Annotated in this window: 46 protein-coding genes and 1 tRNA gene (1 of these 47 running past the window's edge); 30 read left to right on the top strand and 17 right to left on the bottom strand. The window is 56.2% G+C overall.

Annotated features, from left to right (window positions below):
• Nucleotides 1–1,972, top strand: partial view of a cell cycle histidine kinase CckA gene (gene cckA, locus FKM97_RS16035; RefSeq protein ID WP_144293453.1) — the 3' portion only. The gene continues 503 nt to the left of window position 1, outside the view; 1,972 of the gene's 2,475 nt are visible here — the last part of the coding sequence; its start codon lies off the left edge, out of view; it ends in the stop codon at nt 1,970–1,972.
• A gap of 1 nt (nt 1,973) precedes the next feature.
• Here the strand turns inward: cckA and FKM97_RS16030 are convergent, their stop codons facing one another.
• Together FKM97_RS16030 and FKM97_RS16025 are read right to left on the bottom strand one after the other, a co-directional pair.
• Nucleotides 1,974–4,463 (bottom strand): cation:proton antiporter, encoded by a 2,490-nt coding sequence (locus FKM97_RS16030; protein ID WP_144293452.1) that lies wholly within the window; start codon nt 4,461–4,463, stop codon nt 1,974–1,976.
• Nucleotides 4,464–4,534: 71 nt separating this feature from the next.
• Nucleotides 4,535–5,677, bottom strand: coding sequence for an acyl-CoA dehydrogenase family protein (locus tag FKM97_RS16025; RefSeq protein WP_144293451.1), 1,143 nt, complete (start codon nt 5,675–5,677; stop codon nt 4,535–4,537).
• 45 nt (nt 5,678–5,722) lie between these two features.
• Between FKM97_RS16025 and FKM97_RS16020 the strand changes: the two genes are divergently transcribed.
• Entirely contained in the window at nt 5,723–6,493 is a 771-nt protein-coding gene (locus FKM97_RS16020) for a winged helix-turn-helix transcriptional regulator (protein WP_144293450.1), read from the top strand.
• 30 nt (nt 6,494–6,523) lie between these two features.
• On the opposite strand, the gene FKM97_RS16015 is transcribed toward FKM97_RS16020, so the two are convergent.
• From FKM97_RS16015 to FKM97_RS16005, 3 genes are all read right to left on the bottom strand, one after another.
• Nucleotides 6,524–7,300 carry an SDR family oxidoreductase gene (locus FKM97_RS16015; RefSeq protein WP_144293449.1) on the bottom strand — a complete coding sequence of 259 codons (777 nt, stop codon included), beginning with the start codon at nt 7,298–7,300 and terminating at the stop codon, nt 6,524–6,526.
• A gap of 81 nt (nt 7,301–7,381) precedes the next feature.
• Nucleotides 7,382–11,284, bottom strand: a complete 3,903-nt coding sequence (locus tag FKM97_RS16010) for an autotransporter domain-containing protein (protein ID WP_144293448.1) — start codon at nt 11,282–11,284, stop codon at nt 7,382–7,384.
• 228 nt (nt 11,285–11,512) lie between these two features.
• Nucleotides 11,513–12,373, bottom strand: coding sequence for an ATP-binding protein (locus FKM97_RS16005; protein ID WP_144293447.1), 861 nt, complete (start codon nt 12,371–12,373; stop codon nt 11,513–11,515).
• A 192-nt stretch (nt 12,374–12,565) separates the two neighbouring features.
• On the opposite strand from FKM97_RS16005, the gene yajC reads away from it, so the two are divergent.
• From yajC to FKM97_RS15980, 5 genes are read left to right on the top strand one after another with little or no spacing between them, the layout of a single operon-like run.
• Nucleotides 12,566–12,907: a preprotein translocase subunit YajC gene (gene yajC, locus FKM97_RS16000; RefSeq protein ID WP_144293446.1), complete on the top strand. Its 342-nt coding sequence runs from the start codon at nt 12,566–12,568 to the stop codon at nt 12,905–12,907.
• A 47-nt stretch (nt 12,908–12,954) separates the two neighbouring features.
• Nucleotides 12,955–14,562, top strand: a complete 1,608-nt coding sequence (gene secD, locus FKM97_RS26735; protein WP_144293445.1) for a protein translocase subunit SecD — start codon at nt 12,955–12,957, stop codon at nt 14,560–14,562.
• A 21-nt stretch (nt 14,563–14,583) separates the two neighbouring features.
• On the top strand, nt 14,584–15,552 hold the full coding sequence (gene secF / locus FKM97_RS26730; RefSeq protein ID WP_144293444.1) for a protein translocase subunit SecF: 969 nt from the start codon (nt 14,584–14,586) through the stop codon (nt 15,550–15,552).
• Between the two features lie 25 nt (nt 15,553–15,577).
• Complete coding sequence (locus FKM97_RS15985) at nt 15,578–15,982, top strand: Mth938-like domain-containing protein (RefSeq protein WP_144293443.1); 405 nt, start codon at nt 15,578–15,580, stop codon at nt 15,980–15,982.
• Nucleotides 15,979–16,833 carry a phytoene/squalene synthase family protein gene (locus FKM97_RS15980; RefSeq protein ID WP_144293442.1) on the top strand — a complete coding sequence of 285 codons (855 nt, stop codon included), beginning with the start codon at nt 15,979–15,981 and terminating at the stop codon, nt 16,831–16,833. The genes FKM97_RS15985 and FKM97_RS15980 overlap by 4 nt, the downstream gene beginning before the upstream one ends.
• Nucleotides 16,834–16,918: 85 nt before the next feature.
• Here FKM97_RS15980 and lipB read toward each other — a convergent pair whose 3' ends face one another.
• Complete coding sequence (lipB, locus tag FKM97_RS15975) at nt 16,919–17,623, bottom strand: lipoyl(octanoyl) transferase LipB (RefSeq protein WP_144293441.1); 705 nt, start codon at nt 17,621–17,623, stop codon at nt 16,919–16,921.
• A 100-nt stretch (nt 17,624–17,723) separates the two neighbouring features.
• Here lipB and FKM97_RS15970 point away from each other — a divergent pair.
• The 7 genes from FKM97_RS15970 to tgt all read left to right on the top strand — a co-directional run bounded on the left by FKM97_RS15970 (nt 17,724) and on the right by tgt (nt 26,237).
• Nucleotides 17,724–17,810 (top strand) — tRNA-Leu (locus tag FKM97_RS15970).
• A 100-nt stretch (nt 17,811–17,910) separates the two neighbouring features.
• Complete coding sequence (gene mgtE, locus FKM97_RS15965) at nt 17,911–19,287, top strand: magnesium transporter (RefSeq protein ID WP_144293440.1); 1,377 nt, start codon at nt 17,911–17,913, stop codon at nt 19,285–19,287.
• A gap of 181 nt (nt 19,288–19,468) precedes the next feature.
• Nucleotides 19,469–22,243, top strand: coding sequence for a DNA gyrase subunit A (gyrA, locus tag FKM97_RS15960; protein ID WP_281290111.1), 2,775 nt, complete (start codon nt 19,469–19,471; stop codon nt 22,241–22,243).
• A 653-nt stretch (nt 22,244–22,896) separates the two neighbouring features.
• Nucleotides 22,897–23,400, top strand: coding sequence for a pantetheine-phosphate adenylyltransferase (gene coaD / locus FKM97_RS15955; protein ID WP_144293439.1), 504 nt, complete (start codon nt 22,897–22,899; stop codon nt 23,398–23,400).
• Between the two features lie 37 nt (nt 23,401–23,437).
• Entirely contained in the window at nt 23,438–23,992 is a 555-nt protein-coding gene (locus tag FKM97_RS15950; protein WP_205015077.1) for a peptidylprolyl isomerase, read from the top strand.
• Nucleotides 23,993–24,012: 20 nt separating this feature from the next.
• Nucleotides 24,013–25,107, top strand: a complete 1,095-nt coding sequence (gene queA / locus FKM97_RS15945) for a tRNA preQ1(34) S-adenosylmethionine ribosyltransferase-isomerase QueA (protein ID WP_144293438.1) — start codon at nt 24,013–24,015, stop codon at nt 25,105–25,107.
• A complete protein-coding gene (gene tgt / locus FKM97_RS15940) occupies nt 25,098–26,237 on the top strand; it encodes a tRNA guanosine(34) transglycosylase Tgt (RefSeq protein ID WP_144293437.1) in 1,140 nt (379 codons plus the stop codon). Before queA ends, tgt begins: the two co-directional genes overlap by 10 nt.
• Before the next feature lie 11 nt (nt 26,238–26,248).
• Here the strand turns inward: tgt and FKM97_RS15935 are convergent, their stop codons facing one another.
• The 3 genes from FKM97_RS15935 to FKM97_RS15925 all read right to left on the bottom strand — a co-directional run bounded on the left by FKM97_RS15935 (nt 26,249) and on the right by FKM97_RS15925 (nt 32,461).
• The gene (locus FKM97_RS15935; protein WP_144293436.1) at nt 26,249–27,496 is read right to left on the bottom strand and encodes an EAL domain-containing response regulator; all 1,248 of its coding nucleotides are present in this window, start codon (nt 27,494–27,496) and stop codon (nt 26,249–26,251) included.
• 638 nt (nt 27,497–28,134) lie between these two features.
• Nucleotides 28,135–31,287, bottom strand: coding sequence for an efflux RND transporter permease subunit (locus tag FKM97_RS15930; RefSeq protein ID WP_144293435.1), 3,153 nt, complete (start codon nt 31,285–31,287; stop codon nt 28,135–28,137).
• Nucleotides 31,288–31,291: 4 nt separating this feature from the next.
• Nucleotides 31,292–32,461, bottom strand: a complete 1,170-nt coding sequence (locus FKM97_RS15925) for an efflux RND transporter periplasmic adaptor subunit (RefSeq protein WP_144293434.1) — start codon at nt 32,459–32,461, stop codon at nt 31,292–31,294.
• 326 nt (nt 32,462–32,787) lie between these two features.
• Between FKM97_RS15925 and FKM97_RS15920 the strand changes: the two genes are divergently transcribed.
• Both FKM97_RS15920 and FKM97_RS15915 read left to right on the top strand, forming a co-directional pair.
• Complete coding sequence (locus tag FKM97_RS15920; protein ID WP_144293433.1) at nt 32,788–33,009, top strand: twin-arginine translocase TatA/TatE family subunit; 222 nt, start codon at nt 32,788–32,790, stop codon at nt 33,007–33,009.
• Nucleotides 33,010–33,098: 89 nt separating this feature from the next.
• On the top strand, nt 33,099–33,914 hold the full coding sequence (locus tag FKM97_RS15915; protein ID WP_144293432.1) for an undecaprenyl-diphosphate phosphatase: 816 nt from the start codon (nt 33,099–33,101) through the stop codon (nt 33,912–33,914).
• A 990-nt stretch (nt 33,915–34,904) separates the two neighbouring features.
• On the opposite strand, the gene FKM97_RS15910 is transcribed toward FKM97_RS15915, so the two are convergent.
• Nucleotides 34,905–35,747 (bottom strand): aldo/keto reductase, encoded by an 843-nt coding sequence (locus tag FKM97_RS15910; RefSeq protein WP_144293431.1) that lies wholly within the window; start codon nt 35,745–35,747, stop codon nt 34,905–34,907.
• Between the two features lie 193 nt (nt 35,748–35,940).
• Here FKM97_RS15910 and FKM97_RS15905 point away from each other — a divergent pair, with 193 nt between their 5' ends.
• The 4 genes from FKM97_RS15905 to FKM97_RS15895 all read left to right on the top strand — a co-directional run bounded on the left by FKM97_RS15905 (nt 35,941) and on the right by FKM97_RS15895 (nt 39,868).
• On the top strand, nt 35,941–36,636 hold the full coding sequence (locus FKM97_RS15905; RefSeq protein ID WP_170240947.1) for a Crp/Fnr family transcriptional regulator: 696 nt from the start codon (nt 35,941–35,943) through the stop codon (nt 36,634–36,636).
• Between the two features lie 82 nt (nt 36,637–36,718).
• On the top strand, nt 36,719–36,883 hold the full coding sequence (locus tag FKM97_RS26345; RefSeq protein ID WP_170240946.1) for a hypothetical protein: 165 nt from the start codon (nt 36,719–36,721) through the stop codon (nt 36,881–36,883).
• 106 nt (nt 36,884–36,989) lie between these two features.
• A complete protein-coding gene (locus tag FKM97_RS15900; protein WP_144293429.1) occupies nt 36,990–38,900 on the top strand; it encodes an adenylate/guanylate cyclase domain-containing protein in 1,911 nt (636 codons plus the stop codon).
• Nucleotides 38,897–39,868, top strand: coding sequence for a hypothetical protein (locus FKM97_RS15895; protein WP_144293428.1), 972 nt, complete (start codon nt 38,897–38,899; stop codon nt 39,866–39,868). Before FKM97_RS15900 ends, FKM97_RS15895 begins: the two co-directional genes overlap by 4 nt.
• Here FKM97_RS15895 and FKM97_RS15890 read toward each other — a convergent pair.
• From FKM97_RS15890 to tsaA, 6 genes are all read right to left on the bottom strand, one after another.
• Entirely contained in the window at nt 39,801–41,420 is a 1,620-nt protein-coding gene (locus FKM97_RS15890) for an AMP-binding protein (protein WP_144293427.1), read from the bottom strand. The two genes, FKM97_RS15895 and FKM97_RS15890, sit on opposite strands and share 68 nt — an antisense overlap.
• 270 nt (nt 41,421–41,690) lie before the next feature.
• Complete coding sequence (locus FKM97_RS15885; protein WP_246105111.1) at nt 41,691–42,473, bottom strand: ABC transporter permease; 783 nt, start codon at nt 42,471–42,473, stop codon at nt 41,691–41,693.
• A gap of 29 nt (nt 42,474–42,502) precedes the next feature.
• Complete coding sequence (locus FKM97_RS15880; RefSeq protein ID WP_144293426.1) at nt 42,503–43,732, bottom strand: ABC transporter permease; 1,230 nt, start codon at nt 43,730–43,732, stop codon at nt 42,503–42,505.
• A gap of 57 nt (nt 43,733–43,789) precedes the next feature.
• Nucleotides 43,790–44,848: an ABC transporter substrate-binding protein gene (locus FKM97_RS15875; protein WP_170240945.1), complete on the bottom strand. Its 1,059-nt coding sequence runs from the start codon at nt 44,846–44,848 to the stop codon at nt 43,790–43,792.
• Between the two features lie 39 nt (nt 44,849–44,887).
• Entirely contained in the window at nt 44,888–46,009 is a 1,122-nt protein-coding gene (locus FKM97_RS15870; RefSeq protein WP_428977912.1) for an ABC transporter ATP-binding protein, read from the bottom strand.
• Nucleotides 46,010–46,078: 69 nt separating this feature from the next.
• On the bottom strand, nt 46,079–46,552 hold the full coding sequence (gene tsaA, locus FKM97_RS15865) for a tRNA (N6-threonylcarbamoyladenosine(37)-N6)-methyltransferase TrmO (protein WP_144293425.1): 474 nt from the start codon (nt 46,550–46,552) through the stop codon (nt 46,079–46,081).
• A 440-nt stretch (nt 46,553–46,992) separates the two neighbouring features.
• Between tsaA and FKM97_RS15860 the strand changes: the two genes are divergently transcribed.
• The 4 genes from FKM97_RS15860 to FKM97_RS15845 are packed head-to-tail and all read left to right on the top strand — an operon-like array spanning nt 46,993 to nt 50,864.
• Nucleotides 46,993–48,093, top strand: coding sequence for an ABC transporter ATP-binding protein (locus tag FKM97_RS15860; protein WP_144293424.1), 1,101 nt, complete (start codon nt 46,993–46,995; stop codon nt 48,091–48,093).
• Between the two features lie 2 nt (nt 48,094–48,095).
• On the top strand, nt 48,096–49,016 hold the full coding sequence (locus tag FKM97_RS15855; protein ID WP_144293423.1) for an ABC transporter permease: 921 nt from the start codon (nt 48,096–48,098) through the stop codon (nt 49,014–49,016).
• Nucleotides 49,009–49,809 carry an ABC transporter permease gene (locus tag FKM97_RS15850; RefSeq protein WP_144293422.1) on the top strand — a complete coding sequence of 267 codons (801 nt, stop codon included), beginning with the start codon at nt 49,009–49,011 and terminating at the stop codon, nt 49,807–49,809. Before FKM97_RS15855 ends, FKM97_RS15850 begins: the two co-directional genes overlap by 8 nt.
• 20 nt (nt 49,810–49,829) lie before the next feature.
• Nucleotides 49,830–50,864, top strand: coding sequence for an ABC transporter substrate-binding protein (locus FKM97_RS15845; RefSeq protein ID WP_144293421.1), 1,035 nt, complete (start codon nt 49,830–49,832; stop codon nt 50,862–50,864).
• 110 nt (nt 50,865–50,974) lie between these two features.
• On the opposite strand, the gene FKM97_RS15840 is transcribed toward FKM97_RS15845, so the two are convergent.
• Nucleotides 50,975–51,400, bottom strand: coding sequence for a cupin domain-containing protein (locus FKM97_RS15840; RefSeq protein ID WP_144293420.1), 426 nt, complete (start codon nt 51,398–51,400; stop codon nt 50,975–50,977).
• Nucleotides 51,401–51,826: 426 nt separating this feature from the next.
• On the opposite strand from FKM97_RS15840, the gene FKM97_RS15835 reads away from it, so the two are divergent.
• The 6 genes from FKM97_RS15835 to FKM97_RS26545 all read left to right on the top strand — a co-directional run.
• Nucleotides 51,827–53,113 (top strand): tyrosine-type recombinase/integrase, encoded by a 1,287-nt coding sequence (locus FKM97_RS15835; RefSeq protein ID WP_144293419.1) that lies wholly within the window; start codon nt 51,827–51,829, stop codon nt 53,111–53,113.
• Nucleotides 53,110–53,628, top strand: a complete 519-nt coding sequence (locus FKM97_RS15830; RefSeq protein ID WP_144293418.1) for a hypothetical protein — start codon at nt 53,110–53,112, stop codon at nt 53,626–53,628. The genes FKM97_RS15835 and FKM97_RS15830 overlap by 4 nt, the downstream gene beginning before the upstream one ends.
• Before the next feature lie 66 nt (nt 53,629–53,694).
• Entirely contained in the window at nt 53,695–53,901 is a 207-nt protein-coding gene (locus FKM97_RS15825) for a helix-turn-helix domain-containing protein (protein WP_144293417.1), read from the top strand.
• A gap of 5 nt (nt 53,902–53,906) precedes the next feature.
• Entirely contained in the window at nt 53,907–54,398 is a 492-nt protein-coding gene (locus FKM97_RS15820; RefSeq protein WP_144293416.1) for a hypothetical protein, read from the top strand.
• A gap of 6 nt (nt 54,399–54,404) precedes the next feature.
• On the top strand, nt 54,405–56,864 hold the full coding sequence (locus FKM97_RS15815; RefSeq protein WP_144293415.1) for a DUF6371 domain-containing protein: 2,460 nt from the start codon (nt 54,405–54,407) through the stop codon (nt 56,862–56,864).
• Nucleotides 56,865–57,403: 539 nt separating this feature from the next.
• A partial coding sequence (locus FKM97_RS26545) for a hypothetical protein (protein ID WP_205015075.1) occupies nt 57,404–57,671 on the top strand: 268 nt, incomplete at its 3' end.

The following is a 57,671-nucleotide window of genomic DNA, read 5'->3' as shown; positions in this document are numbered from 1 at the left end:
GACGAAGACCTGGTACACCCTCTGGCGGGTGACTGATGTCACGGACGACAGAGCGCGACAGGAAGCGGCCTTCGAACACCTGCAGTACATAATTGACTACCTTGATCACGCTCCAGCAGGATTTTTTTCTGCCGATCATTCAGGAAGAATTGACTACATTAACGCAACCCTGGCGGGTTGGCTTGGTATCGATTTGGCTAAGACCACCGATGGAAACCTCAATCTCCGGGATTTCATCGCTGAGAGTGGATTGCCCTTATTGTCTCGGATCAGCGTCAAAGCTGGTGCCAAGACTGTGGAAAGCTTTGATCTGGATCTGATTACCGCGGACCGCCGGCTGGTTCCTGTGCAGATCATCCATCGCGTGGACTTCGATGATGAGGGCCGCCAGAAGCCATCACGATCTTTAGTTCTCGACAAGCGCTCGGGCGGTGAGGGCGGGCGAATGGTCGAATCGGCCCAGATACGGCTTTCCCGGTTGGTCAACGGCGCACCAATCGGTATCGCTCAAGTTGATGACTTGGGAATTGTGCGAAACGCTAATGCAGCATTCACTTCGCTCTCGGCAAAGGCGGGCACCCGCGGGGCTCGTCTGCTTGACATGGTTGAGGCGGAGCACCGAGAAGCTGTAGAGGCCGCCCTCATCGCTGCCCGGGACGGGCGCCCGCCAGCAGCACCCGTAGACGTGGTGTTGGCGGAAGGAAATACCCGCACTGCGCAGATGTTCATCTCTCGGATCGAAGATAGCGCGGGTGAGGAACCGAGTGTGATTGTCTATGCCGTAGACACGACCGAGCACCGGGCCCTTGAGCTGCAGTTTGCCCAAAGCCAGAAAATGCAAGCGATTGGACAGCTTGCAGGCGGCATTGCGCATGACTTTAACAACGTCCTCACCGCGATTATTGGCTTTTCAGACCTTTTGCTTGCCCGTCACCGTCCAACAGACCCGTCCTTCAAGGACATCATGAATATCAAGCAGAATGCCAATAGGGCAGCGAATTTGGTTCGCCAGCTCCTTGCATTCTCGCGACGCCAGACCCTGCGACCTGAGGTCCTCTCACTGACCGACGCGCTTTCTGATCTTGGCAATCTTTTAGGACGGTTGCTGGGTGAGAAGATTGAGTTGCGTATGGTTCATGGTCGAGATCTGGGGCTGGTCAAGGTCGACGTGAACCAGTTCGAGCAGGTGATAATGAACCTGGCTGTCAATGCCAGGGATGCGATGCCCAATGGAGGTAGTCTGAGCATTCGCACGACGAACGAGATTGTAATCGATGGGAGCGGGGGCCAGCACGACATGATGCCCCCCGGCGACTATGTCTTGTGTGAGGTGACCGACACGGGGACGGGCATGAGCAAGGATGTCGTCGAGAAGATTTATGAGCCCTTTTTCTCGACCAAGGAAGTGGGGAAGGGCACGGGCCTTGGGCTGTCGACGGTCTATGGCATCATTAAGCAAACAGGCGGCTTTATATTCTGCGAGAGTCAACTTGGCACGGGCACAACATTTCGAATTTATTTGCCGAGACACGCGGCTGAAGCCGTCGAGGACGTCGTCCCGCCAAAGACCGAGAAGAAAGAGGCTAAGCGCAAAGACCTAACGGGAAATGGTACGATTCTCCTCGTTGAGGACGAGGAAGCTGTTCGCGCCTTTGCTTCGAGGGCGCTTGCCCAGCGCGGCTATACTATAGTTGAAGCAGACAGTGGTGCCTCGGCTTTGGCCCTCGTGGAGGAGCAGCAAGGCAAGATCGACCTTGTTTTGTCCGACGTAGTCATGCCTGAAATGGACGGGCCCACTTTGCTCAAGGAACTGAGGAAAAGGGGAATTGACAGCAAGGTCATATTTATTTCGGGTTACGCTGAGGATGCTTTCCGCAAGAACCTCGAAGACATGGACGACTTCGCCTTCCTGCCAAAGCCCTTCACTTTGAAGCAGCTGGCGGCGGCTGTTAAGGAAGCAATAGAATCCTGATCTACCTCTCCGCAGTCCGGTTCATAGCTTGACGCTGTCGCGCGACCGCATCGATCTGATGCTGAATCTCCGGATAACTTCGAGTCAGCGCAGTGAGATCATCGGCACTGAGAATAAGCAGCTGACAGAAGCCCAGAGCCCTGACATCCCCCAATCGGCGAGCTCGCGAAAGCAACGCCATTTCGCCGAAGAAATCACCTCGTCCCAGCCTGTATACTGCACCTCGAACAGTGACCTGCACAGCGCCAGAGGAGATGAAAAACATTGTTGAGCCTCGCTCACCCTCTCGGACGAGCACTTCGCCAGGTACGGCAAAGTGGGGTGTTAACAGGTCAGCGACGCGTCCTCGCTGTTCTTGCGAGAGACGGGCAAAAAGCGGAACCTGCGCAACAAGTTGCTGCGGATCCAGACCAAGATCGAGACGGGGCAGCCTTTCTGCCATCTCACGCTCAGTGGCAATACGCCGCCGGAGTTCGCCAAACAGTTCAGGGCCAATCATGCCCTCCTCGAACATCCTTTCACATTCGAGTTCTTCTGTGCGGACTGCAGACTGATAGAGGAGCCGCCGCTCCAGTGCAGTTGCATATTCAGGATACTGCAGTTTCAGCGCATCGAGGGCTGTTACCGTCGCCTCCCGTCTCTGAACTAAAATGTCGTTGAGAAGCTTCGAAACTCGCGCACCAAGCAATGGTTCTACCCGTTCTTCGATGAAGCGGGGCAGCTCTTCAATTACAATTCTTAAGACCATGAGCCGTTCAAAGCGCTGGCTCAGGAGATCCGACATGAAACGTTCAATCCCAAGGCGCCGATGTAGCCATTGGCTCAGCCGCCAGCGCCATGTGAACGCAAGGATTCTGGCTGCGGAGCGATTATAGCCGAGGCGTCCATTAGCCCGCGCCTGATCGACTAGTCGGCTTGCATGAGGCAGCAGTCGTGAGGCCACCACTGCTGAAAGGGTTCGGTCTCTGAATTTGTCGAGGATAAGCTGCCGCTCCTTGGCAGCAACCGTCACCAAACCCAACACTAACCGCTGTGTGTCGGCGATCTCCTCCCCATCGCCGGCCTCAGCCCAATTTGCCACCCCGGCAGGGCTTATCCTGAACAGGTTATCGGCCACCGTCGGATCGATGTGATACGTTTTGGCGAGTTTGAGGGTTGTTTCGGTGAGGTCGGACTGAGCGTTCTTAAGCAGTTGTGAACGCAACGCGGTATCGAAAGGCGTCAATTGATCCAGCTTCAAGAGACGCACGAGAGGGCGCAGAGTGGTTCCGTAGACAAGCAGAGTGAACAGCACGAAACCTGTGGCGAGGACGGCAACGAAGCGTTGAATCTCCGGTGAAATGAGAGCGTTTTCCGTCACGGCAAGCGCCAGCGCGAGAGTGATCGCACCGCGCATTCCGCCCCAAAGGATGACTAGTTTGAATGGATTTGAGATCCTTTCGCTAAGTTTTGCGGCGCTTAGGATGGGCAATCCGCCGAACAGCACGACTGCTCTGGAAAGGAGTGCAGCGACAATAACGATGATGAGCAGGCCAAGATCGCTCCACTCTATTTGGATCAGTAATTTTGGAACCAGAAGCGCCGCCAGGATAAAGATGAGAGAGCTTGCCCAAAACTCAATTTGCTCCCAGACCTCCCGGAGATACTCCCAATCGTCTGGGCGGACTCGCACAGGTGCCCCGAGGGTAAAGACCAAACCAGCAGTCACGACGGCGACGACACCAGAAACTTCGAACATCTCCTCTGCAACAACAAAGGAAAGATAGGGCAGCGCGAGAGAGAGGCTCACTTGCGCCGGCCTGAAATCCCGAACGACGGGCAACAGACGCACAACGGCGAAAGCCAGGCAGTAGCCAACTGCTATCCCCCCCAGGAAGGTTTTGATGAAAATAGCTAAACCGGCCAGCGGGTGGGGGGCGGCTCCACCCATCAAAAATGAAAGCAGCAAGGTGAAGAGGGTGATCGCCGCCGCATCATTTAGGAGGCTCTCTCCTTCGACCAAACGGCCAAGCCTTGACGGAGCGCCGACATCGCGGAAGATCCCCACCACCGCTACCGGATCCGTAGTGGCAACAATGGCGCCGAGCATGAGACAGGCCACCAGAGGGAGACCGCTGAACGGCCAGAGGGCGAAGCCAATGGCAAAAGTTGCAGCGACGACAGCGATGACCGCCAGAGTGAAGATGGGTGCGGCATCGTCCGAAAGTTGCCGCAGCTCAAGACTTAGGGAAGTTTGGAACAAGAGCAGAGGCAGAAATATCGACAGGAACATGTGGCTGTTAATGGGTGGATTTTGCAGGAATTCTGCAATTTCGCCGATGCCTCCTGCGAACCGTTCGCTGACGGCGAGTTCCGAAACCAAACCAATGACAATCCCAACAACCGCAAGCAGAACAGACGAGGAGAGACCGGCGCGCGCAGCTGCAGGCTGAACCAGACTGATGACGATCAGCAGCGATGCGAAGATCGCAAGGGCTAGGGAAAGATGCATAATTCGATCACCAGGGAGGGTGACCTGAGCTAAACGGCTTCTCTCGCCTAGATGCAACCTTTATTGTCCGATCAGCTACAGTCGAGGTTTAGGGCGAGTCTGCCACTCAACAACTGTTGCTGCTTCTCACTGAGCGGATGGAAACGCGCCGCCTGTGCGTCACGGAAGAACCTCTCTAAGGGATTTCCCCGTTGGAAAGAGGTGCCTCCGACGGTGTCGAGCGCAATTTCGACTACGTTGAGTACTTCACGGCCGACAAGGCTGCGGCCCATCATGATTCGGTTGGTCGTTTCCAAGCTCGGCGCGGTGTTCACTGCGGCACTAATCATGTCCTGATGCGCAATATGGGCAGCATGAAGAGCCGTGTCTAAGGTTCCTACCATGATCGTTTTATACTGGTCGGCCGCAAACCGAGCGCCCATTGCGACGACGCGGTCTCGAGCGGCTTGGGCAATACCCAGATAGGCAGCATAGATGAGGGGGAAAGCATACATTGCGGTTAAATGGTTGATGTGGCTCCAGGCGCCTTTGGTCCGCCGTTCATATATTGCTCCGCTCGGAACGAAGAGGTCCTTGAGAATGATCTCTTGGGAACCGGTGCCCCGCATTCCCATGGCATTCCAGTTTTGATGGATGCGCACGGAAGCTTGATGCATCGGCACAGAAAAGTGGATGATGTTTTCGCTCTCGCTCTCGAGGACGGCGCTTGTCATGAGAACATCAGCAAGTTCGGCGCCGCTGACGCCTTTTTTACGAGCATTGACGATGTATCCATCACGCACCTTCACAGCACGTCCAGAGGCATTCAGGCCATCGGCTCCACCCGAACTTGCCAGCATCAGGGCCTTGCTGGAAACCTGCTCTAGGATATGTTGAATGTCGCGGTTTTGATGGCGATAGCAGTTGAGGATAACGGATTGGTGCAGATGCATTGCCAATGTTAGAGCCGTTGAGCCACAGGATCGTGCGATGTCTGAGATGACCTTGCACAAAGTGTCATAGTCCGCGCCTCCACCTGCCACACTGCGAGGAACTGCCAAGCCGAGGAGGCCAGCCCTTTTCAGCTCACTGAAGTTTTGGAGGACGACCCTGCCATTATCGTCATGCTCCTCCGCACGCTCGGCAAAGACATGGCACAGCTCCTTTAGAACCCTGCGGCTAACTTCTTCGCGATAGGCTTTCGGCGCCGCCGATAAGTCCATGACATCCGACATGAGAATCTCCAGAACGACCAGACGGAGAGTCTGAGGTCCTCAGGAGTGGATTTCAAGCATGTGGTGCAGAAATTGTACTATACAACTTTATGGGGCACTGAAATAACGCTGCACATGAAAACCTATGGTCAATTCTGCCCCGTCGCTAAAACCGCCGAGATTTTTGCCGAGCGGTGGACGCCCCTGATTTTGCGAGAGCTTTGTTTTGGTCCTCGACGCTTCAACCAGCTGCGTAGCGGTTTGCCACTGATATCGCGGACCTTGTTGTCCCGGCGACTTTGTGAACTGGAGCGTTCCAGTGTCATTGAGAGCACGCCAAGGCCTTGCGGCTCCGGAAATATTTATCGTCTGACGGAGGCCGGCCAGAAATTTCGGCCGATAATCGAGTTGATGGGGGCATGGGGGCAGCAATGGAACCCAACGGAAATCGGTCCTGATGACTTGGATCCTGGTTTCCTGATGTGGAGCATGCGGCGTCAGATATCAGCGGATCTTTTGCCGGATCGAAAGTTTGTCATTCAGTTTGAGTTCGTTGGTGTCCCCCGGCATCACCTCTCGCAGCGCTATTGGTGGTTGGTGTTGCACCGATCGGAGAGCGACGTCTGTCAGAAGAATCCCGGTCACGTCATCGATATCGTCATCCATGCGGAATTATCTGCTTTCACGAAGCTTTGGCTGGGAAAGATTGGCCTTGAGCAGGCCCGCGCCGTCAATTCCGTAAGGCTTTGTGGCAATGAAGAAGCCCAAGCTGTGACAAAACGAGCTCTGGGCTTGTCCGAGCAACCAGAAAGGAAGGCCTTCACTTTCGGTGCCTGATGCCTTCTGTCAGGCAGGTCAATAAAGCTCTTAAAAGGCTGCATTAACGGCACCGCCGTCGATGAGGAGACTTTGGCCGGTGATGTAGCCTGCATGGATACTGCAGAGAAAGGCACACAGCTCGCCAAATTCATCGGTCGTGCCGAAACGTCCTGCCGGAATCGCTTTTGCGCGCTCGGCACGCAATTCTTCTTCGCTGCGATCGGCCACGGCGAAGCGCTTGAACGTCACTGCGAGGCGATCTGTATCAAAGGCGCCTGGCTGTATGGCATTGATGGTCACATTTCGATGGGCGACGGAGCGTGCGACACCTGCCAGAAAGGCTGTTAGTCCTGCTCGGGCTCCGCTGGACAGATCAAGCCCCGTTATCGGTGCCTTCACGGATGACGAGGTGATGTTGACGATGCGTCCAAATTCCCTTCGCATCATGGGATCGACGACCTTCTGGATGATTTCGATCGGCGTCACCATATTCTGGATGACGCCCTGAATGATCTCATCCCTATGCAGATCACGAAAATCACGCAGTGGCGGTCCACCGTTATTAGTCACGAGGATGTCGGGCTCGGGGCAGGCATCAAGAAGAGCCACCTGGCCCTCCTGGGTGCTAATGTCCGCGACCACTGGGATGACGGAGACCCCCGTTTGCTCTCGGATCTCCGTAGCGGTGCGAGCGAGCGTCGCTTCATCCCGTCCATTGATGACCACATCGACGCCGGCGCGGGCAAGGGCCGTGGCGCACCCGCGTCCCAGTCCGCGACTGGAGGCGCAGATGATCGCGCGTCTCCCGCTGATGCCGAGGTTCATGTCGCTCTCCTGTGAACATTCGTGCTCTCATAACCAGAAGCAGCATGTCAGTCACCCCAGTGCAGCGGCGCAGGATTTGAACTACCAGTATATTTTTCCGGCGACGGCGAAGGCGTGGCTGGTTTCGTATTTTGCGAGGCCGAAGCCATATCCGATTTGCAGGGAGCCGATGCCGTCGATATGGGCAAACTCGACGCTGGCGGCCATGTTGAGGGCATTGGGCCCGACATCCACCGGCAGCACCACGAAGGGGACTTGCGGCCCGCCGATGAAGGCGGAAGTGACCTTGTCCGTTCGATTGCCCAGATAGCGTTCATAGGCAGCCGAGAAGGTGGGGATCAGCGACCAGGTTTCGTTGACCGGCATGGGCAGAGTGGCGAGCCGCGCCCCCACCCGGGCCTCACCCGTCAACCGCTCGGCGCCCTCAACCTCCAGACCGGCATCGTCCGCCCCCTCTTCGGCAAAGTCGGGCCGCCTCATATACTGAACACCGCCCTCTGCGAAGGGCGTGAACAGGAAGGCATAGATCGACTTGTCATAGGCGACGCCCGCATGGCCTCCTGCCGCAACCATCCGGTACTCGCTCTTTGCGGCCACTTGAACGGGACCGACGCCGAAGGAGCGGCGTGAACTCACCCGCGGGGCCGCGATCGCGGCCCGCCCGTGGAAGCGCAGGATCGGCACGGGTGACCATTGTCCATAGATGCCGCCGACCGGACCCGACAGGCTGGATTTTTGCGTGATGTCCTCAAGGCCGAGATCGGCCCACATCATGCCGGCATAGGCACCGACCATGCCCTGGCCCAGATAAGTGCCCGGAATGTCGATGTCGCCGCCAAACAGCTGGGTATGCTCGGTGGCGCTGCCGCGACTGGCATTGCCGTCATAGCCCAGATCGACCGTGCGGAACTGATAGTCTGTCCAGAACTGCATCCCCAGCTCCGGCACATAGGCGATATCGGCCGCCGGTGCCGGCCCCTCGACCCCCAGCGCCGCAAGCCCGCTGTCGCCCGTCCGGCGCGAGAAGCGGTTGGTGATCATCCGATTCCCGCCAGCCATCATCCGGCCCACCGATGCCGAAGCATCGCCATAGACCTCCGGCGCGAGGTTCCACAACACCGAATGCGCCTCGTTGATGTCCATGGAGGACAACTCCTCCAGCATGTCGTTCAAAACACCCGGCGCAACGTCGCCAATCAGAAAATCAATCGCCTCGCCAACTCGACGCTGATTGCCCCCAAACATGGACGCGTTGAAGTTCGGGGCGAAAATCATACGGATTTCATTCGTCCCGTATTCGAGCTCAGGTGATAGAAAGACCAGATCCGTGCGCAATTCGTCGAACTGCCCGGTGATGCCTCCCGCCGATGTGAGGATCGTATAGGTTTGCCCGCGACTGAAACTGGCCTCGTCATCGGCAACATAGACAGTGCCACCCTCGATTGTGGTCGCTCCGCCGACATTCAAGCTGCTGATCGTTCCATCGACCGCCATATCGAGTAGCAACATCGAACCTACCCTGAAGGTGGCGTCATTGGTGATGTTGAGAACCCCGGAGACCTCTGGACCCTCTCCATTGGCGATGATTTCGTCGGGATCAATATTACCCGGTGCAATGATGCCGCTGATCATCAGATCGCCGACTGTACCCGTCCCATACATGTTGCCACCCGAAGAGACCGAGACGATGCCGTCGGCCAGCGATCCGGTGAGGTTCATGCTGCCGCCTGCCACGGTGAAGGTCCCAGACATCGTGCCCACGCCGGAAAAAGTCACATTGCCGGTGCCCTGTTTGACCACATCACCGTTTCCGGCCAGGGTCCCGGCGATCTCATAAGTCGTGGTATCCGTCAGAGTCAGTGTGCCTCCCTCCAAATTGACGATTGACCCGGTGTTGGACTCCAGTCGGGCAACGGTTTGATTGAAGCCGCCAAGATCGAAGGTCGCGCCATCATCCAGAATGACGGGACGATTGTTGAAGATATTCGCCGCCCCGGCGGCGATTGTGCCGCCCTCAAGAATGAACTCGCCTGTATTTCCGAAGGGATTGGAGATGGTTAGGGTGCCCGCACCGGCTTTGATGACATCGCCAGTGCCCGAGATCGTGCCATCGAAACTCGTGTCGATCGCTTGATCAATGGTGAGATCACCCGAGCCGAGCAAAATACGACTGCCTGTCGCGCCCGTCAGGGATGTCAGGACCTGGTCGAAGTTGTTGAGATCCAGAAGCCCGGTTGCGGCGATATCCATGCTTCCTTCCGCGAGGGCGCCGTCTGCTCCCGCTCGCAAAGTGCCGGCATTGATGGTTGTGCCGCCAGTGTAGCTGTTGGCAGCGTTGTTGAGCACTACGATCCCACTGCCATTCTTGATGAGTCCTTCGGAACCGCTGACGATGCCGTTCACGGTGAGAACCGTGCTTCCATTAGCTGCGAAGGCCCCGCCGCCGGTGCCCAAACTGACGTCTCGCTCGAGTGCCAAATTGCCAGTGGCAAGAAGCGTCGCCTCGTTGCTGATGGTCAGTTCGCCATCAGAGTGTCCAAGATTGGAATTCGTTGCGATTGAAACGGTGCCGCCCTGGATGTCGACACCGCCGACGAAACTGTTGGTGCCCTGGAGGATCAGGGTGCCGTCACCCGTTTTGGTGATGCCCGTATCAAGACCGTCGCGGGCAGCGTCGGGGTCGGAAGGGTCTTCGCCAGAGTTGTAGGCGTCGCTATCGATATTATTTGCAATCGTAACAATCTCGCCGGTGTCCGGATTGAAGCTCAAGCCTGTGGTGCCATGAAGGAAGATGGCGCTGCCGAGGGCAAGCGCTCCTGTTTGCGCGCTGACGGTCCCTCCAGTCATTGAGACATTGCCTTTGAACTCTATGGTTCCACCGTCTTCGACGAAGATGGAGCCGCCAAAGGCGGCCCCTACGCCCGCGGTGGCGCCATTTCCGTCAGTGCCCCCAAATCCGCCCGAAGTTGTCTCCCCGGTTCTCGTGGCACCGCCGCCGGCCCCGTATCCGCCATCTCCACCGAAGCCCATAGTTCCCCCGGCCCGTGTCGCCCCGGCACCGCCGCCACCAAAGCCGCCATTGCCGCCCATCTGCTGGTCCGCTATTCCTGTCGTTCCCGAACCGCCGCCACCGCCGCCGCCGCCGTAACCGCCATCGCCCCCTCGTCCGTTGTTGTTGTCTGAACTAGGGACCGCACCGCCACCTCCCCCCGACCAATCGCCGCCGTTGCCCGATGCCGCGCTCGTGGTTCCGCCGGTTCCGCCATTGGGTCCGCCGCCCACGCCTGCCACAGTGCCGTTGCCGACAGTGGCGTCAGCGCCTCGGCCATAACCCCCGCCGCCCGTGCCGACTGTCCAGCCGGTGAGGCCAGGTCCAGTACCTCCATTCAGCCCGCCGCCTCCCGCGCCGGTGGGGTAGCTGGCATTTGATGTACCCCGCGTCCCGCCGACAGCGGCATTGCTGGCGAAAGTGACGTCCTCCACGATGACATTGCCACCCTTGCCAACAAGGATAGCGCCGCCCGCACCGAGGCCCCCGCCGCCTCCGCCGTTTGAGCCTCCATTGAGCCCACTTCCCCCCTGTGCTCTGGCGTTCTGTAAAGTGACATTGGAAATTGTGACATCAATGGTGGCAGGAGCATCGGTGCCGTCGGCCCGCACAAGAAAGATATTGTAGGCGTTGTTACCGTGGATCCTCAGCCCCGCGGATCCGGAGCCATCAATGGTGACCGAGTCGGTAATTACGGGAAGGGTTCCCCCAAGACCGATCGTCACATTGGATCCGATGTTGAACTCGATTGTGTCTTCCCCGGCATTCGCATTCGCTTGGGAGATCGCCCATCCAAGCGAGTTGACAACTGCGGGATTCCCTGACGCAGACGTTACTGTGTAGGTTGCGGCCATCGCGGGTCCGGCCATGAGACCAAGCGCGAACAGGGCGCATCCACTATACAAGAAGGATTGTCGGTGTCTGGCGCTCGTCATTCTGAAACCCCCGCCTATGTTAATCAGGTGCATTCAACCATAGATGCATCCAGTGGTTGTAGACCTGTGGCGGGCGCACAGACAAAGGTTTCTCAGCTCATTTTAACAGTTCTGTAACCCTGTGGTGTATCGAGCACGTCATACGGAAGAGCACAGGTTTCCTCAAAATATTTAGTAATTTCAATGTTTACAGCGACTGTATAGCCGCGGATAACTGTTAACCTTTAATTAACCGTCCATTCTTCCGGCTAAATCCTGAATGAATTGCCAAGCGACTCTCCCCGACCGGGAGCCACGAGTTGTTGACCATTCTATTGCTTCCCTTTTAAGCAACTCAGGATTGATGCAGAGCTTTAGATGAAGAGCATAAGCCTCTACCATCTCCAGAAATTCAGCCTGTGAGCAGCTATGAAATCCAAGCCATAGACCGAATCGGTCTGATAAGGAGACCTTTTCCTGCACTGCTTCGGAGGGGTTGATGGCCGTAGAGCGCTCGTTCTCCATCATGTCGCGGGGCAGCAGATGACGCCGGTTTGAGGTGGCGTAAAACAGCATGTTCTCGGGGCGCCCCTCAATTCCACCCTCCAAGGCTGCTTTGAGCGACTTGTAAGATGTGTCATCGCCGTCGAATGAAAGGTCATCGCAGAACACGATAAAGCGGTAGCAGGAGTTGCTGCGGATAACGGTCATCAGCGCTGGCAAGGTTTCGATGTCTTCACGATGAATCTCGACCAGCTTCAACACCCCGCCGACCTCCAAGTTCACGGCGGCATGCGTAGCCTTGACGAGCGAGCTTTTACCCATGCCGCGGGCACCCCACAGCAGGGCGTTATTGGCGGGTCGCCCCCGGGCGAAGCGGCTGGTATTGTCGAGCAGCGTGTCGCGCATGCGATCGATGCCGCGCAACAAATTCATCTCTACCCGGTTCACGCGATCGACGGGCTGGAGCCCCGCCGAGGCATGCCAAATGAAAGCCTCTGAGGCGCCGAGATCACTTTGCAGCTGCGCCGGAGGCGATAGGCGCTCCAGCGCTGAGGCGATCCGCTCCAATCGTGTCAGAAGCAGATCGTCATTCTCGTTGATCTTCATGACCTCAGCTCCTCGCGGGGGTGTTGATTTTGGTCGGTGCTTAGCGTGTGGGACGGCCGAGAGGCAAGCACGCCGTGCCGCAACACTAAGGCTTGTATTGCAAACGCCCAATCCGCCGCTATATTCGCGGCGAAATCGGCGGACGTGGTTCCAGGCGAAACGTCATGCTGCGCCCAATCTGAAGGAAGAGACATGTTCATCACGCCGGCCTATGCGCAAGGCATTGCAGCCCCCTCCAGTGACTTTCTGGTGTCGATGCTTCCGCTGGTTGCGATCTTCGTGATCTTCTATTTCCTGCTGATCCGGCCACAGCAGCGGCGAGCTAAGCAGCACCAGGAGATGGTGACCAACATTCGTCGCGGCGACACCATCGTGACCACTGGGGGACTGATCGGCAAGGTATCCAAGGTGATCGACGAGCGCGAGATTCAGGTTGAAATCGCCGAGAATGTTCGCGTCCGCGTGGTCAAAAGCATGGTCGGTGAGGTTCGCGTAAAGGGTGAACCCGCCAAGGACGAGAGTCCCTCGACATAATGCTTGGACGATTGCTGGATACGTCGCTTTGCTGGGAAGGCCATTGAATGTATTTCGCCAGGTGGAAGATTATCGCCATCTTTGCCGTCATCCTGCTCGGCGTGATCACTGCTCTGCCGAATCTACTTCCCGCCGACGTAAGGGAAAGGATGCCGGCATGGCTGCCGAGCAAGACCATGAATCTCGGTCTCGATCTCCAAGGTGGCTCCCAGGTGCTTCTGGAGGTCGATCGCGCTGATCTCGTCAGTCAGTTGACCAACCAATTGATGGGAGATATTCGGCAGGTTCTGAGGGATGAGCGCATCGGTTATACTGGTCTGGGCCGCTCAGGAACGCAGGTTTCACTCCGAATCCGCAACTCCGCCGATGTTGAAAAGGCAATTACGAACATCCAGGAATTGGCGCAGCCTGTAAGCACTGGTCTTTTCGCCGATGGCACAGCCGTGAATTCAGCGGACGTCACTCGAGATGGCGATCGCATTATCGTCAATTTTACCGATGCTGGATTAACAGCTCGGATCAATCGAGCCGTTCAGCAATCCATTGAAATCGTTCGCCGGCGCGTTGACGCCCTGGGGACGACGGAGCCGTCGATTTCTCGTCAAGGCGCGGATCGAATTGAAGTCCAGGTTCCTGGCTTGCAGGACCCCTCTAGGCTGAAGGAGCTTCTTGCCACCACCGCCAAGCTCCAGTTCCGGCTCTTGTGCGAGGAGCAACCACAATCCGCCACGCCGTCCAGCGCTCCGGTTGGTTGCGATCTCCTTTATTCAACTGACGAGCCGAAGGTCCCCTATTTCGTTCAGACATCAAGTCGCTCGACGGTTGAAGGGGAGGATCTTACGGACTCTCAGCCAGGGTTTGATCAGCAGGGTGGTGAGCCGATTGTTTCCTTTCGGTTCAACCAGCGCGGTGCTCAACGCTTTGGCGAGCTGACGCAGCGCAATGTTGGACGCCCATTCGCCATTGTGCTCGACAATGAGGTGATCAGCGCCCCCCGCATAAATGAGGCGATCCTCGGCGGCACCGGCCAGATCAGCGGAAATTTCACGGTTGAGGAGGCCAACGACCTAGCCATCGTTCTTCGCTCCGGAGCTCTTCCTGCGAAACTTCAGATTGTTCAGGAAAGCAGCGTCGGGCCAAGCCTGGGTGCCGATTCCGTTCGCGCCGGTATGATTGCCTCAATCGTAGCCGTGGTCGCAGTTGTGATCTTCATGGTCATTGGCTATGGGCTCTTCGGGGTATTTGCCAATATCGCATTGATTGCGAATTTAATCCTGTTGTTCGGCATCCTGTCTCTACTGCAGGCAACACTGACGTTGCCGGGAATAGCCGGCATTGTTTTGACAATCGGTATGGCTGTCGATGCGAATGTTCTGATCTATGAGCGGATTAGAGAGGAGCAGCGCCTGGGCCGGACCCCGGTTGCGGCCCTCAATGCAGGGTTTGACCGAGCCCTTGCAACCATCATGGATTCCAATGTGACCAGCCTCATCGCTGCGCTTGTTTTATTCGGCATGGGTTCTGGTCCAATAAGGGGATTTGCAATCACGCTGGCGCTGGGCATCGTAACCTCAATGTTTACGGCCTTCACGTTGACCCGCCTGATAATTTCGTGGTGGTTCTCGCGCGCCCGCCCCAAGGCAATTCCGCTTTAAAAAAGTCGAGGCAAACGCCCTATGCGGCCCATCCGTTTCATTCCTGACGACACGAAGTTTCAGTTCATGCGGTTTGCACGGATAGGCTATGCCCTTTCCGGCTTCTGCATGATTGCATCCCTTGTCCTGTTTTTCACCGTGGGTCTCAATTATGGGATTGATTTCAAGGGCGGTACTCTTCTCGAGATCCAAACAAAAGGTCCGGCTGACCTTGGCAACTTACGACGCACGCTGAGCGGCCTGGAGCTTGGTGAAGTGGAAGTTCAGGGCTTGGGGACACCGAACCAAGTCATGATCCGCATCGGCCAGCAGGAAACAGAACAAGCGACGCAGGAGTCGATTTCCAAAGTTCGCGGCGCGCTTGGCGCTGATGTGACATACAACCGAACCGAAATCGTCGGACCAAAGGTCTCATCCGAACTAGCCCAGGTCGGAACAATCTCTGTCCTGGTAGCCGTCGTCGCAATTCTGATTTATGTCTGGTTTCGCTTCGAATGGCAGTTTGCAATTGGTGCCGTTGCCGCTCTTATCCACGACGTTGTGCTGACCATAGGTCTATTCTGTGTCTTAGGACTTCAGTTTAATCTTTCAATTATCGCTGCGATACTGACTATCGTAGGATATTCTCTGAACGATACTGTTGTTGTATTTGATAGAATTCGGGAAAATCTAAGAAAATACAAATCGATGCGGCTGATCGATCTGATCGACTCCTCCCTCAATAGCACTTTGTCGCGCACTGTTTTGACTGCGGCTACGACTTTCATCGCCATGATGTCGCTTTTTTTGTTTGGCGGCGAAGTTATTCGAGGGTTCACGTTCGCGATGCTCTGGGGCGTTATCGTGGGCACCTATTCATCCATTTACGTCGCCACACCTATTCTTCTTTTGGTGGGAGTGAAGCGAGACTGGAGTTCGGTGACCGACAAGGCAAAGGTGGCGGTTAATAACGGGAACGCGTCGAAAGCTAAATCAGCAACGATGCCTTGAGGAGGGCGACAGTGTCGCCGGTCATATGAAGGACGATCGGCAGGTGGTCACGCCGCATTTTCCTGGACGGGCGCCTGTTGATGCTTACGGCAAAGGGGGCTTTCGCTTTGCGGGGATGTCCCATCGGGGGTCTATCTTGCTGCTCCCCAGCGGAATTTATGGCTGGTCCGTATCGGCTCTGACAGATTTGTCTCCTGATAGTTTCGCGCCGGTCTTTGCTGAAGCAAGCGAGATTGAATTTCTTTTGCTCGGATGTGGGTTGGAGCTTGTTCGGCCTGACGGCAAAATTCGCCAAGCCTTCCACGATAATGGCATCCGCCTCGAGCCAATGGGGACCGGTGCTGCAGCCCGTACCTACAATGTGCTTCTGGGGGAGGGGAGGTCAGTCGCTGCAGCATTGATTGCGGTCGACGATCCGCGGTCCACATGAGCTCCGGAGAGGAAGCGGCAAGGTATTGCTTCGACTTGGTGAGGGAAGTGGACAAGGATAGGTTCCTCGCGGCCCTATTTGCCGACGATGAGAAGCGGCCGTCACTCCTTGCCCTGTACGCATTTGACATTGAATTGCGCAGAATTCGAGACCTTGTGTCCGAGCCAATGCTGGGTGAGATCCGTCTGCAATGGTGGGCTGACGCGCTCGACCGCAGCTTTAACGGGGCAACGGGTGATCACCCGGTTCTTGAGGCTTTAGCTCCCGCATTAAGCAGTGGCGCAATCGGACGCACCGGCCCGGCCAATCTCATCGAGGCACGACGCTTTGACCTTTATGATGATCCAATGCCGAGCCAGAATGATCTCGAAGGCTATCTGGGCGACACATCCTCGGCTCTCATGCAGATGGCTGCACTGACCTTGATTGGAAAAGATGCCGATTCATGCGCAGAAGTGAGCGGATTGGCGGGAGTGGCCTTCGGTCTGACCAGTTTGCTTCGCGCGATGCCGTTGCTGCGATCCAGAGGGCAGTGTTTTCTTCCCCAGGACCTGCTTGCAAGTCACGGGATGACGGTGGCGCACGTTTTGTCAGGACGTTGGGATGGGCCAATGCAAGCGGCTGTCTCCGATCTTGTGTCTCTGGCGAGGCGGCGGCTGGATGAAGCGCGGTCGCACGTGCGGAAGGTGCCTGAAGCGGCTCTTCCGGCCTTTCTACCGGCAGCGTTGGTGCCAGAATACCTGCGCCAGCTTACGCGAGGGTCTCGCAATCCGTTGAAGATCACGAGCGACATCGGACCTGTCCGCCGGCAATGGCAATTATGGCGATCAGCTCGGCGAAAAACGTTTTGATCACTCTCCCGACCCTGTCCCTCTGGCTTGCCTCTCGCTTCACAGATTGTGGAATCTAATTAAAATATAATACGGTCTACACGCTTTATGAGCGCTTGGTGGGCCCGAAACGTTTTTCGAACTCGGCGCGCAAAACCTCGTCGACGTCATCCATTCCGGCGCTGATGCCAAGATCAGCAAGGCTGGTTACCCCATGCTGATGGACGCCGCAGGGAACGATACCGGAGAAATGCTCGAGTTCAGGGTTGATGTTGAGTGCGATCCCGTGGAAGCTCACCCAGCGCCGAACACGTATTCCGATCGCAGCAATTTTTTCTTCGATTTCGCGCTCTCGATCCCGTCTGGTGACCCAAACACCTATGCGTTCAGACCTTGTCACAGCGGTTACACCGAACCGAAACAAGGAGTCGATGAGCCAGTTTTCAAGCTCATGCACGTAGAGCCGCAGATCTTGACCGCGTTTTGACAGATCGAGCATGACGTAGGCGACGCGCTGACCAGGGCCGTGATAGGTGAACTGACCGCCGCGACCTGTCCGGTGGACCGGAAAACGTGCCGGAGTGAGCAAGTCCCGATCGTCCGCACTGGTGCCGGCCGTATAAAGGGGAGGGTGCTCCAAGAGCCAGACTTGCTCTGCGGCTCCGCCGGCAGAAATCTCGGCGACTCGGGCCTCCATTTGGTCGACCGCTGCAGCATACTCCACCAGGCCCTTGGCCACCGACCATTCAACTGACGGGGCAGAGCGAAATAGGCGTGTAGCGGCTTCCTTAGCTATGTTCTTGTCGAGCATGCCAACTTCTTAAACCGGCGATTTTCAAAGAGCTATCGGAAAGGCTTGCTTTGCCGCATCCGGGTTGTTACATGAGCGCCACCCCGACAGGGGCTACCTCGCGGTCGTGGCGGAATTGGTAGACGCACTAGCTTGAGGGGCTAGCGGGTTAACCCCCGTGGGAGTTCGAGTCTCCCCGACCGCACCATTCACCTCTCATGATCATTACGGCCCATTGCGCTGCAGCAATGGTTGCGAGATGGTGCGTCCCCTCGGAGATGCAACCACTTGCTGCAGGGAGGTCGAGAATGGAAATTGTTGAGCGTCCTCTCACTCGAAATGAAGATGGCGATTTCGATGCCAGCTTCGTGCAATCCATTCTCTCTACGTTAGATACCGACGACAGGGAGGGTGTGCGAGAGCTGGTCAAAGATCTGCATGCAGCAGATCTCGCCGATCTCATCGAATTGCTGCGTCCCGATCAGCGGGCTCAACTCGTCACTCTTCTTGGAAGAAAGTTCGATCCTGAGGTTCTGACCGAACTCGATGCCCCGGTGCGCGATGCCCTTTTCGAGCTCTTGACGCCCCGGGCCGTGTCGGTGGCTTTAGGCCGCCTCGATACGGACGACGCCGTCTACCTCTTGGAGGACATGGACGAGGAGGAGCAGGAGCAGTTCCTCAGATCCGTACCTCGCAAGGAGCGGGCCGCGCTGAAGCGGGCCCTCGATTATCCGGAGGACTCAGCAGGTCGGCTCATGCAGACCGCTTTCGTCGCGGCTCCCGGCTTCTGGACTGTGGGTCAGGTGATCGAGTACATGCGCGGTGATGAAGACGTACCGGAGCAGTTTTATGAAGTCTTCGTTGTCGATCCTCTCATGCATCTTATTGGGACCGTCGATGTTTCGCGCATCCTGAGAAGCGGAAACGAGATCCCTCTCGAGCAGATCATGGCGACGGAGCAAACGACTTTCACAGTTACGGACGAGCGAGAGGACGTAGCTTACAAATTCGAACGGTACAATCTCGTGTCCGCCCCAGTTGTTGATACGGACGGGCGCGTCGTCGGTATGCTCACGGTGGATGATATCGTAGACGTCATCCAGGAGGAGGCCGAGGAGGATATTCTGCGCCTCGGCGGTGTAGGCGACGAGGTGATTACGGACCCAGTATGGCGCACCACGCGCAGCCGCTTCACTTGGCTCTTGATAAATCTTTTTACGGCAATTCTTGCGTCCACAGTGATCGGGGCTTTCGATGCGACCATCAGCGAAATGGTAGCTCTGGCCGTATTGATGCCGATCGTGGCGTCGATGGGGGGTAACGCTGGCACCCAGACTATGACGATCGCAGTGCGGGCTCTGGCCACGCGCAGCCTTGGTAAGCTCAATGCTGTGCGAGTAGTGGGTCGCGAATGCGCGGTAGGACTGATCAATGGTGTTCTGTTCGCTCTGATCCTCGGCGCCGTTGTCTATGCTTGGTTTGGCAGTGACAGCCTCGGCTTAGTCCTGGGCGCGGCGATGGTTATCAATATGCTGGCTGCAGCTCTAGCGGGCATTCTCATCCCGCTGACACTCGATTATTTCGACGTAGATCCTGCCGTTTCTTCTACAGTGTTCGTAACCACGGTGACCGATGTGGTGGGCTTCTTTGCGTTCCTCGGGCTGGCAAGCTTATGGCTGATGTGAATCAGGAGTAGCGCTTGAATTTGGCGGAGAAAAAGGAAAGAAAACCGCCGAAAACGGCTAATTTTATCGCGCGTTTCGTTGCATCGGTCTGCAGCCATTGCTACATATGGCATTAGCCGAATCGTGGCCGTGTAACGGCCATGACGCTCCCCCCTCCCTCAATATGCAGAGGCATTGAAGATTGGCCGATAACGATCGAGGACCATCTGGTTCGGAGCCCGTTCCTTCGGATGTGACCCCCATCTCCATCGTCGAGGAAATGAAGCGTTCCTACCTCGATTATGCGATGAGCGTAATCGTGAGTCGGGCGCTGCCTGATGTCAGGGATGGCTTGAAGCCGGTCCATCGCCGCATCCTGTTTTCGATGCACGAGAATGGTTACGACTGGAATAAGGGATACCGAAAGTCCGCTCGTATCGTGGGCGATGTCATTGGTAAGTACCATCCTCACGGTGACCAAGCGATCTACTTCGCTCTGGTTCGAATGGCTCAAGATTTTTCGATGCTGCTGCCGCTGATCGACGGCCAGGGAAACTTCGGCTCTGTGGACGGAGATATGCCAGCCGCGATGCGTTACACAGAGGTCCGGCTGGCGAAACCTGCACACCTGTTGCTGGATGATCTCGACAAAGAGACGGTTGCATTTCAATCTAACTACGACGATACGGAGCATGAGCCCTCTGTACTTCCGGCGAAATTTCCTAACTTGCTCGTCAATGGAGCGGGTGGCATCGCCGTCGGGATGGCGACGAACATTCCCCCGCATAATTTGGGCGAACTTGTTGATGCCTGTGTAGCTTTGCTGGCCAATCCCGGGATCTCGATTGAAGAGATCAATGAAATCGTGCCCGGTCCGGACTTTCCCACCGCAGGTCTCATTCTCGGCCGGTCTGGAATTAGGTCGGCGTACCAGACGGGCAGGGGCTCCATAATCATGCGGGCCCTTGTGGAGGTGGAAACGGTTCGTAAGGAGCGCGAGGCCCTGGTCGTGACGGAAATTCCGTACCAGGTGAACAAGGCCTCCATGATCGAGAAGATCGCCGATCTTGTTCGCGAGAAGCGAATTGAAGGCATCGCGGATATCCGCGACGAATCCTCGCGAGAAGGCATGCGCGTGGTCATCGAACTGCGCCGTGAGGCGGTCGCGGATGTGGTTCTTAACCAGCTCTACCGTTTCTCTCCTCTGCAGACGAGCTTCGGCTGCAACATGGTGGCTCTCTCGGGGGGGCGCCCCGAACTTCTCAACCTCAAGGATATGCTCCAGTTCTTTGTCAGCTTTCGTGAGGAAGTTGTCACAAAGCGGACGAAGTTCCTTCTGAACAAAGCGCGGGACAGAGCCCATGTTTTGGTCGGTCTGGCGATAGCGGTCGCCAATATCGATGAGGTGATCCGAGTAATCCGAACAAGTCCTGATCCTGCAACCGCTCGTGCCGAGTTGATGAGCCGTGACTGGCCTGCGAAGGACATGGTGGCGCTCGTCATGCTGATTGCCGATCCTCGTCACATCGTGACGGATGGCGGCACAATACGCCTCTCTGAGGAGCAGGCGAGGGCCATCCTCGACTTGCGACTGCAAAGGCTGACGGCGCTCGGACGAGACGAGATCGGTGACGAGTTGCAGGAACTCGGCGGCAAGATCTCCGACTATCTCGACATCCTGCGCTCACGCGATCGTGTCCAGACAATCGTACGTGACGAGTTGCAAGCAGCAAAGGCAGAGTTTGCTAAGCCGCGCCGGACTCAGATCCTCGACGACGGCTTCGAGGTCGAAGATGAAGATCTGATTGCTCGCGAGGATATGGTGATCACCGTGTCCCATAGCGGGTATATCAAGCGCGTGCCTCTCTCGACCTATCGTGCGCAGCGGCGTGGCGGCAAAGGCCGCTCCGGTGTCTCGATGAAGGAAGAGGATTTCGTATCCCAGTTGTTTGTGGCCCATACGCACACACCGGTCTTGTTTTTTTCATCGACCGGTATGGTCTACCGCATGAAGGTATGGCGCCTGCCGGTAGGAACGCCGCAGGCGCGCGGCAAGGCACTCGTGAACCTTCTGCCGTTGAAACAGGGTGAGAATATTTCCACGATTCTGTTCATGCCTGAAGATGCCGAAGAGGCCGAACGGTTGAATCTGATCTTCGCCACTCGCTCTGGCAGCGTGCGCCGTAACGATCTTGCAGACTTCATCAATATCAATCGTGCCGGAAAGATTGCGATGAAGCTCGAAGAGCCAGGCGACTCGATCGTGGGGGTCGCCGTGGCTACGCCTGACGATGATATCTTACTGACCACGGCCAACGGGCGCTGCATTCGTTTTCCCGTTCACGATGTGCGGGTCTTTGCCGGTCGCACATCCACGGGCGTTCGGGGTGTTCGGCTCGGAACCGACAAGGAGTTGGGATCCGATAAGGTCATTGCGATGACTGTTCTTCGGCACATAGATGCAACACCGGCGGAGGCGAAGGCCTATCTGAAGCTTCGCCGCGCTATGCGCGGTGAGGAAGCAAATGCTGGCACTGAGATCGATCCAGAGCTGGAAGAAGGCAATGGCGAGGAAGAAGGAAGTGCGGAAGAAGTGTCTCTTAGCCAGGAACGCTATGCACTTCTATCTGCCGCGGAGCAGACCGTTTTAACCGTTTCTCAGAATGGATATGGAAAACGAACTTCTTCCTTTGAGTACCGGGTCACCGGGCGAGGCGGAAAAGGTATCATCGCTATGGCGGTGAATAGACGTAATGGCCAACTGGTTGCCTCTTTCCCGGTCGAGGAGAATGATCAGATCATGCTGGTCACCAACGGTGGTCAGCTCATTCGCTGTCCCGTGCACGGTATTCGTGTTGCTGGTCGAAACACTCAAGGGGTGACGATCTTTGACACAGCTGATGGAGAGAGAGTGGTCTCTGTGGCCCATGTCAATGAAGATGACGATGACCCTGAGGAGATCTCGACGGCTGGTTGAGGAAAGCATCTGCAGCGGAGTGGAATTTTTGCACCGAATGCGGGGCGGCGACAGATCTTAAACGTTCTGATGTTTGCCGTCGGCCCTAAAGGTGGGGCTTATCTCCGCTCTGCACGCTGCCCGTTTGCGATGAAGTGATTGCAGGCAACTCGGAAGCCCATATGTGTCGGCCTCTTTGCATCGAGATTGACACGGAAGTTTCGACACGATCACCGACGCATTACGGCAAGGAAAGCGCGCAGGCTTCCATCATCGGAAGCCTAGCTCAAGAGTTTTCAGTATTGGGTGCCACCGGAGGCTCTGCTTGCAGTGGCTTAACCGGACCCCCAAAAAGGCTTCAGTAGAAACTCCGACATCGGCAGGCGAGGACTTCCGTCATTCTGCGAAATCTCACAAGCTGTTGTTTTTTGGGAGGGTTCTTCACTCAGTTCATTTGCCGGGCGGGTTATTATGTCGCTCATTTGGTGACTTATGGTGGCACTTTGATGGTGCTTAGCGCGATTTCAGACGGTATGTATGCGCTGCCTGCTCGGCAACGAGAGTTTTTCTTTCGAGCAGGGAGTGGCGCTGATTAGTAGATTGCCTGAGATGATGATTGGTGGTGGCATCAGGCTTGCGATGTCGCGCCGAACCGGCGAAGGAGAGCTTAGCGTATGCTCATCGGATTCTATCCGGGCAGCTTCGATCCCGTGACAAACGGCCATGTGGATGTCATTTCACGTGCTGCTCGCATGTTCGATAAGCTGGTGCTGGCGGTTGGCGTGCACCATGGCAAGACGCCTCTCCTGTCGGCAGAAATACGCGTCGACCTCATGGAGGAAGTGTGTATTCCCCTGGGAAGGGATGTGGGATGTGAAATCAGTGTCATCACTTTCGACACCTTGGCTGTTGAGGCGGCTATCGCAGCCGGCGCGACCGTAATGGTGCGGGGCTTGCGTGATTCCTCTGACTTCGACTACGAGGTGCAGATGGCGCAGATGAATGCCAGCATTGCCCGGGATGTGGAGACGATCTTTCTAGCTGCAAGTTCCAATACACGCATGATCGCCTCATCGCTGGTGAAACAGATTGCCCGCATGGGCGGCGACATCTCACCATTCGTCCCTGACCTTGCGCGGCGGCGCATCGACGCTGCCTTGCTGCGCGAGTTCGCCTGAGGACAAACAAACAACCGACCGAGAAAGGTAGGCTTCTATGTTCGATATTTTGAAACTGATTTCCACAGTCCTCTTATTTGCAATGGTTCCCGGTGCGGCTCATGCGGCGAACCCCTCGGATCCTGAAAACACGATATATCTCGATCTGAAGGATGGTCGGGTCGTGATCAAGCTACGCCCGGACCTCGCTCCCGAGCATGTTGAGCGGATCAAGAAACTCACACGCGAAGGCTTCTACAATGGTGTCAAGTTTCACCGCGTGATCGAAGGATTTATGGCTCAGACAGGGGATCCGACGGGCACTGGCATGGGTGGTTCAAAGTACCCAGACGTCAAAGCTGAGTTCACAAAGGAGCCCTTCGAGAGGGGCACGCTAGGCATGGCTAGATCTCAGAGCCCCAACAGCGCCAACAGTCAATTTTTCATCTGCTTTGAGGATTCCAGCTTCCTCAACGGTCAGTACACTGTTTTTGGTGAAGTGGTCGATGGGATGGAATTCGTAGACAAGATCAAGAAGGGCGCCAGCGGCAGCGGCACGGTCACCAATCCGGACGTGATCGTGAAAATGCAGGTTGCTTCTGACGCGAAGTAAGGAGCGCAGCTAGGACCGCCATGCGTGTCGACGCCTTCAATTTCGATCTACCGGAGGCGTCGATCGCACTACGTCCCGCTGTCCCTAGGGATGCTTCGCGTTTGCTTGTCATAGAGCCCGAGGCCGAGCCAGAATTCTCCGATGCCTGTGCGAAGGATCTGGCCCATCATCTTCGGGCTGGCGATGTCCTCGTTTTCAATGACACGAAGGTCATACCGTCGCGACTTTCAGGTAGAAGGATCGGCCGGGGCGGGTATGAGCCGGCGATCGAAGCAACCTTGATTGAGCGTCTCGACGAGGCGACCTGGGTTGGCCTTGTGAGACCGGGCCGCAAACTCGCACCTGGCGATCGAGTGCGGTTTGGAGCCGATCCAGAGGTTTGTGAAGCAGAGGTCTTGGACGCTACAGTTCTAAGCAAGAGTGAAGAGGGGACGATAAAGCTTGCCTTTGATGTGGCGAGCCCGATCCTGGATGAGCGGATCAAACTTCTCGGCTCACTTCCCCTGCCGCCTTATATTGCATCAAAGCGATCTGTGGATGTCCGTGATGCTGATGATTATCAGACGATGTATGCTCGCCACGAAGGTGCCGTCGCAGCACCGACAGCCGGTCTTCATTTCACTCCAAGCTTGATGAGCAGCCTCTCGGAAGCGGGTATTGCCTCTGTTTTCGTCACATTGGAGGTAGGGCCAGGAACGTTTTTGCCGGTGAAAGCAGTGGAGACGAAAGCGCACCGGATGCACTTTGAGCGTGGGGTTATTACCGCCCAGGCAGCGCAGGTTTTGAATGCGGCTCGTGCCACTGGTGGTCGCATCGTGGCGGTCGGGACGACTTCGCTCCGCTTGCTGGAGACCTCGTCCACTAAAGACGGTCTAATAAGGCCGTGGTCGGGCACCACCAACCTCTTTATCACGCCAGGATATCAATTCTCCGCCGTCGACCTCTTGATGACGAATTTTCATCTTCCGCAATCCACGCTGTTCATGCTGGTCAGTGCTTTCGCCGGACTTGATCGCATGAAAAGAGCTTACGTCCATGCAATCGACGCGGGTTATCGGTTCTATTCTTATGGCGATGCCTGTCTGCTGCATCCGGATCGAAGCAGATGGCGCTGAAGGAAGATGCCTTCACATTCCGCCTGCTGGGTAAGGATGCCGATGCTCGGACGGGCCTCATTGACACACCCCGAGGGGCGGTCCGTACGCCCGCTTTTATGCCGGTGGGCACTGCAGGCACAGTAAAAGCATTATATCCCGATCAGGTTGACGGTTCGGGCGCAGACATCCTTCTGGGAAATACCTACCACTTGATGCTCAGACCCGGGGCTGAGCGGTTGGCTCGGCTGGGCGGGCTTCATCAATTCATGCGGTGGCAGAAGCCGATTTTGACAGACTCTGGAGGTTTTCAGGTGATGTCTTTGGCCAGTCTGCGGAAGATCACCGAGGAGGGCGTCGCTTTCCAGTCGCATATCGATGGATCGCGTTACATGTTAACACCCGAGCGATCGATCCAGATTCAAGGACTGATCGGCTCTGATATTCAGATGGTTCTGGACGAATGCGTATCGTGGCCCTGTTCTGAGGCACAAGCAGACGCCTCGATGCAGCTCTCACTCCGTTGGGCTGAACGCTCCAAGGCAGCTTTTGGTACGCAAGCGGGACGGGCACTTTTTGGCATCGTGCAGGGAAGTACCTTCAGGGGCTTGAGAGAGAGCTCTGCGCGAGGTTTGATCGACATCGGCTTTGACGGCTATGCCATTGGTGGGCTTGCCGTGGGCGAGGGGCAGGCCCACATGCTCGCTACCCTGGAATATACCGCGCCCCTGCTTCCCGAGAACAAGCCACGTTACCTCATGGGTGTCGGCACACCTCACGATCTCCTCGAGGCGATTTCGATCGGAATCGACATGTTCGACTGTGTGATGCCAACCCGAGCCGGGCGTCACGGGAAAGCGTATACGCGTCGAGGGCCAGTCAACCTTCGCAACGCGCGCCATGCCGAAGATCATCGTCCTCTGGATGAGGAAAGCGCCTGCCCCGCTGCATTCGCGTATAGCCGCGCCTATCTTCATCATCTCTTTAAGGCTGAAGAGTTGCTCGGGCAAATGTTGCTGTCATGGGCAAATACGGCGTATTACCAGAACCTGATGCAACAAGCTCGACAGGCAATCGCACACCAGCGATATGAGGAGTTCAGGGCTGAGACGAAATCCGTTTGGGCGAGAGGCGATATAACACCTCTCTAAACCCGGAACTCTTACGCGGCATGTCCAGGTTTGAGCTTTGGTCTATCCGAAACCACTCGCAAGTGGTGCTTCTGTGCCGACCACCGAAGTGCAAAGTTATCGAATGCCTCCGCAGAGAGGGGGACTGTGATGTAGTAGCCCTGAGCTTGCTCACATCCGATCTCGGCAAGGAATGACAAGATCTTAGCGGTCTCGACGCCCTCCGCCACAACGCGCAGTCCCAGGTTGTGACCCAACCCGACAATCGATCTCACGATTGTTCGCGCATCCTGATCTCGCTCAGCTTGGCTGACGAAAGACCGATCTATCTTAATCTCACTGAACGGCATTCGATAAAGCTCGACCAGCGACGAATAACCGGTGCCGAAATCATCAAGCGCTAACGCAAATCCCTTAAGTCGCATTCGCGTTAGGACGTCGAGTGTAGCAGGTTGATCGTCCAGTGCGACGCTTTCGGTAATCTCCAAAACAATCATTGAGGGATCGACCCCCGCCGCGCGAGCCCGCGCCTCGACTTTATCCGGTAACGCCAAGTCGCTCAGCAAATCCCCAGGGACGTTAACCGCCATCGTGAAGCCCGGCCACTGCCTCACCCAGCGAGCAAGATCAGCAAAAGCAATCTCGAAGACCCGCTCCGTAAGCTGTCCCATCAGTCCGTGCAGAGCCACCGCGCCCAGGAACTGGTCGGGTGACAACAGTCCCCGCGCTGGATGATGCCAACGAACAAGAGCTTCGACACCCTGAACCGGCAAGACCCGCATATCCGCTAGACTGATCTTAGGCTGATACCTCAGAACGATCTCGCCGTTACCGAGGGCCTGTTCAATCTCCCGCAGAGTGACGGCTTCTGGCTTCATCTTGCTCGCCTTGAATAGGGCGATCGCTTCATCCGCGACGATCGGCTTACGCAGCGTACCTGCAACCTCAAGATGGCGAGCAGTCGCAAGGTTAGCAGCTGTATTCAATACCTTGCCATCCTGCGAACCCATGATGATGAGTTTCGCTCCACATTCTTGTTCGGACAGCCAGCGGATAAGTTCGACGCCGTCCATGTCGCCAGCATTCAGATTAAGGCAAACCATAGTAGGCTGCCAGCCAGCGAATAGTTCAATGAGGTCTCCTGCAGAAGCTACGGCGCGAGCTTCAATACCGAGATCAACGGCGAGCGTGACCAGTGCCTTACCGGTGTCCCGGTCAGGATCAACGATCAACATCCTCTGCATAGCCGTAATCATCATCGCCATCTTTTCCGACGACACTTCGAGAGCTCATGTCGTCTGACCTACTTAGATCAGCTCGTGCAGCAATCCTTGCCAGACTCTGCTCAGGAAGAGTGCCACATGATGTACGGAAAGTCTTACTTCGATGTTACGAAATCAAGTGCCCGATTTCGGAGAGGGGCAGGGCAACAAAAAATTTCTTCTGAAAATACAGTTACTTAGATCGAGCGACCCATTTATGCAGCGGGCCGAGCCGTATTTGGTGGCTTTGGACCACCGCTAAAGCTTCCACACAGATTTTATAGTAACTTTTTACCTTGAGCAGCAAGAGACTTATGGCGGCTCAAATAGTCGAAACGGACTCGCGTGTCAGAGGGGCTCGAACCTGTAAATTGATGAGTCCGAATCACAGGAGAGTCGAGACGCTAATTTCAAATGGTCGCTGCTCGGTAGGCTCGCCTCTACTCGTAAGGTGGCTCCCCCGGATTGGGAGAAGCTGATGGTTAGAGTGAAGAGAACCAGGGCGGACTCTTTCGTCAAACCCGAGCCATTCCCGCTTCCATAAGAGCGGACTAAACGACAGGAAGAGCCTTCCCGCAGGAACAGATTGGACGCCGAGGGAGAATTCCGGAGCATCTGAGTCACAACGGCTGGCAAAAAGCTATTCCCTAAGACGCTTAACTTGCAACAGGTAAACTTGGCTCCACGTCCTTCCGCCGGCCGATCCCTGCAACCGTCTCGCCGAGCCATTGGAACATCACATAGAGAGCAGGGATCACTATTATTCCAAAGATGGTCGCCGCAGCCATGCCGCCAAGCACCGTTACTCCCATTGAGAAACGACTTGCTGCACCCGCCCCGGTGGCGATGACCATTGGAACGACACCCAGAATAAACGCGATCGCCGTCATGAGCACGGCACGAAACCGCATATGCGCAGCCTCCATCGCCGCCTCTAGTCTCGACTTACCGGCTTCACGTTGCTCTTTCGCAAATTCGACGATGAGAATGGCATTTTTGGCGGCAAGGCCGATCAGAAGGACCAAGCCGATCTGACAGTAGATGTTGTTCGCCAGTCCTATGAAGTGGATCGAGGCAATGGCACCCAGAACGGCAATCGTGACCGATGATATGACGGCGAGTGGAATCGCCCAGCTTTCGTACTGCCCTACGAGGAAGAGATATCCAAAGGTCAAAGCAAGAATAAAAATGATCGCGACTTGTCCGGAAGCTGTCGCCTCCTGGTAGGAAAGGCTCGACCACTCGTATGAGTATCCGTCGGGCAAGGTATTTTTCGCAACTTCTTCGAGGGCAGCCATGGCCTGTCCAGAGGATGCACCAGGGGCTGGATCCCCGTTGATCGCAGCCGAGGTGAACAGGTTATAGCGGTTCAACATGCTAGGGCCGAACGTCGTTTCGAGTGTTGTTAAAGTGCGCACCGGCACCATGTTTCCATCTGTGTTACGAACGTAAAGATTCAGGACGTCGTCGGGAGTCGTCCTGAAGGGCGCATCTGCTTGGATGTTCACCTGATACGTGCGGCCGTAGAGATTGAAGTTGTTGATAAACTGTGACCCGAGCTGAGCCTGCAGCGTGCCGAACAAATCAGAAATCGGAACTTTTAAACTTTCGGTTTTGACGCGGTCGACGTCGAGATAGAGTTGGGGAACACTTGCCGAGTACGTAGAATAGGCTGAACCAATGCGGGGGTCGCCGTTCGCCGCAACGATGAAGGAGTTCATGACCGAGGCTAAGTCTTGTGCCGACTGGCCGGCGAGGGCCTCCAACCTGAAGTCGAAGCCGCCCGTATTGCCAATACCCGGTATGGCCGGCGGCGGAAATGCAACGACATTGGCTTCGGAGATGCCATCATAGGCGCGCTTGAGCTTGGCATAAATACCGCCGAGTCTCAGGGCTGGCGTATTTCGCTCATCCCAAGGCTCGAACACCACCACAACAAGCCCTGCATTTGTTGAATAGGCGCTGGCCAACATGCTGTAGCCTGACACTGTGATGACATTTGCAACGCCTGGCGTAGCAGCAGCAATCTCCTGTACCTGCTTCAGGACGGCTTCAGTCCGGGGAAGAGAAGCGGCATCGGGAAGCTGAATATTGACGAACAGGGCACCTTGATCCTCAGTGGGGATAAAGCCCCCTGGCGTCTTCGTGAAAAGATATCCGGCTGCAGCGCCTGCCAAAACGACGATAAGACCTGCCAGAACAGCACGGCGTCCGAGACCACCAACGATCCTTACATACCCGTTACGCGTTCGATCCAGGCCCGAATTGAACCATTTGAAGGGGCCGCGCCGCATGGCCGTCGGCGGCCGAAGGATGGTGGCGCAGAGGGCTGGACTGAGCGTCAAAGCATTGATGGCGGAAAGGGTAACAGAAACGGTGATCGTCACCGCAAATTGCCGATACAGCTGGCCGGTGATGCCGGGCAGGAAGGCGACAGGGGCGAAAACTGCGATCAGCACCAGAGTGGTGGCGACAATGGGGCCGGTAACCTGGCGCATGGCCTCCCGGGTGGCCTCCTTCTGTCCAATTCCCGGCTGCTCCTCCATTATCCGCTGCACATTCTCGACCACGACGATCGCATCATCGACGACGAGGCCGATCGCCAAGATCAACGCAAACAGACTTACCGTGTTAGCGGAGTAACCAAGGGCAAGAAGAACCGCAAATGTGCCGATTAGGGAGACGGGAATGGTGAAAGCAGGAATAAGGGTCGCGCGCAGGTCCTGGAGAAAGATGTAGACGACCGCGAGGACGATGAAGCCTGTGATGACAAGCGTTTCGATGATTTCGTGAATTGTGGCAGAAACGAAAGCAGTGGAGTCGTAAACCACTTGATAGGTCAGATCCCCGGGAAACCGCCCTTTGAGTGATTCCAGCTCCTTCTTAACTCCGTTTGCAACACTGAGCGCATTGGCATTGGGGGATTGGTAGATGCCCAAAGTCGCCGCCGGCTTGCCGTTCAGTCCACTGATGGAGGTGTAGCTGTCTGCCCCCAATTCGACACGACCTATATCGCGAATCCTGACCACAGCGCCATCGTCGGCCGTTCTAAGAACGATCGAGCCGAATTCCTCCACGGTCGCAAGTCTGCCGAGAGCAGTGATATTATATTGCAGAGCCTGATTGTCAGCGATCGGAGGCGCGCCGATCTGACCAGCTGCTGCCTGAATGTTCTGGGACTGGATCGCTCTGTTGATGTCGTCGGTCGAAACTGACAGCGCGGCCATGCGGTTTGGATCCATCCAAATCCGCATGGAATAATCCATCTCGCCAAGGATGGCGGCGCTGCCGACGCCTTCGACGCGAGAAATCGGATCCCTGACATTGATGGAAGTGAAATTGGAGAGAAACAGCGAATCATAGGCCCCGCTGGGCGAGTAGATGCTGATGATCTGCAGAAAGCTTGGCTGCTGCGTATTGATGCTGACGCCAAGGTTGTTCACGATTGCTGGTAACTGGGGCTGTGCAAGTGCCACTCGGTTTTGAACGTTTACCTGGGCGATATCGGGGTCGGTTCCAATGTCGAAGGATACACTTAATGTGTAGGTACCGTTCGAGGTACTCGTCGAGGCCATGTAGATCATGTTCTCGACGCCATTGACCTGCTCCTCGATCGGAGCAGCTACGGTTTCGGCCAAAGTTTGCGCATCTGCACCAGGATAACTCGCGGTGACCTGAACGACAGGGGGGGTAATATTTGGATACTGGGCAACCGGAATATTCGCGAGTGCCAGCGTACCTGCCAAAGTCATAACGATGGCCACCACCATCGCCAGCTTGGGGCGATCGATAAATGTGCTTGAGATCATCCGCTTAGCTCGCAGACGCGGCGTTGGTGGGATTTACGGTCACGCCCGCTCGGATTTTCTGCAACCCGCTGACGATGATCACGTCTCCTGCAACGACACCGCTCGTCACCGCCCATCCGCTGCTAGTCTTCTGGGCTGTCTTGATCCGACGTTCTTCCGCGCGGTTTCCTTCACCCAGAACGAACACATATGCCCCATTACGATCCTGGAGCACGGCGGAAGCGGGCACGACCGGCAATGACTGCGTATCGCCTAACTGAACATTCACATTCACAAATTCGCCGGGGACCAAATAGAGATCTGGATTCTCGAAATTGGCCCGAACAACGATTGTTCCGGTATTCGGATCGACCACGTTGTTGATGAAGGAGATTTCCCCCGCATGAGCATAAGTTGAGCCGTCAGGGAGTTTGAGCCGCGGCGTGAATTTATCACCCTGGCCAGCATGCTGGCTCCGGTACTCCGCCACCTTGAGATAGTCGCTCTCTGCAATTGAGAAGGCCACGCGAATGGGATTTGTCTGCACCACGGTCGCGAGGGTTCCTGATTGCGGGCTGACCAGATTGCCCACTGTGAAGACTGCATTACCGATCTGGCCAGCAATGGGGGAGACGATGTCGCAGTAGTTCAAATTGATCTGCGCGGTCAACAACTGAGCTTTGGCCTGCGCAATAGCAGCATTCGCCTGTTGGACTTGCGCGACAGCTGCGTCACGCGCTGCGGTAGCGTCGTCGAGCTGCGCTTGCGAGACCGTACCGGAAGCTCGCAGTTGCGACATCCGATCATATTGGAGTTGGGTTTTAGTTTGATTGGCCTTGGCAGCAGCAAGCTGTGCCTCCGAGACTCCAACTGCGGCCTGCGAAGTCTCCACGGCTGCCTGATAGGTATCTTTTTCAATGGTGAAGAGGGGTTGCCCCAGTTTGACCATACCGCCCTCGGTGAACAGGACATCCTCAATGAACCCATCGACCCTTGGTTTGATCGCGACCTGTTGGATTGCCTCTACACGACCTACAAACTGAGCCGTGCGTGTCACATCTTCGGTTACGATTGGAGCGATCTGGACAGCAGGGGCGACGGGCGCCGCTTGCTGCGCATGAAGCGGCGGGACATGAGTTGCAACTGCCCAAATCACGCAGAACACAAATGCCGGCAAAGGATGAAATGGGCGCAATTTTCAGCTTCCCGCTGTTGAGAGATTCGTTCGGAGAGTTAACCGGAATTGTCACCAAAAGAAAACAGTCATCGACTTCATCACTAATAACCTTTTTGACGCCGAACCGCACTTCCATCACTCTCTTGGTTCGGAATGGGCGTTTGCAGTTTGGGAGCGCGTTTCACTTTAGTTACGATGTGGATTGGCAGTTCCTGCGTTTTTGGCAACTTCCAAGCTGAGTGCCGACTTCGTGACACGTCACGGGTTGCTGAAGCAAAGAGCTTGCTCTTTAATGGTGGCCAAGAGCGCGGATCGACCTGCGCGCCCCTTTAAGGATGCAATTCATGTCGCTGAGCTTTTCGCATCTTCTCATTCTCGCCGTAGTGGTGATTGTCCTCTTCGGTCGGAATAAAATCTCCGATCTTATGGGCGATGTTGCCAAGGGGATTAAGACGTTCAAGAAAGGGATGGTTGAGGATGAAGTTGCATCACCACCCGTTCGGAACATTGAGCATGGCACGACAGTGAAGGTGAGCGAAGCCGCGAAGTCGAACACCGCTGGCTGACGGCGTGTCTAGGCGAAGCCGTGTTGCCCATATCGCGCCGCCGGGTTAAGTGAGGTGAAATCACTCTAACCGTGCGTGTCGGGGGACTCGTGGAAATTAGCCAGTATCTGGAAGCCCTTCTTCTCGGCATTGTTGAAGGGCTGACAGAATTCATCCCGGTCTCTTCAACCGGCCATCTGATTCTTGTAGGATCGCTGCTAGGGTTCCAGGGTCCGCCGGGAAAAGTGTTCGAAGTGGTCATCCAGCTTGGCGCTATCTTAGCCGTGGTGACAGTTTATTTTCAGAAACTTTGGGCCGTTTTTATCGGTCTCCCACGGAACATCCTTGCCCGCAGATTCGCGATCGCAGTATTCCTCGGATTTTTGCCAGCAGCGATTATCGGTGCCCTGACTCACAGCTTCATCAAAGAGATGTTGTTCAATCCCTTGGTAGTCTGCGTTGCGCTGATCCTAGGCGGATTCGCCATTCTGGCCGTGGAGCGGCTAGTTCACGTCGTCAAGTGGGACCGTGTCGAAGACTTCCCCATCTCATTGTCATTGCGCATCGGACTGTTTCAATGTCTTGCGCTGATTCCGGGGGTTTCGAGGTCGGGGGCGACGATCCTTGGCTCTCTGATGATGGGCGTCGATCGTCGAACTGCTGCAGAGTTTAGCTTCTTCGTGGCGATACCAACAATGTTGGGCGCCACTGTTTATGACCTTTATAAGAACCGTGACGTCCTTGATGTTGATGGACTAAGTCTCATTCTCGTCGGCTTCGTTGCGGCATTCTTCGCGGCCTTGCTGGTGGTCCGAAGTGTCCTGGCGTTTATCACGCGGTACGGCTTCACACCGTTTGCTTATTATCGGATCGGTCTGGGATCCTTCATGTTGGTCTGGTTTCTGTTCCTGAGCCATATAAGGTAAGGGCCGCCCCTTTCACGGGCGGCCCTTTATTTTTAAGGTCTGATTTTTAAGGTCGGATTACGATAGTGGGCCCGCCTGGAACTCCAGCGCCCCACCAAGGGGTGCGGTACCAATAACCCTGATGGTAATGTCCATATCCCGCGCGCTTCGCCCGATAACGAGGACCATAGCGGTCACGGCTGTAGGTAACTTTTCGTTTCGTGACGACTTTGCCGTTGCGGTGGGTTCTCGTGGTGACGACTTTCTTTGTCGCGATTGGCTGCACCAAGGTCTCTCCAGAGCTGACCTTCGTCATCACTGAGGGAGCGATCACTGCCGCCGAAGCTGCTCCGCCTATCGCGGCAACAGAACTGCCTATTAACATGGCCCAGACTAACCGGTACTTCATTGGCTGTGTTCCTCGTCCAATTGCATACCGGAAACCGAACTGAGAGCCTTTGGTTCAGTGTCCGATGGTAACGGAATCGTGATCGCGAATAGGCTCCCCAAGATGGGAGCCCTCGTTGGCTAAGGAAGGACGATTATTGCGCCCGGTACTGCTGCACCCCACCATGGCCGTGCATAGTAGTACCCACCGTAGTAGTATGTATATCCAGGCCGCCTTGCTTTATAGCGAGGCCCGTATTTTGAACGGCTGTACTTGACTGTTCGCGTCTTCGTCACTGTTCCATGCCGGGTGGTTTTCTTGACAGTGACCTTCTTTGTCGCAACTTCTTCAACATGAAAAGTTGACCCAACCGCGCCGGCCGGGGACATAGGAAACTGTGGCGCTGAGAGTGCCGCACCATAAAGAAAGCCGCTTGCACACAAGCTTACGGCGAGGGTGGTCAAAATACGTTTCATCAGTACCTCCCACGGGGTCGGATCGCCAAGCCTGGCGATCGGCGCTAACAACTCGGATGAGTAGCGCACTGTCTCCTACTACAGAAAATGGGCTTTCGACTATCTCCATGTGCAACATTGCAGGATAGCCTTACCAAACCTTCAAGGTTAGATCATGGGCAAAGATGCCCGCCGCGCAGCAAGCGGAAACGCCTTATCAATACGTGCCAATTCTTCCGGCGTCAGCGTTAAATCACCCGCACCGGAATTCTCCTCCACGTGGAGGAGACTTGCCGCCTTCGGAATCGCGAATACCTCTCGATCACGCGTCAAGAATGCAAGGACAACTTGCCTCGCCGTAACGCCATGGTCGGTGGCGACCTCCTCCAGCACTTTCCAGCCCTGGTGACGAGACATGAGACCGTTGTGTCCGAAGGGACTATAGCCCACGACGCTCACTCCATGAGCGCTGCACCATGGCAGCACAGCATGCTCAATGTCACGTTCTTGAAGATGGTAGAGGACCTGGTTGCAGGCTGGCCCCTCGGGTCCCGTAACGCCAATAAGGGTTTCCAAATCCCCAACATCAAAATTACTGACACCCCAACTGCGAATTTTTCCCTGCGTGTGCAGTTCGTGAAAAGCAGCGACGGTGTCTTCGATTCGATGATGCCCTGGCCAATGGAGCAAATAACAATCTAGGTGATCAGTGCCAAGCCGCCTCAGCGAGGCCTCGCATGCCATGATGGTGCCGCGCCTCGACGCGTTGGTGGGGATCACCTTCGACACGAGAAACACCTCGTCGCGCCGTCCAGAGATGGCTTCACCAACAACGGTTTCTGCCGCGCCCGAGCCATATAACTCTGCAGTATCGATGTGCGTCATCCCGAGATCGATGCCACGACGTAAGGCTCGAATGGCTGTGGCCCGGTCCGCCTGGTCCATGTACCACGTGCCTTGGCCGATTCTTGCCACGGCCACGCCCAAAGGTCCAAAGCCCTTCCTCTGCATGAAGATCTCCGAAATTCACCACTGACATAGGTTCAATTGCCGCTTGTCATATCGCCGTGATGGGACCGGCGCCAGGCCACCGGATCATTTATAGCTGCTGCAACCGGCTTGTCGTTCCATGAACATGTCAGACGCTACTTGGCGTAGTGATCTCGAACCCCCAGTCTTCAGAATCGACAAAGAGGAGCCTGCCATGGCGAGCGTTCCGCATACCCTTCGGATGATACCGCTGTTCAACGATCTGGACGACGAGACGGTGCTTTCGATTGATCGCCGCTGTCTCTGGATACATTACGCGCCGTTGCAGACGATCATCGAGCAAGACGATGGCTCGCGTGACATTCTATTCGTGACCCAAGGCTTTGCGAGAGTCATAATCTATGCACCGTCGGGTGCTGTTGTTAGTTTCCGAGACATTGCGGCAGGGACCTTTATTGGCGAACTTGCTGCTATAGACGGCCGCCCCAGATCTGCCAGCGTTGAGGCCATAGACACAACTGTTGCAGGCAGAATGGCTGCCGAGCACTTTCACCATGTTCTAGCCTCGCATCCCGCAGTTTCCATGGCTCTCATAAAACACATGGCCCAGGCGATCCGGGGTCTTACAGAACGTGTCTACGAATTTAGTACCTTGGCCGTTCGAAACCGCATTCAAGCCGAATTATTGCGTTTGGGCCGGCCCGATCCTGCTAAACCTAACGAGTACTTGATCGATCCTGCACCGACGCACGGCGAGTTTGCAAGTCGCGTCAGCAGTCATCGCGAGGCGGTAACCCGGGAGCTGAACCGCCTTGAACGCCTCGGGATCCTCGATCGGCGTGCTAGAAGCTTGCGGATCCTTGATCTCCCACGCTTAGCTCGTCTCGTCCGGGAAGCCGCCGAAGAGTAGCCGCGAGCGTGTGGCAAAAACCACATCGCGGATGGATTACGGCGAATAGGGTCAGTGCGGGGCGGTCTTCAAGGAGGCACCCATGACTGATCATGAAGAATGGCGCGAAAAGCGCATCGACCGACGTGACATCATCTGCGCATGGCTATTTGTCGCGATTTTTCTCGGCATGCTTTTTCTCGTCGACACAGTGACTTTCGGCGTTATGCCGGTTTCGCCGGCCAGCCCCATCGTTGCAGAGCAATGAGGTAAGCGATGAGAGTGCGGCCCGGTAATTCCCGGTCAATAACTAGCGGCGGGCATTCACGTCATGATAGGGTTGAACAGGATTTCGCTACACATGGTGTCACTGAATGCGTGCGGAAGGAGAAGCGCGCCGACTGGCTGCGATCTTGGTAGCCGACGCCGTGGGGTACAGCGCGCTCATGATGCGTGACGAACAGGCCACGCTTGATGCCTATAAGCTCGATCTCTCCGAGAAGTTTGAACCATGGATCGGGCGCTACCGCGGACGGATCGTTAAGAAGACGGGAGACGGAGTTCTCGCGATCTTCGATAGCGTACTGAGCGCGGTACAATGTGCGGAGAAAATTCAGGGTGACGGGGGCTCGACCGACACCTCCGCTTCCGTTCATCAAGGCTTGACATATCGCATTGGCATAAATCTGGGAGACATCATCGTTGACGATGACGATGTCTATGGCAACGACGTAAACATAGCGGCTCGTCTTGAGTCCTTGGCCCAGCCAGGGGGGATTGCTTTGTCGGGACAAGCCTATTGGAGCGTCAAGAGCGCGTTTAAGGGGCGATTTGAGGAACTCGGCTTCCTCAGTCTTAAGAATATCTCAGATCCCATCCAAGTCTTTCGACTGAAGCGAGAAGGAGAGCCGTCACAAGTTTCAGCTCTCGGGGTTCCCTCTTCTACCCCGAGATCGGTTTCACCTGGTGCCTTGCCTCAAATCTGGGCTGACGACCGAGAACATAGACCGGTCATTATTGTGCTTCCCTTCGAAAACCAGACGCCCGATGGCGAGCACGAATATTTCTGCGATGGCGTGACCACTGACCTCACTCTCGATCTGGCCCGCTTCGCAAGCCTCGTGGTGATATCAAGTAATACGGCTTTCTCCTTCAAGGGACAAAGGCCTCCCCCCGACCGGATCTATTCCCTTTTGGGCGCCAGCTACATGGTGCAAGGAAATATTCAGAGGTCTGGCAGTCGGATCCGCATCAACGCACAATTGATCGATACGAAAACCGGTTATCATCTCTGTACAGAAAGGCTCGACAGCGACATTAGCGATTTGTTTGAGATCCAGGATGAGGTGGCGCGAAAGATAACCTCATGTCTTGCTTCACGCGTCGGTATGCTCGAGGTGGAACGTGCCGTTCGCAAGGATCCTCGCGACGTCTCCTCATATGACATGTTTCTGAAGGGGCTCTATTGTGTGGCCCGATTTCTCGGATCTTCTAGTCGATCTTTGCTGGAAGAAGCATCTTCGTGGTTCAATGCGGCCCTTGAGCGCGATCCTTCTTATGCGCGGCCTTGGGGTTGGCAGGCCTATGTGAAGGTCCTGTCCTGGCAACATGGCTGGATATCCGGGGATTGCTTGAAGGAGGCGGAGCTGATGGCCCGTCGTGCGACCCAACTCGATCCCGCTGATCACGATACCCATTGGGCCCTCGGGAGTGTTCTATTCAATTCTGGCCGTTTCGCCGAAGCGCACAAGCAATATCAGGCAGCCCTCAACCTGAATGGCAATGATGCAGACCTTCATGCCGAGATGGGAGAGATGCTCTCATGCATGGGGCGTCACCATGATGCCATCGCTCAGGTTCGCTATGCGATGCGTCTTAACCCCAACTTTCGGGAATGGTACCGCTGGGTGCTCGGCTGGTCGTTCTATTTTATCCGGGAGTATGAAGAAGCGCTGGATGAGTTGAGCCGGATCATCGATCCAGCTGACGAGGTGCTGTTGATTAGAGCGGCCTGCCACGCCCATCAGTCGGCCATTGCCAAACGCGACGGTGCAAGGGCCCGGGCAGCAGAATCACAAAAGGATGCGCGCCGTCTTATTGAAGAGTTTCTTGAGCGGCGCCCGGGTTGGACGACAGAAAAGCAGTTGCTGGTCACGCGTCTGGCGCTGCCGGACGATGTTGAACATTGGTCGCGAGGGCTGACTCTGGCCGGGTTGCCAGTGGGGCGATCTTCTAAGCGCCAGTCGATTGGCAAAGGACAAAGCAAGGGGAGAAGGGCGTTATGAGAGGGATAAACACCGGCAAGCCGCAACAGGACAGGAAGATCTTTGACGCATTTACCGCAGCCATTTCTCAGTTTCCGATCGGCCCCGCAAAGGACCCAGTGCTGGCCCAGCGGAACTTTTCTGCGGCCTTTGACGAATTGAAGAAGCTGACTCGCATTGAGCCTGTGTTCCCCCGCGCTTTCGGCTGGCTCGGCTACGCCTGCGTAGTCGCGTATTCCGAAGGCTGGACTCTGCCGAAGCCCGAGGCAGCGATGTCGACCAAAGAGTTGTTAAATCATGCAATTACTCTGGCAACCAAGGCGCAGCACGCTGATCCCACGGATTACGATGTCTGGTGGGCGCTGGCGAATTGTTATCTTCATCGCGCGGGCCATAGCCAGAAATGGCCTGAGGAGGATACCGGTGCCGAAAGGAAGATGGACTTCTTTAAATTATGTGAAGGAGCCTTTCGAGAAGCGATATTTTTGAATCGGGACGAGGGCAATCTCAACTTATTGGCTGAGGCGGCTGATGCATTTACACACATGGGCAACTTTGAGGAGTCGAGAAGACTTGCCAGAGCATCCGGTCGTATACCGGACTGGCACTTGTGGATCTCCGCTTGGACCTTCTTCGTAAAGTCACGAAAGTTCGAACCTGGAAGCGAGGACTTCCGGTTCATGCTCACCATGTCGCTGGATGAAATGCGTTCGGTGCCGCGGGAACCCGAGGAACAGGCATATCTGACAGACATGCAACTTCTTCGCGCGGCAGTCCATGCCAATATGGCCAAGCACTTTAGTTTGGCGGGTGATGAGGCGGCGAGTGCCAAGCAGTTGCGCCGCTCAGGAAAAGCATTGCTTAAGTTCCAGGCAAAATTTCCTGATTGGACGGTTTCCAATGCAGATCGCTTTGCCCCATTTATGGATCAGGCCGACCGTCAATACTGGCTCGAATCTGTGGCGCTGGCGGGCCTTCCGGAAAGCTGACGCCTGGGCGGCGCCATGTTGCAGTCTGCGGAGCCCGAGCCAATCCGGTCTTGTCAGGCTTCTGCGTCGCTGTTCGAGGCAGCCGGTCCAGCAAATGAATGTAGCGTGGCACCATGAAAGCAGCGGCATTCGACGCGATGAACGATACCAATTCTTCTGGATCAAACTTTCTCGGCTCGACCGCCTCGACATAAAGGAGGATGTCGTCTTCCCCGAGATCTGACGGTATTGCAACGGCGGCTGAGCCAACGACGTTTTGATGTGCATCAGCGATCGCTTCAAGCTCGGCTGCGCTGACATTCTCACCCTTGCAGCGGATGGCGTCTCCCATTCGACCCTTATAGGTCAGATAGCCATCGACATCGAAGACGCCCAGATCCCCCGTTCGAAACCAGCCCGTCAAGAATGCTAGCTCGGTGAGCTTCGGATGTCCGAGATAGCGAGTGAACAGATTTTGCCGTTCGCGACTTTGCACGAGTATTTCGCCGGTCTCCCCCGGTGAAAGCAGACGGCCATTTTCCGCCGCAATGGCCACGAGAACGCCTTCCAGAGGCGTTCCGACCGTTCCCGGCCGCCGCGCACCTGGATGGTTCATCGTGCAGGCTATGCATTCCGACATGGCGAATGCTTCAAGCACCATGACACCAAATCGCGTCTCGAATGCTTCGATCTGTGCCGCGGATGCCCCTCCGCCCAGGGCGATCCTCAGTGTGTGCGACGGTGGACTGTATTGACCCTTGAGAATGAGAGACAGAATGGCACCGACATAGCACAGATGCGTAGCGGCTGAATCGTGCACGTCTGACCAGAAGCGGGAGACCGAAAAATTTGGTGCAAGGGCAAAACATCCTCCCGATTGGAGCAGTATCGACATAATGTAGATCGCATCGATATGACAGATCGGGGTGAGGTAGAGCCATCGAGCAGAGCTATCTATGGCGAGGGGCCGAAGATACGAATGGCCGGTGAGAACTTCATAGGCATGCGAGAGCTCTATGCCCTTGGACGGTCCGCTGGTGCCGGAGGTGAAGAGGATACGGTTGGGATCAGTGCCCTTGACCGCGACCTTTGGCCGATCGCCCCAAGCCTGCATGGACGAGGTCATCAGCTCAATTTCACGCGGGCCTCCTATCTGTACATTCGTATCGAGTGCTGTCAGCACTGCGAGGGAGGCCTCATCAGCAAGGATCACCGCCGGTTGAGCGAGTGCGATCATGTTCCGCAGCACGGCTCCCCGATGTGAAGGATGGAGTGCAACTTCCACCATTCCGGCACAGGAGATTGCATATCTGAGGATAAGAGCCGCTGATTGATTGCCGGACATCACACCGATTCTGCTGTGTTTGGGATACCTTCGGACCAGAGCTGAGGCACCGGCAGACACGCGTGCAAGGAATGATCCGAAACTGACGACTTGGTTGGACCTAAGGTCGTGAATAAATGGCCGCTCATCGCCAAATGTCCGCGCCGCATCAAGGAGCCACGGAACAGTGGCTGAACCCGAAGTCGGCCGCTCCAGCGGCCCGGTGTGCAGAGCTAGGTCTTGATGCATTTTTGACGACACGCTCACGGGGCAGTGACGGGTCCTTTTCGTTCCGGCCCAGCGGCTTACCAAGGGCTCAGTCGCGATGGGCTGGCGCAATGGGATCGCTTGCCGGAAACGTTTCCTGTAGCGCTTCGTCGAGCAGCTCTTCGTTATGCTTCGTTACCCCCTCTGTATTGTCTGTCGAATGTGCCGTCTCCTGGTTCTTTCGAGATGTGGCAAGATGTGATTTCCTCTTCATTGCAAATCTCACATGAACTGTTGAACCGCGTTAATCCACTAATTGCGCCTCGCAGTACGTTGCCTAAGCCACTCGGCGACCAGAAGAAGGATGACCGCCAGCAGAGTTAGCAGGGTGGCGACTGCGGCAATTGTAGGGTTGAAGCTGTCGCGCAGGCCAGAGAACATTTCTCTTGGTATGGTCCTCTGGTGAGGTGCGCCGAGAAGAAGAACGATAACCACCTCGTCGAATGAGGTGGCAAAGGCGAAGAGCGCTCCGGAGATGATCCCAGGACGAACCAGCGGCAACATAATGCGGCGAAATACTAGATAAGGTGGTGCCCCGAGACTGGCTCCTGCCCGCGAAAGGTTGCGATCAAAGGAACGGAGTGAAGCACTCACCGTCACGACAACGAAGGGAGCACCGAGAGCCGCGTGTGCAAAGATCAGACCGATATAGGTTTGGGTGAGGCCCAAGGGTGCAAAGAAAAAATACAAACCCACCGCTACGATGACGATCGGAACGATGAGCGGCGAAAGCAGGAGAGCGGTGATGAAACCCTTGCCTCTAAAGTCAGCAATCTGCAATCCTATGGCGGCAAGTGTACCCAATATCGTTGCGATGAGCGTCGCGGGCACACCGATTATGAAGGAATTCTTGATCGCAATCTGCCACTTGTCGCTGTTGGCGACGGCAGAATACCAGCGCCATGTGAAACCGCGCATTGGATACGTAAAGAACTCGGAGTCGTTCACCGAGAGCGGCAGTATCGCGATGATTGGCGTGATGAGGAAGAAAAGCACGGCAATAGCGGTGAGCTTGAGGGCCCAGCCGGCGATCACCTCAGTACGGGTCCGCGCTTCCCGCATGGTCAACCGAGCTTCACTTGGCCGAGATTGGTCAACCTAGCATAGACGAAATACAGGACTGCCGTGGCGCCGAGCAATAACACTCCCAAGGCGGCAGCAAGTCCCCAATTGGCGCTTGATGTCGTGTAGTAGGCGATGAAATAGGCGAGCATCTGATCATTGGCGCCACCCACCAGGGCTGGAGTGACATAGTACCCAAGTGACATGATGAAGACGAGCAGGGTACCCGCCGCAACTCCTGGAAATGTTTGTGGGAGGTAGACCCTTACGAATGCGATAGCCGGATGCGCGCCGAGGGATATGGCCGCGCGCATATAGGCAGTCGGGATGGCTTTCATCGTGGCGATGATGGGCAGGACCATGAATGGCAGTTGCACGTGAACCATAGCGATGAGTACGCCGATCCTATTGTAAATAAGTGGGACCGGCCTGTCAGAGAATCCGACGGCCATCAGCATGGCGTTCACCAAGCCCTGGTCCTGAAGAAGAACGATCCAGGCTGCCGAGCGTACCAAAAGTGAGGTCCAGAGCGGCAAAAGGACAAGGATCATCAGGAGATTTCCCGTTTTTTCCGGAGCATTGGCGACATAATAGGCGAGGGGGAAACCTAGGACCAAGCACAGCAGTGTAACGGACAAGGACATCGTTCCGGTCCGCAGCAATACATCCAGATAGAGGGACTGCTGGGGAGGGCGAGATACAATTGTGCCCTCGGGGTCGCGCTCTAGATCCAAGGCTGTGAGCAAGTAGAAGTCCGTCAGCGGCCCCGAAGCCTGCGCCAGCGCGATCCATGTTTTTTTATCTCCCCATGATGGGTCCTCTTTTAGCAGAGTGTCGCGCCAAGATTGGGGTTCGCCTTCCAAGGCGCGCAAGCTCCTGCCCGTGTTCATGACAAGGCTTCGGCCATTCTCCAGGGCGTAGTTGAGGCGGCGAGCTGGTGTAGCAATGGTGCGGACCTCTGCTGACGCTCGCAAATCGGTCCCGAGAGCCCTGAACATCGCTTCATCGGGTGGTGACGAGTGGTCCCAGGCCTGCAGCATTGCTGTGGTGTTCGGCCAAGCGGTGGCGAGCTCATTATCGACGACGGAACGCCTGAGCATATCAGCGATGGGGATGATGAATGAAAACAGCAAGAACAGAAAGAGCGGCAGCACCAGCAGGATCGCAGTCAGGCGACGCCGCCCCCCGGCTTTTCTCAAATCCCTTTTGAGCTGTGTGCGCTCGCTGGTCATACAGGCTTTATGTCCGAGAAAAGCGACCGGTGCGCGGGAAGAGCACCGGTCTCTCTCTTAGCTGGCGGCCCAGGTGTTAAACCGCTCGTTCAGCCGATCGATATTCTCGATCCAAAAGGAATCGGAGATTTGCAGCGCATTCTCAATATTTTCAGGCGCTGTTGGCAGATCAGGCAGGCGCTTGGGATCAATGAGCTTGGTTGCTCCTTTCGCAGTCACTCCATATGCGATCGCTTCCGGGAGCTTTGCTTGGTTCTCGGGCTTGCCGATGAAGTCCAAGAACTCGAAGGCAACATCTTTGTTAGGGGATGTCTTCAGCACGACCCAGCTGTCGAGAGTAAATAAGGCTTCGTTCCATTGGATGCCGAAATTCCGCTTGTCCGTGCGGTTGGCTGCATCGATACGTCCGTTATAGGCCGACGTCATGACCACTTCCCCGGACGCCAGCAGCTGTGGCGGCTGTGCGCCGGATTTCCACCAGATCAGCTCCTTCTTTATGCTGTCCAGCTTTTTGAAAGCTCTGTCGACGCCTTCGGGAGTTGACAGGGTCTTGTACACGTCGCCGGGCGCCACTCCATCGGCCATCAGCGCAAGTTCCAAATTAACCTTTGGTCCTTGCCGAAGCGCGCGCTTTCCGGGAAATTTTGTCGTGTCGAAGAAGTCCGACCATCCTCGTGGCTCTTCTTTCAGCTTATCCTTGTCATAGCTCAAGACGTTGTCATAGAGGATCGCGCCGACCCCACATTCGTGAACAGCCGGGGCGATATAGGCGTCTTTTCCCCCGATTTTGTCCCAGTCAATGGGTTCGAACAGGCCTTCGTCGCAGCCTATAACGAGTTCCTCGCTCTCAACCTGAACGACATCCCAGCCGGAATCCGTGCCGCCCTCCACCTTGGAGCGGATGACACCGATGCCGCCATCCCAGCTCTCATCGATGAGGTCCTTCCCGCTCTCCTTCTTGAAGGGTTCAAAATAGACTTTCTTTTGAGCGTCCTGGTATGCTCCGCCCCAGGAAACAACCGTTAACGGTCGATCAGCATAGACTTGCCCCCCCAGTGCCCCGGCTGCGAGCATCAAAGTCAAGGCCCCACCGGCCCATTTCCAAGAGAATTTCATGGAGTACCTCCCATTTTGGACTTCAGTGCAGAACAGTTCCTAAAGTGGCAAAGCGCGAGCATCCTCCGCTCGAAATCCCAGCTCCACCTTCATGCCAACGGTTGCCATCCCAGCCTTGTTGACCGGCGCCTTGACAACAAACTCCTGTGCATCGACTGCCCGGAGCTGCAGCCTGATATGGTCCCCGTGATATATGACGTCATCAATGACAGCATGAATCCGATTGTCGACATGTTCTTCCGGCCCAACCAGTTGGATGGCTTCTGGACGGATGGAGATCAACGCTGGGTCGCCCGGGTTAAGCCTGTTGCTTGCCTCACAAATGACCACACCGCCCGATGTGGATGTCGCGCGCGCCCGACAGCCCACGAGTGTTGAAATGACAGCCGTAATTTTATTATTTTCACCCACGAACTGAGCGACGAAGGCAGAGTTGGGGCGTTCGTAGATCTCACGCGGAGAGGCAATCTGTTGGATTAGCCCCTCGTTGAAGACCGCGACCCGGTCAGACATCGTCAGGGCTTCACCCTGATCGTGGGTCACATAGACGGCTGTAATGCCTAGCCGCTCGTGAAGGCTTTTGATTTCGTACTGCATATGCTCGCGCAGTTGTTTGTCCAACGCGCCCAAAGGTTCGTCCATCAACACTAATTTTGGTTCGAAGATGAGTGCGCGGGCAAGAGCGATGCGCTGCTGTTGCCCACCGGAAAGCTGTGCCGGCATGCGCGAACCGAGATTATTCATGCGCACAGTATCGAGAGCCTTCGTCACGCGCTCTTCGCGCTCTCCTCGCCCGATTCCGCGGACACTTAGGGGAAAGGCAAGGTTCTCAGCCACCGTCATATGGGGAAATAAGGCGTAGTTCTGAAACACTACGCCGATGCCGCGTTTGTGCGGCGGAACGCGTGTAATGTCCTCATGCCGAAGCGAAATAGTGCCTCTGGTGGGCACTTCAAAGCCAGCAAGCATCATCAAGGTGGTTGTTTTCCCCGACCCGGAAGGGCCGAGAAGGGTCAAGAACTCGCCATGTTCAACGTCTAAATTGAGATCTCGGACGACAAGGGTGATGCCGTCATAGGTCTTCTCGACGTTGCGGAACTGGACCAGAGGCTCAAGCCGCTCCGTGGTTTGTTGATCCGCGCGAGAACGCACCGGTATCAAAATAGTCTCCAAGGTAACATTCGGCCTTTACCATCCGCTCCAGCAATCAACACTGAATCCGCTTGATGATCAACGCGTGTCAACTCCGGCATGACTGAAGGCGCACCGATCCGGCTTCACGTCGAGCAATGGAGTCCCATCGAGACAATCCAGTCCGCGCACCAAGAGTGTTCTACCCTCCACAGCCTCTAGTCTAACACGAGATGTTCCGATTGGGTTGGGTCTCACAGGAGAGCGAAGAGAAAACGTACCTCTCGTCGTAGCGTCGTGCCGGGGAGTTTGAAGCACAATATCGCGCCGGGAGAAATGCAGCCAGTAGAGCAACTCTATCCACTCGAAATTTTCCAATCCCCGAAGAGCGATCTGCCAAGGATCAAAAATCTCGACTTGGCAGAGTGGCCCGGCAGGATCACCTTGGCGAGGGCACTCTGCCCGCGCGCGCCAGGGCGTTGTGATGCGCCCGATGAATATCAATCCTGCATCCATACAACGCGGCATCGGGACAGACTGCTCTCCATCCCGAAGGTCGTCAGATCGATCCATGATAGTCTGCCCGAAGACAACGCGTGAGGCGTCGACTGAAGAAGGTCGTGCCGGTTCGCTACTCATGCATCTTCAGCAAGATGCGGTCGAGCGATTTTGGCTTGAATGTGAGCCCGACAGCTATTTTAGTGAGGTCTATAGAAGAAGGTCGAAGAGGATCACCGCTCCTGGACCATGCGATCGATCACCGCTCTGGCGGTTGATCGAGATCACAGAAACCTGGTCGCGGCTGGTTTTGCGAACAGACAATATCATCGCCGACCCAAGTCGATGGGCCTAATGGGCACGGCGGTGGGCCATGAGGCGAGGCCCAGTTTGGTGAGACAGGCCGAGACCTGTCGAACTGCTTAGTTGCCAAGTTAATCATCCTGTGATGACAATCTTTCGATGGGGAACCGTCCGAAGAACGGGCTCATCAAGAAGGCCTTATGGGGTGGTGAGTGCCGGACCTGCCAAGTAGGATTGCAGTCGACGTTCGCGACGTGCGCAAGGTCTTCGGCACCTCAGCTGCACCCGTAGTGGCGCTTGCTGATGTCTCTGTCGCCATCGGAGAAAATGAGTTCTTCACCCTCCTGGGGCCATCTGGCTGCGGAAAGACAACGCTGCTCCGGCTGATTGCCGGCTTCGACTATCCGACCAGCGGACAGATATTGCTGCACGGCGAGGATATCGCTTTGCTGCCGCCTTTCAAGCGACCGGTTAACACTGTTTTCCAGAGTTATGCGCTCTTTCCCCATATGACCGTGGCGGAGAACATCGGGTTCGGCCTTGAGATGCTGGGACGGCGAAGGGCCGAGGTAAGTGACCGGGTCTCTGCGATGCTGAAGCTGGTCCGCATGGAGGAGCTTGCGTCGAGAAGTACAAGCCAGATTTCCGGCGGTCAGCAGCAACGTGTGGCACTTGCCAGGGCATTGGCGCCGCAACCAAAGGTCTTGTTGCTGGACGAACCGCTCTCGGCTCTCGACTATAAGCTGCGCAAAGAGATGCAAATTGAGCTGAAGAGGCTTCAGCATGAGACGGGAATTACATTCATCTTCGTGACCCATGACCAGGAAGAAGCCCTTGCCATGTCAGATCGGATTGCAGTGATGTCGAACGGGAAAATCCTGCAGATCGGTACGCCACGAGACATCTACGACAGACCGTCGGAGAGGTTCGTAGCCGACTTCATTGGTGAGACGAATTTCCTTTCGGCCGAAATTCTTGCACGGTCCGGTGCCACAGCGACGGTAAGGCTTTTTTCGGGTGCGGAAATTTGTGCGGCGTTACCGGAGCGCTTTAGTCGTGATGGCAGGGTGACGATTGTCGTCCGTCCAGAGCATGCTCAGCTCATTGATCCAGGTGCCCAGGGAACTCTGAAGGGTGAAGTTGAGAACATCGTTTATTTGGGCACGGACACCCATTTTCATCTTCGTCTGGAGGACGGCAACCATTTCATTATTCGGCGCCAGAACAGTCGAGGCATGCCTTTGGGAATAGCCTCGGGATCCCCGGTCGGCATCCTAATCGACGACAATGCTGCTCAAGTTTTGCGAGATTGAGTGTGAATAGAGCGGAACAGGTAGCCAGGGCCGCTCATCGTAAAGATCTCCGGCGCCGGTGGTTGCTTTCATCGCCAGCTCTTTTGATCATCTTGCTGGCCGCAACAGGCCCTTTGCTGATCGTGTTGGTCTATTCATTTTTGACGCCGGGTCCCTACGGCGATGTTGCATGGCGTTTTTCGACCGATGCGTGGGTCTCGGTCTTTCTTGAGCGGGATATCTTCGATGACACTCTGTCGATGGCAATTGCGCATGCAACGATCTTCTGGCGCTCAGTTAGACTGGCTCTTGCGACGACCTTTTTGACCCTAATCCTTGGCTTCCCTACGGCCTATTTCATCTCGACACGCAACCCGAAGACCCGTGATGTTTGGCTTTTCCTCATCACGATACCGTTCTGGACGAACCTTCTGATCCGCACATTCGCCGTCCTGCAGATCATTCGAAATGAAGGCATCATCAATACGGCACTCACCAAGCTGAGCCTTATCTCCGCACCCATACAAATTCTCTACACCGATACAGCGATCCTGATCGGCATGACCTATGTCTACCTTCCCCTGATGGTGCTTCCGATTTATGCCAGTATGGAAAAGCTCGATTTCCGCCTTATCGAGGCTGGCTATGATTTATATGCCACCCGCGCCCAGGTTCTGCGGCGCATCATCCTGCCCTTGGTGAAGCCGGGAGTCATCGCCGGTTCGATTCTGGTCTTCATTCCCGCCGTTGGGGCATATGTCACGCCGAGCGTCTTGGGCGGCGGCAAGAATATGATGTTGTCCAATCTGATCGAATTGCAATTCGGGCAGGGCCGCAATTGGCCCCTTGGATCTGCTCTCTCCATTACGGTGATGGGGATCGTAATGGCCGCGCTTCTTCTTTATGTGCGCAACGCCAGCTCCACGGGTATCCGGCATGGCTAAACCCTTTGCAATTCGACACCAGCCGGGGTTCACGGCCATAGCGGCAGCGTGCTTTCTTATGCTCTATCTGCCCATCGGCGTGTTGGTGATTTACGCGTTCAATGCCGCAACTTCGACTGCGGTATGGGGCGGTTTCTCGTTACGCTGGTTCCACTCCGCGTGGAACAATGCCCAAGTGATCGATGCCACACTGCGGTCGTTTCAAATCGCAGCACTAGGGGCCCTTCTCGCCACCACTGTTGCCATGATGGCAGCGCTGGCAACAACGCGGACTGCGCCTTACCCAGGCCTCACTTTAAAATATGCGATGCTTAACCAGCCGCTCATGGTGCCTGAGATTGTAACGGGCGTGGCCCTGCTGATCTTTTTTTCACGGATTAAAATCGCGACCGGCTATTCCGGCTTGGGCTATTTGATTGCGGCCCATACAGCCTTTTGTATTCCTTTTGCCTATCTGCCTATCCGTGCTCGGCTCGAGAATATGGATCTTACGCTCGAAACAGCGGCAGCCGATCTCTATGCGACGCCATGGAAGGTCTTCCACCGGATCACTCTGCCACTTCTATGGCCGGGGATCCTAGCGGGTTTTATGTTGGCCTTTGTTATCTCTCTGGATGATGTGGTCATCACTGAATTTGTGAAGTCAGGCGGGCAGGACACCCTCCCCACATACATGCTGGGCCAGATCCGACGAGGGATAACGCCAGAGATAAACGCGATATCGACCGCTTTCCTCCTGCTTTCGGTCGGCATCGTGACGCTGTTCTTCTTCGTCAGCAGGAAGCGGGACTGAGGTCAATTGGAGGGCAATCGATGACCTGGATGAAAACAGCAGCTGCCTTTGGGATCGCACTCGTGGCCGCCACGAACACCGCGTCTGCCGCCGGGCAGTTGAACATCTACAACTGGGGGAATTATACAAGCCCTGACGTCATCAAGAAGTTTGAAGAGAAATACGACGTCAAGGTCACGATCACAGATTATGACTCCAACGACACGGCGCTTGCGAAAGTGAGGCAGGGGGGCACGGGCTTTGATATCGCCGTGCCGTCGCAGAACTATCTCCCGATCTGGATCAAGGAAGGCTTGCTGCTTGAGACCGATCCAAACGGGATGGAGAACTTCAAGAACGTCGCTCCCGATTGGGCCAATCCCGAATTTGATCCTGGCCGCAAATATTCGGTGCCATGGGCGCTTGGGACTGTCGGTGTGGCGGTTAATACCGAAGTCTACAAGGGAGACATCAACACCTGGGGCATCATCTTTGAGACCCCCGAAGAGCTCAAAGGGAAGGTCAATGTCGTTCCCGAAATGAATGATGTGATGTTCGGTGCCATTAAATATGTCGGTGGCGATCAGTGTACGGCCGACAAGACTGTGCTGAAGAAAGTTCGCGACCTTCTGGTGGCGGCAAAGCCGAACTGGATCGCAATGGAGTACAACACGATTGAAAAAATGGGGGCAGGGGACTTCAAGGCCACCAGCGACTGGAACGGCTCGGCATTGCGCCAGCGCTTGGCTCATCCCTCAATTCATTACGGTTATCCGAAAGAGGGATTTGTGTACTGGAGTGACAATGTCGTGGTGCTGAAGGATGCCAAGAACGTTGAAAATGCCAAGCTCTTTCAGAACTTCATAATGGATCCCGAGATTGCGGCGGGGCTATCGGCCTTCCACCGCTACGCCAACGGCATCTCAGGATCGGACAAATTCATGCCGAAGGATATGGAGGCCGCGCCCGAGGTAAATGTACCGGAGGAGTTCAAGTCAAAAGGAGAGCTCCAGTTCATGTGCCCCCCGGAAGCGCAGGCCCTCTATACGAGGATCTGGACTGAGCTCCAGAAGTAGATCGCTCCGGCGGGCCGCTTAGAAAAACTGAAGGGCCATTTACGACCCTTCTTTTTTGAGCTCTGTGTTCAACGAAGTGTCACGACGCTGGCGTGATTGCCATCGGTGGATCACCCGTCTCGGTTAGGCGTGCCGAGGATGTGCGATTTTGGAGGCATCATCACATCATCGAAAGTTTGAGTGAACATGGCGGCCGCGAAGAAAGCCACGGCACGCAACGTCTCGGTTCCTGTATTGACGAGGTCATGTTTGATGGGAGTGGGCAGGACAAAGACACTTCCGGCTCCGACGGCGTGAACGCTACCATCTTCGATCTGCAACTCACCCGTCCCGGCGAGGATATACTGTGTCTCCTCTGTCGCATCCGTGTGCCATCCGAGGCGGTGACCGGGCTCGATCTCATAGACGATGGTCGAGGATTGGGTGCTTCCGTTGCCACCGCAGAGGGCGAAGGCACCGGCCCAATTCACCGATGGATCATTGTCGCCCCAAACCTTGGTCCGCGGAAGCCTTTTCGAGTCCACTACTTTAATCATGGATGTGATCCTTGCGTGAAGTCAGCCCGGTTCTGGCGCTCGACTTTGCAGGGGACAGTGGAGCGAAGTGTCGAGAGAATCAATCCTATTGCCCACAACCATAGGAAGGACGCCGCTTGAGGTTTAAGCTCCTTCACCTGGTGTGTCGGCCGAGGAGAACCAAACTGTAAAGACGCCTGGGCATTGGTGCCGGCAACAGGATTTGAACCCGTGACCCCCTGATTACAAATCCTCCGCGCCGATATTCGATGATGAACGATGGTCATCTCTGTAGATCGATGAAGGCTAATTTTCCTTGATTTTTGGCGATTTACTGGTCACTCCTGGTTCGATGGCGAGCGCTGCTGTTCGGTCTAGTTCGACCCTATCTCGTGACAACTAGTGTGACAACAGCTCCGACAGGCCTGTGACAACGGAGTCCGAGCTATGCCAAAAATCCACTTCACCAAGTCTGCCATCGAAGGCCTTCCAGTCCCGGAAAACCGGATTGCTTACACCGACGACAAGGCAGCAGGTCTGGAACTTCTCATTACCGCTGGGGGAACCAAGACGTTCTATCTGCGCCGGCGCGTAAGAGGCACCGGGCGAATGGAGCGGATCAAGCTCGGGCGGTTCCCCGCATTGTCAGTCGAGGCAGCCCGGCGCTCAGCAGCGAAACATGCCGGGACGATGGAAGAGGGGAAATCTGTCGTCGCGGAGATGCGTGGCAAGCGCGCCTCTACGCAGACATTGCGACAAACCCTTGAGGCCTATATCGCTCACCGTCAGCGCAACCATGAAATGAAGCAACGGACAGCCGCCGACTATCGGGATGTGATCGAATTGCATTCCGGCGATTGGTTGGATCGACCGCTTTCGACCCTCACGAGAGAGGAATTCGAGCGTAAGTACAACCTCATTCGCCAGCGCACCACCGGGGAAAAGACGGGCGGCTCTGTCACCTGGGTAATCGTGCGGGGCGGGGAGGGCGTAGCGCGCTCATGGGCTCGTGTGATGCGGGCCGTGATGAACTATGCGGTCGACCACCTGACTGATCCGGATGGCCGGCCGCTGCTGCTGGCAAACCCCGTGGCAGCGGCATGCCGGCGCCTGGCCGTGAGCAGGATCGTGAGGCGTGAGACTTTCATCAGTGAGGATCGGTTCGGCGCGTGGCTCGACGCACTCGACGCGGATCGAGTTCTAAATCCTGTTGCCGCGGATTATCTCGAGGTGCTGACGTTCACGGGGCTGCGTCGCAATGAGGCGGCCGGGCTGCGAACCGAAGACGTGAATAGGGATGCCGCAACACTCACGATCAGAGAGACGAAGAATGGTCGGCCCCACGTTTTGCCGTTCGGTCCGCACCTGCTGTCGATTTTCGAACGGCGTGTGGCTGCTGCGCATGCGTTCAGGTCCGAATGGCTGTTTCCGGCTGCGCGTGGTGAAGGGCACTTCGTCGCTCCCGGCAAGGCCGTCCGCAGAATCGGGGCGAGAGCGGGCGTCCCCAGTGTGAGATGTCACGACCTTCGACGCACTTTTGCCACGGTCGCAGACGCGGTCGGCGTCGGCATGTTTACTCTAAAGCGCTTGATGAACCATCTCAGCGGCGACGTGACTTTTGGGTATGTCGGTGCCGACGTGGAGCGCATGCGTGAGCCCATGGTGAAGATCGAAACCAGGATCCTCGAGAAGGCCGGCCGCAATCCGCGATCTGCCGCGGAGGCTGCGGAATGATGGAGTGGGAATGGTCAGTGGCGGACGATGAGACGGTTCGCCAGCGCCACCTCGAACTCGGACCAAAGTTGCCATGGCTGCTGATTGCGCATGCAGACAGTGGAGATGATGAAGCTGAGAAACTGCTCTTGAGCATCTGCGACATGATGATGGCAGGCAGCGAGCCGGTACATCCAAAAATCAGATCGTGGCTCCTCCGGCGCGCGAAGGTCGGCCGACCGAAAAAACCTCATGCCAATAAGCTTAGCGGCCACGAAAAAGTTAGACAGGGTTTAGTTGCCCATGCCGCGTTCATGGCGAAGCAAAAATATGGAGCCAAGGAAAAACCCGGTCCCAATCATCCGTACGCCTTTCAAATGGCAGCAGATTGGGCCGAGAAAGAACTAGGGATTCACGTCTCGTCTGAAACCGTCAGGAAGTGGTTCAACGAACGCCGGGGCACCTACGCAAATATAAAAAGGTTTCTCAACTCACCGGAGGCCCGCGCCCTTCTCCCTGAAAAACCTGAAAAATAGAGGGAGCCGACAAGTCGAGAGCGTCGGCGCAGAGTGTAATCCATCATAACAGATGGAGACTGGTCGATGAACACCGCTACAAACGCTTTGCTCAATACTGAGCAGGCAGCAAATGTTATCGGGGTGACCGAGAGGACCCTGAGCACGTGGCGACATACTGGCCATGTGCGAATCCCCTACGTGAAGATCGGCCGCAAGGTGGTCTACCGCCGCTCCGATCTAGAACGGTATCTCGACGAGCACACCGTCAACGCCAGCGCTGCTGCGGAGTGACGGCAATGGATCGCATGCTTTCAAAAAGTGAAGCCAGAACAGCATTTGGCAGCATCATTTCCGCCATTCAACACTTCGCACCGCCGAAGCGCCGGGCAACAAGACTCAGTCAAAATGCTGCCCTATCGAAAATCACGCCAAAACTGCTTGGCATTTACGCAAATCCAAAACTCAAACGGAACCATGTCTCGCCTGCAGACAGTGTATTTTGTAAAAAGAGAGAATTTAAAGACGATTTTGAGCGGTGTTTCTATGGAGATTTCGAAATCGAATTTTGGACTTCGACTACCGGTATAGATTTCAATATTATCGCTTTTGACCGCTTACTTATGGCGGGATGCTTAAACCCCTCAGAGCCGGTGCCGGATGAGCCGGGTTTTCCAAATTTAGACTACAGCGGCTTAGTGAGCTTCTGGGAGTTTAACCGGGGCCCCTGGGAAGAAACGTTCACAGGTCCCGACGACGGCTTTTTTGGGCGATCCGATTGGATTCACTAAAACATCATGGTCGGTGCAAGCCAAACCGGACGGTCGGGGGATATCGTGGACGTGGAATTCAAGGCGATAGGGGCCGCCGCGCTCGCAGCTTACCCGGGGTTGCTCCGGCAATGGTTCCCGGGCGGCCGAGTCTACGGTCACGAATTCAAGGTTGGAAGCCTGCAGGGAGAAAAGGGCGAAAGCCTTAGCATCAACATCACGACGGGAAAGTGGGCAGACTTCGCAGCAAACCATCAGGGCGGCGATCCGATCAGCCTCTACGCCGCTATGACTGGCGTCAAGCAGGGAGAGGCTGCTGTCGCGCTCGCCGAGATCCTCGGTGGCAGTCTGTTGCCCGAACCTCGGCAGGCCGAGGCTCGGGAGAAGGCGCCGAAGCGCCAGGCGTGGACGCCCGTGCATCCGGTGCCGGAAAGCGCTGGAGAGCCCCTGCGGAGCCACCGGGACTTCGGGAAGCACACGACGTCATGGGCGTACCGCGATGCCGAGGGCCGCCTGCTCGGGCACATCTGCCGGTTCGATATGCCCGATGGCGGCAAGGAAGTGCTGCCGCAGTCCTATTGCGCCGGTCCGGACGGCAAACGCGCCTGGCGCTGGATGTCATTCGCAAAGCCTCGCCCGCTCTATGGACTCGAGCACTTGGCCGCATCGCCTCGGGCGAACGTGATCATCGTCGAGGGCGAGAAGTGCGCCGACCGCGCTCGGCAGCTGTTTCCGCAGCACGTGGTTGTGACCTGGCCGAGCGGCGGCAAGGCGGTCCGACATGCCGACTGGGCCCCGCTGAAGGGTCGGAAAATCGTCATCTGGCCGGACGCCGACGAACCCGGTCACAGCGCTGCGCTTGCCATCGCCAAAATACTGACGCCGTGGGCATCGGGGGTTCGGCTCCTGTTGCCGCCCGCGGGTCGGAAAGATGGATGGGACGCGGCCGACGCCGTTGACGAAGGCTGGACTCCGGAAAGCACGTTGGCATGGCTGAAAACAGCCATGGTCACGCCTGACGAGTTTGAGCAGGCAGCCCGGGAACAGCAGGCGCCTCCGCCCATCGACGATCAAGGCGGAAGGCGCACGGTTCGGATTGCGGGTGGTCGACTCGCCGACATGGCAACCGAAGCCGAACAGGCTCTTCTGGCGGCCAGCGTGGAGATTTATCAGCGCGGCATGCTGCTCGTGCGGCCGGTCACCGAGGAAGTGGATGCCTCGAACAATCGTCGGACGAAGACGGCTCAGCTCAAGAGTGTCGACGACACATATCTGCGCTTCGTGCTCTGCCAAGAAATCACGTGGGAAAAATATGACGCCCGCAGGGCCCGTTGGGTGGCGGCGGATCCTCCCGTAGATGTTGCGAAAACCATAAACGCTCGCTTCGGCCATTGGCAGTTTCCTGCCGTCGCGGGCGTGATCACCACCCCGACCCTTCGACCGGACGGCACTATTCTATCTGAGCCCGGATATGATCCTGAAACGAGACTTATTCTCACGGCGCCACCGGCCATGCCGTCAATTCCTCCAAATCCTGACTTAGAAGACGCGGACGCGGCGTTGCTGCTGCTGAAAAGCCTGCTGACCGAGTTTCCGTTCGTGGATCCTGAAAGCGAGAGCGTCGCGCTGTCGGCCCTCATCACGCCTGTGGTGCGGGGGGCGTTCACCGCGGCGCCCATGCACGCGGCAAGGGCGCCGACAGCGGGGACAGGCAAGTCGTACTTGTTCGACACCGCCTCGGCGATCGCCCTTGGCCAGGTGTGCCCAGTCATGGCAGCCGGCCGAACCGAGGAAGAGACGGAAAAGCGCCTTGTCGCCGCGGCAATCGCGGGTCGGCCGATCGTCAGCATCGACAATGTTAATGGTGAGCTTGGTGGCGACTTCCTCTGCCAGCTTATCGAACGGCCGATCGTCGAGCCGAGGGTGCTGGGGAGGTCAGAGAACCAACGCCTCATGAACCGGGCAACCGTTTTCGCAACCGGAAATAACCTGCGGCTAGTCGGAGATATGACCAGGCGCGTGTTGCTATGTTCTCTCGACGCCCGCGTGGAACGCCCAGAGATGCGGCCCTTCAAGGAAAATCCAGTGGCCGCCGTCATGGCCAGCCGTGGGCGCTATGTGGCCGCCGCCCTGACTGTGATCCGAGCGTATATCGTCGCCGGGCGGCCTGAGCGGGCACCGGCATTGGCATCGTTCGAAGGTTGGTCAGATACCGTGCGGTCCGCGCTGATCTGGCTTGGTTGTCCCGACCCTGTCGGCAGCATGCGGACCGCTCGTGATGAAGATCCTGAACTACAGATCCTCTCGGCGCTCTTAGCGGCTTGGAGCGAGAGCCTGGGCACCGGGGTTCAGAACGGCCATACGGCGGCCGAAGTGATCGCAAAGTGCGGAGAGCGCAACATTATCTATGAGGACGCACATTCGCCAACGTCGCAGGATTGGCGCTATCCAGACTGCGTGAAGCCGTCGTTCCCATCAGCTCGGTAAGAGGCGCTTTGGACGCCCGGTCCTTTGGGAAGTGGTTAGCACGCACCAAGGGCCGGATCGCGCATGGGCTGAGGCTCGAGGGCAGGGGGGATAGCCATGGTCACCCCGTGAGATGGTTTGTCGAGCGCGAGAAATCGTGAGGTTGCGGTTGCAGCGGTTCTAGCGGTTGGTTTTTGGTCACACGTGGGAAACTGTCAGAATGACATGGTATGTGAGTGATGCACCTGACATGTACGTAAGGGCGATGGGAAACGGACCTCACTAACCGCGCCAACCGCAACTCGCCTATAGGCTGCACTGGACCAAGGGCTGCAATCAAGGAGGGGTGAAAACCCCGTGCCGGCCCCACCCCCATAGGCCAAGGTACTTCTCGAAACACCCCCATCGGCGGTAATTCGAGGGCCGATTGCTCTTCTGTTCCAGGTATTTTTTTTGGGTCGTCAGTAGTCAATTTTCGGTGGGAGGAAACGGTAGTGAGCGGATCAGAACAGACGTCTTTGCGTGCCTATTCTCGCCACAGAGGGTGCTCCTTAAAGGCAGTGCAGAACGCCATCGAAAGCGGACGGCTCAGAGCCAGCGTGGTGCGGAATTCTAAGGGTCACCTCAAAATTGGTGACGTCCGAACCGCTGATCGGGAGTGGGCTGCCAACACCCGCCGTACCAAACGACGTGGCTTGCGGAGACGGATTACCGAAGCGCTCGCCAGCGAAAATGGAGTTGACGACTTCGCTGACAATGAGGTTCCCGAGATACGCGGCGACATGAGTTCGGCCGAACTCGATGCGATCATAGCGATATGGAAGGCAA

The organism is Rhodoligotrophos appendicifer (assembly GCF_007474605.1).
GTDB classification, from domain to species: domain Bacteria; phylum Pseudomonadota; class Alphaproteobacteria; order Rhizobiales; family Im1; genus Rhodoligotrophos; species Rhodoligotrophos appendicifer.
This window is presented reverse-complemented; position numbering and strand designations above follow the sequence as displayed.

Coding starts and splice junctions, on each gene's coding strand:
- coaD (WP_144293439.1), top strand. CDS start 22,897: ATGCTCATCGGATTCTATCCGGGCAGCTTCGATCCCGTGACAAACGGC.
- tsaA (WP_144293425.1), bottom strand. CDS start 46,552: ATGGATCGATCTGACGACCTTCGGGATGGAGAGCAGTCTGTCCCGATG.
- FKM97_RS16025 (WP_144293451.1), bottom strand. CDS start 5,677: ATGTCGGATGTCATGGACTTATCGGCGGCGCCGAAAGCCTATCGCGAA.
- FKM97_RS15930 (WP_144293435.1), bottom strand. CDS start 31,287: ATGATCTCAAGCACATTTATCGATCGCCCCAAGCTGGCGATGGTGGTG.
- FKM97_RS16015 (WP_144293449.1), bottom strand. CDS start 7,300: ATGAACCTCGGCATCAGCGGGAGACGCGCGATCATCTGCGCCTCCAGT.
- FKM97_RS15895 (WP_144293428.1), top strand. CDS start 38,897: ATGAGAGGGATAAACACCGGCAAGCCGCAACAGGACAGGAAGATCTTT.
- FKM97_RS15815 (WP_144293415.1), top strand. CDS start 54,405: ATGGTCGGTGCAAGCCAAACCGGACGGTCGGGGGATATCGTGGACGTG.
- FKM97_RS15875 (WP_170240945.1), bottom strand. CDS start 44,848: ATGAAATTCTCTTGGAAATGGGCCGGTGGGGCCTTGACTTTGATGCTC.
- secD (WP_144293445.1), top strand. CDS start 12,955: ATGTATTTCGCCAGGTGGAAGATTATCGCCATCTTTGCCGTCATCCTG.
- FKM97_RS16030 (WP_144293452.1), bottom strand. CDS start 4,463: ATGCATCTTTCCCTAGCCCTTGCGATCTTCGCATCGCTGCTGATCGTC.
- FKM97_RS15920 (WP_144293433.1), top strand. CDS start 32,788: ATGTCGCTGAGCTTTTCGCATCTTCTCATTCTCGCCGTAGTGGTGATT.
- FKM97_RS15980 (WP_144293442.1), top strand. CDS start 15,979: ATGAGCTCCGGAGAGGAAGCGGCAAGGTATTGCTTCGACTTGGTGAGG.
- mgtE (WP_144293440.1), top strand. CDS start 17,911: ATGGAAATTGTTGAGCGTCCTCTCACTCGAAATGAAGATGGCGATTTC.
- lipB (WP_144293441.1), bottom strand. CDS start 17,623: ATGCTCGACAAGAACATAGCTAAGGAAGCCGCTACACGCCTATTTCGC.
- FKM97_RS15890 (WP_144293427.1), bottom strand. CDS start 41,420: ATGCATCAAGACCTAGCTCTGCACACCGGGCCGCTGGAGCGGCCGACT.
- FKM97_RS15900 (WP_144293429.1), top strand. CDS start 36,990: ATGCGTGCGGAAGGAGAAGCGCGCCGACTGGCTGCGATCTTGGTAGCC.
- tgt (WP_144293437.1), top strand. CDS start 25,098: ATGGCGCTGAAGGAAGATGCCTTCACATTCCGCCTGCTGGGTAAGGAT.
- FKM97_RS15845 (WP_144293421.1), top strand. CDS start 49,830: ATGACCTGGATGAAAACAGCAGCTGCCTTTGGGATCGCACTCGTGGCC.
- FKM97_RS16010 (WP_144293448.1), bottom strand. CDS start 11,284: ATGACGAGCGCCAGACACCGACAATCCTTCTTGTATAGTGGATGCGCC.
- FKM97_RS15910 (WP_144293431.1), bottom strand. CDS start 35,747: ATGCAGAGGAAGGGCTTTGGACCTTTGGGCGTGGCCGTGGCAAGAATC.
- FKM97_RS15840 (WP_144293420.1), bottom strand. CDS start 51,400: ATGATTAAAGTAGTGGACTCGAAAAGGCTTCCGCGGACCAAGGTTTGG.
- FKM97_RS26345 (WP_170240946.1), top strand. CDS start 36,719: ATGACTGATCATGAAGAATGGCGCGAAAAGCGCATCGACCGACGTGAC.
- queA (WP_144293438.1), top strand. CDS start 24,013: ATGCGTGTCGACGCCTTCAATTTCGATCTACCGGAGGCGTCGATCGCA.
- FKM97_RS15950 (WP_205015077.1), top strand. CDS start 23,438: ATGTTCGATATTTTGAAACTGATTTCCACAGTCCTCTTATTTGCAATG.
- FKM97_RS15825 (WP_144293417.1), top strand. CDS start 53,695: ATGAACACCGCTACAAACGCTTTGCTCAATACTGAGCAGGCAGCAAAT.
- FKM97_RS15880 (WP_144293426.1), bottom strand. CDS start 43,732: ATGACCAGCGAGCGCACACAGCTCAAAAGGGATTTGAGAAAAGCCGGG.
- FKM97_RS15835 (WP_144293419.1), top strand. CDS start 51,827: ATGCCAAAAATCCACTTCACCAAGTCTGCCATCGAAGGCCTTCCAGTC.
- FKM97_RS15820 (WP_144293416.1), top strand. CDS start 53,907: ATGGATCGCATGCTTTCAAAAAGTGAAGCCAGAACAGCATTTGGCAGC.
- FKM97_RS15905 (WP_170240947.1), top strand. CDS start 35,941: ATGGCGAGCGTTCCGCATACCCTTCGGATGATACCGCTGTTCAACGAT.
- FKM97_RS16005 (WP_144293447.1), bottom strand. CDS start 12,373: ATGAAGATCAACGAGAATGACGATCTGCTTCTGACACGATTGGAGCGG.
- secF (WP_144293444.1), top strand. CDS start 14,584: ATGCGGCCCATCCGTTTCATTCCTGACGACACGAAGTTTCAGTTCATG.
- FKM97_RS15850 (WP_144293422.1), top strand. CDS start 49,009: ATGGCTAAACCCTTTGCAATTCGACACCAGCCGGGGTTCACGGCCATA.
- yajC (WP_144293446.1), top strand. CDS start 12,566: ATGTTCATCACGCCGGCCTATGCGCAAGGCATTGCAGCCCCCTCCAGT.
- FKM97_RS15985 (WP_144293443.1), top strand. CDS start 15,578: ATGAAGGACGATCGGCAGGTGGTCACGCCGCATTTTCCTGGACGGGCG.
- FKM97_RS15830 (WP_144293418.1), top strand. CDS start 53,110: ATGATGGAGTGGGAATGGTCAGTGGCGGACGATGAGACGGTTCGCCAG.